The organism is Streptomyces sp. GbtcB6, from assembly GCF_019091475.1.
GTDB classification, from domain to species: Bacteria; Actinomycetota; Actinomycetes; order Streptomycetales; family Streptomycetaceae; genus Streptomyces; species Streptomyces hyaluromycini.
In genome coordinates this window covers 55395-113065 of sequence record NZ_JAGXJL010000031.1, presented here as the reverse complement: position 1 = coordinate 113065, position 57671 = coordinate 55395, and the positions used below count along the sequence as shown (strand labels likewise).

46 protein-coding genes and 1 pseudogene (1 of these 47 only partly in view) are annotated in these 57671 nt (G+C 70.9%); 23 read left to right on the top strand and 24 right to left on the bottom strand.

Going from position 1 to position 57671, the window contains the following annotated elements:
- The 7 genes from KVT45_RS38115 to KVT45_RS38085 all read right to left on the bottom strand — a co-directional run.
- Positions 1-2144, bottom strand: partial view of a hypothetical protein gene (locus tag KVT45_RS38115; protein WP_308310990.1) — the 5' portion only. The gene continues 727 nt to the left of window position 1, outside the view; only the first 2144 of its 2871 coding nucleotides appear in the window; the start codon lies at positions 2142-2144; its stop codon lies beyond the left edge, outside the window.
- A gap of 32 nt (positions 2145-2176) precedes the next feature.
- Positions 2177-3142, bottom strand: coding sequence for an ROK family protein (locus KVT45_RS38110; protein ID WP_217553761.1), 966 nt, complete (start codon positions 3140-3142; stop codon positions 2177-2179).
- Positions 3139-4842 carry a class I mannose-6-phosphate isomerase gene (locus tag KVT45_RS38105; RefSeq protein ID WP_217553760.1) on the bottom strand — a complete coding sequence of 568 codons (1704 nt, stop codon included), beginning with the start codon at positions 4840-4842 and terminating at the stop codon, positions 3139-3141. Before KVT45_RS38105 ends, KVT45_RS38110 begins: the two co-directional genes overlap by 4 nt.
- A gap of 48 nt (positions 4843-4890) precedes the next feature.
- The gene (locus KVT45_RS38100; RefSeq protein ID WP_254647960.1) at positions 4891-7539 is read right to left on the bottom strand and encodes a hypothetical protein; all 2649 of its coding nucleotides are present in this window, start codon (positions 7537-7539) and stop codon (positions 4891-4893) included.
- Between the two features lie 2 nt (positions 7540-7541).
- Positions 7542-8453 carry a carbohydrate ABC transporter permease gene (locus tag KVT45_RS38095; RefSeq protein WP_308310989.1) on the bottom strand — a complete coding sequence of 304 codons (912 nt, stop codon included), beginning with the start codon at positions 8451-8453 and terminating at the stop codon, positions 7542-7544.
- Positions 8450-9355, bottom strand: a complete 906-nt coding sequence (locus KVT45_RS38090; RefSeq protein ID WP_217553758.1) for a carbohydrate ABC transporter permease — start codon at positions 9353-9355, stop codon at positions 8450-8452. Before KVT45_RS38090 ends, KVT45_RS38095 begins: the two co-directional genes overlap by 4 nt.
- Positions 9356-9422: 67 nt before the next feature.
- The gene (locus KVT45_RS38085; protein WP_217553757.1) at positions 9423-10694 is read right to left on the bottom strand and encodes an ABC transporter substrate-binding protein; all 1272 of its coding nucleotides are present in this window, start codon (positions 10692-10694) and stop codon (positions 9423-9425) included.
- 167 nt (positions 10695-10861) lie between these two features.
- On the opposite strand from KVT45_RS38085, the gene KVT45_RS38080 reads away from it, so the two are divergent.
- The gene (locus KVT45_RS38080) at positions 10862-11884 is read left to right on the top strand and encodes a LacI family DNA-binding transcriptional regulator (RefSeq protein ID WP_217553756.1); all 1023 of its coding nucleotides are present in this window, start codon (positions 10862-10864) and stop codon (positions 11882-11884) included.
- Positions 11885-12467: 583 nt separating this feature from the next.
- Entirely contained in the window at positions 12468-14375 is a 1908-nt protein-coding gene (locus tag KVT45_RS38075) for an FHA domain-containing protein (protein ID WP_308310988.1), read from the top strand.
- 87 nt (positions 14376-14462) lie between these two features.
- Here KVT45_RS38075 and KVT45_RS38070 read toward each other — a convergent pair whose 3' ends face one another.
- From KVT45_RS38070 to KVT45_RS38060, 3 genes are all read right to left on the bottom strand, one after another.
- The gene (locus tag KVT45_RS38070) at positions 14463-15890 is read right to left on the bottom strand and encodes an alkaline phosphatase family protein (protein WP_217553755.1); all 1428 of its coding nucleotides are present in this window, start codon (positions 15888-15890) and stop codon (positions 14463-14465) included.
- Positions 15891-16299: 409 nt separating this feature from the next.
- A complete protein-coding gene (locus tag KVT45_RS38065; protein ID WP_217553754.1) occupies positions 16300-17187 on the bottom strand; it encodes a TetR/AcrR family transcriptional regulator in 888 nt (295 codons plus the stop codon).
- 29 nt (positions 17188-17216) lie between these two features.
- Entirely contained in the window at positions 17217-18611 is a 1395-nt protein-coding gene (locus KVT45_RS38060) for an FAD-dependent oxidoreductase (protein ID WP_308310987.1), read from the bottom strand.
- Between the two features lie 158 nt (positions 18612-18769).
- Here KVT45_RS38060 and KVT45_RS38055 point away from each other — a divergent pair, with 158 nt between their 5' ends.
- The 5 genes and pseudogenes from KVT45_RS38055 to KVT45_RS38035 all read left to right on the top strand — a co-directional run bounded on the left by KVT45_RS38055 (position 18770) and on the right by KVT45_RS38035 (position 26416).
- Positions 18770-20371 carry an APC family permease gene (locus KVT45_RS38055; RefSeq protein WP_254647947.1) on the top strand — a complete coding sequence of 534 codons (1602 nt, stop codon included), beginning with the start codon at positions 18770-18772 and terminating at the stop codon, positions 20369-20371.
- A 219-nt stretch (positions 20372-20590) separates the two neighbouring features.
- Positions 20591-22759 (top strand): acetate--CoA ligase family protein, encoded by a 2169-nt coding sequence (locus KVT45_RS38050; RefSeq protein ID WP_217553752.1) that lies wholly within the window; start codon positions 20591-20593, stop codon positions 22757-22759.
- Complete coding sequence (locus tag KVT45_RS38045) at positions 22749-23897, top strand: acyl-CoA dehydrogenase family protein (RefSeq protein WP_254647955.1); 1149 nt, start codon at positions 22749-22751, stop codon at positions 23895-23897. Before KVT45_RS38050 ends, KVT45_RS38045 begins: the two co-directional genes overlap by 11 nt.
- 41 nt (positions 23898-23938) lie before the next feature.
- Positions 23939-24953 (top strand): annotated as a pseudogene (locus tag KVT45_RS38040) (NAD(P)H-dependent flavin oxidoreductase).
- Between the two features lie 524 nt (positions 24954-25477).
- Positions 25478-26416: an Ig-like domain-containing protein gene (locus tag KVT45_RS38035; RefSeq protein WP_217553771.1), complete on the top strand. Its 939-nt coding sequence runs from the start codon at positions 25478-25480 to the stop codon at positions 26414-26416.
- Here KVT45_RS38035 and KVT45_RS38030 read toward each other — a convergent pair.
- The gene (locus tag KVT45_RS38030; RefSeq protein ID WP_217553750.1) at positions 26387-27307 is read right to left on the bottom strand and encodes an EamA family transporter; all 921 of its coding nucleotides are present in this window, start codon (positions 27305-27307) and stop codon (positions 26387-26389) included. The two genes, KVT45_RS38035 and KVT45_RS38030, sit on opposite strands and share 30 nt — an antisense overlap.
- A gap of 48 nt (positions 27308-27355) precedes the next feature.
- Here KVT45_RS38030 and KVT45_RS38025 point away from each other — a divergent pair, with 48 nt between their 5' ends.
- From KVT45_RS38025 to KVT45_RS38015, 3 genes are all read left to right on the top strand, one after another.
- A complete protein-coding gene (locus KVT45_RS38025; protein WP_089106984.1) occupies positions 27356-27880 on the top strand; it encodes a MarR family winged helix-turn-helix transcriptional regulator in 525 nt (174 codons plus the stop codon).
- Between the two features lie 72 nt (positions 27881-27952).
- On the top strand, positions 27953-28117 hold the full coding sequence (locus KVT45_RS38020; RefSeq protein WP_217553749.1) for a hypothetical protein: 165 nt from the start codon (positions 27953-27955) through the stop codon (positions 28115-28117).
- An 86-nt stretch (positions 28118-28203) separates the two neighbouring features.
- Positions 28204-28737 carry a kinase gene (locus tag KVT45_RS38015; protein ID WP_217553770.1) on the top strand — a complete coding sequence of 178 codons (534 nt, stop codon included), beginning with the start codon at positions 28204-28206 and terminating at the stop codon, positions 28735-28737.
- Positions 28738-28761: 24 nt separating this feature from the next.
- Here the strand turns inward: KVT45_RS38015 and KVT45_RS38010 are convergent, their stop codons facing one another.
- A complete protein-coding gene (locus KVT45_RS38010) occupies positions 28762-29211 on the bottom strand; it encodes an Lrp/AsnC family transcriptional regulator (RefSeq protein WP_217553748.1) in 450 nt (149 codons plus the stop codon).
- Between the two features lie 120 nt (positions 29212-29331).
- On the opposite strand from KVT45_RS38010, the gene KVT45_RS38005 reads away from it, so the two are divergent.
- Positions 29332-30003, top strand: a complete 672-nt coding sequence (locus KVT45_RS38005) for a hypothetical protein (RefSeq protein ID WP_217553747.1) — start codon at positions 29332-29334, stop codon at positions 30001-30003.
- Positions 30004-30100: 97 nt separating this feature from the next.
- Here KVT45_RS38005 and KVT45_RS38000 read toward each other — a convergent pair whose 3' ends face one another.
- A complete protein-coding gene (locus KVT45_RS38000; protein WP_217553746.1) occupies positions 30101-30379 on the bottom strand; it encodes a hypothetical protein in 279 nt (92 codons plus the stop codon).
- A 229-nt stretch (positions 30380-30608) separates the two neighbouring features.
- Between KVT45_RS38000 and KVT45_RS37995 the strand changes: the two genes are divergently transcribed.
- On the top strand, positions 30609-30815 hold the full coding sequence (locus tag KVT45_RS37995) for a hypothetical protein (RefSeq protein ID WP_217553745.1): 207 nt from the start codon (positions 30609-30611) through the stop codon (positions 30813-30815).
- Positions 30816-30946: 131 nt separating this feature from the next.
- On the opposite strand, the gene KVT45_RS37990 is transcribed toward KVT45_RS37995, so the two are convergent.
- Both KVT45_RS37990 and KVT45_RS37985 read right to left on the bottom strand, forming a co-directional pair.
- Positions 30947-32563, bottom strand: coding sequence for a cation acetate symporter (locus KVT45_RS37990; RefSeq protein WP_217553744.1), 1617 nt, complete (start codon positions 32561-32563; stop codon positions 30947-30949).
- Positions 32560-32979 (bottom strand): DUF485 domain-containing protein, encoded by a 420-nt coding sequence (locus KVT45_RS37985; RefSeq protein ID WP_217553743.1) that lies wholly within the window; start codon positions 32977-32979, stop codon positions 32560-32562. The genes KVT45_RS37990 and KVT45_RS37985 overlap by 4 nt, the downstream gene beginning before the upstream one ends.
- Before the next feature lie 671 nt (positions 32980-33650).
- On the opposite strand from KVT45_RS37985, the gene KVT45_RS37980 reads away from it, so the two are divergent.
- On the top strand, positions 33651-34835 hold the full coding sequence (locus KVT45_RS37980; RefSeq protein ID WP_217553742.1) for a type III polyketide synthase: 1185 nt from the start codon (positions 33651-33653) through the stop codon (positions 34833-34835).
- 33 nt (positions 34836-34868) lie between these two features.
- Here the strand turns inward: KVT45_RS37980 and KVT45_RS37975 are convergent, their stop codons facing one another.
- Positions 34869-37019: a SpoIIE family protein phosphatase gene (locus KVT45_RS37975; protein WP_217553741.1), complete on the bottom strand. Its 2151-nt coding sequence runs from the start codon at positions 37017-37019 to the stop codon at positions 34869-34871.
- Between the two features lie 207 nt (positions 37020-37226).
- On the opposite strand from KVT45_RS37975, the gene KVT45_RS37970 reads away from it, so the two are divergent.
- The 5 genes from KVT45_RS37970 to KVT45_RS37950 all read left to right on the top strand — a co-directional run bounded on the left by KVT45_RS37970 (position 37227) and on the right by KVT45_RS37950 (position 44631).
- A complete protein-coding gene (locus KVT45_RS37970; protein ID WP_217553740.1) occupies positions 37227-37469 on the top strand; it encodes a hypothetical protein in 243 nt (80 codons plus the stop codon).
- A gap of 429 nt (positions 37470-37898) precedes the next feature.
- Positions 37899-38804 (top strand): aminoglycoside phosphotransferase family protein, encoded by a 906-nt coding sequence (locus KVT45_RS37965; RefSeq protein ID WP_217553739.1) that lies wholly within the window; start codon positions 37899-37901, stop codon positions 38802-38804.
- 171 nt (positions 38805-38975) lie between these two features.
- Positions 38976-39479, top strand: a complete 504-nt coding sequence (locus tag KVT45_RS37960) for a DUF1203 domain-containing protein (protein ID WP_217553738.1) — start codon at positions 38976-38978, stop codon at positions 39477-39479.
- A gap of 107 nt (positions 39480-39586) precedes the next feature.
- A complete protein-coding gene (locus KVT45_RS37955; protein WP_217553737.1) occupies positions 39587-39802 on the top strand; it encodes a DUF4177 domain-containing protein in 216 nt (71 codons plus the stop codon).
- Between the two features lie 554 nt (positions 39803-40356).
- Positions 40357-44631 carry a discoidin domain-containing protein gene (locus KVT45_RS37950; RefSeq protein WP_217553736.1) on the top strand — a complete coding sequence of 1425 codons (4275 nt, stop codon included), beginning with the start codon at positions 40357-40359 and terminating at the stop codon, positions 44629-44631.
- A 259-nt stretch (positions 44632-44890) separates the two neighbouring features.
- On the opposite strand, the gene KVT45_RS37945 is transcribed toward KVT45_RS37950, so the two are convergent.
- Genes KVT45_RS37945 through KVT45_RS37935 form a run of 3 tightly spaced genes read right to left on the bottom strand, consistent with a single transcriptional unit; the run spans position 44891 to position 47441 of the window.
- Positions 44891-45574: a 3-oxoacid CoA-transferase subunit B gene (locus KVT45_RS37945; RefSeq protein ID WP_217553735.1), complete on the bottom strand. Its 684-nt coding sequence runs from the start codon at positions 45572-45574 to the stop codon at positions 44891-44893.
- On the bottom strand, positions 45571-46242 hold the full coding sequence (locus tag KVT45_RS37940; RefSeq protein WP_217553734.1) for a 3-oxoacid CoA-transferase subunit A: 672 nt from the start codon (positions 46240-46242) through the stop codon (positions 45571-45573). The genes KVT45_RS37945 and KVT45_RS37940 overlap by 4 nt, the downstream gene beginning before the upstream one ends.
- Positions 46239-47441 carry a thiolase family protein gene (locus KVT45_RS37935; RefSeq protein ID WP_217553733.1) on the bottom strand — a complete coding sequence of 401 codons (1203 nt, stop codon included), beginning with the start codon at positions 47439-47441 and terminating at the stop codon, positions 46239-46241. The genes KVT45_RS37940 and KVT45_RS37935 overlap by 4 nt, the downstream gene beginning before the upstream one ends.
- 83 nt (positions 47442-47524) lie before the next feature.
- On the opposite strand from KVT45_RS37935, the gene KVT45_RS37930 reads away from it, so the two are divergent.
- A complete protein-coding gene (locus KVT45_RS37930; RefSeq protein WP_217553732.1) occupies positions 47525-48442 on the top strand; it encodes a LysR substrate-binding domain-containing protein in 918 nt (305 codons plus the stop codon).
- A complete protein-coding gene (locus tag KVT45_RS37925) occupies positions 48439-49383 on the top strand; it encodes an AraC family transcriptional regulator (RefSeq protein ID WP_217553731.1) in 945 nt (314 codons plus the stop codon). Before KVT45_RS37930 ends, KVT45_RS37925 begins: the two co-directional genes overlap by 4 nt.
- A 12-nt stretch (positions 49384-49395) precedes the next feature.
- On the opposite strand, the gene KVT45_RS37920 is transcribed toward KVT45_RS37925, so the two are convergent.
- Genes KVT45_RS37920 through KVT45_RS37910 form a run of 3 tightly spaced genes read right to left on the bottom strand, consistent with a single transcriptional unit; the run spans position 49396 to position 53144 of the window.
- Positions 49396-50304: an intradiol ring-cleavage dioxygenase gene (locus KVT45_RS37920; protein WP_217553730.1), complete on the bottom strand. Its 909-nt coding sequence runs from the start codon at positions 50302-50304 to the stop codon at positions 49396-49398.
- Positions 50301-51347: a maleylacetate reductase gene (locus tag KVT45_RS37915; protein ID WP_217553729.1), complete on the bottom strand. Its 1047-nt coding sequence runs from the start codon at positions 51345-51347 to the stop codon at positions 50301-50303. Before KVT45_RS37915 ends, KVT45_RS37920 begins: the two co-directional genes overlap by 4 nt.
- 3 nt (positions 51348-51350) lie before the next feature.
- Positions 51351-53144, bottom strand: a complete 1794-nt coding sequence (locus tag KVT45_RS37910) for an FAD-dependent monooxygenase (protein WP_217553728.1) — start codon at positions 53142-53144, stop codon at positions 51351-51353.
- 174 nt (positions 53145-53318) lie between these two features.
- Between KVT45_RS37910 and KVT45_RS37905 the strand changes: the two genes are divergently transcribed.
- Positions 53319-54656 (top strand): ISL3 family transposase, encoded by a 1338-nt coding sequence (locus KVT45_RS37905; protein WP_308310986.1) that lies wholly within the window; start codon positions 53319-53321, stop codon positions 54654-54656.
- Positions 54542-54832 carry a transposase gene (locus KVT45_RS37900; protein WP_308310993.1) on the top strand — a complete coding sequence of 97 codons (291 nt, stop codon included), beginning with the start codon at positions 54542-54544 and terminating at the stop codon, positions 54830-54832. Before KVT45_RS37905 ends, KVT45_RS37900 begins: the two co-directional genes overlap by 115 nt.
- Before the next feature lie 225 nt (positions 54833-55057).
- Here KVT45_RS37900 and KVT45_RS37895 read toward each other — a convergent pair whose 3' ends face one another.
- Both KVT45_RS37895 and KVT45_RS37890 read right to left on the bottom strand, forming a co-directional pair.
- Positions 55058-55984 carry an NADP-dependent oxidoreductase gene (locus tag KVT45_RS37895; RefSeq protein ID WP_217553726.1) on the bottom strand — a complete coding sequence of 309 codons (927 nt, stop codon included), beginning with the start codon at positions 55982-55984 and terminating at the stop codon, positions 55058-55060.
- A 1-nt stretch (position 55985) separates the two neighbouring features.
- The gene (locus tag KVT45_RS37890) at positions 55986-56468 is read right to left on the bottom strand and encodes a nuclear transport factor 2 family protein (RefSeq protein WP_217553725.1); all 483 of its coding nucleotides are present in this window, start codon (positions 56466-56468) and stop codon (positions 55986-55988) included.
- 105 nt (positions 56469-56573) lie between these two features.
- Between KVT45_RS37890 and KVT45_RS37885 the strand changes: the two genes are divergently transcribed.
- Positions 56574-57422: a LysR family transcriptional regulator gene (locus KVT45_RS37885; RefSeq protein WP_217553724.1), complete on the top strand. Its 849-nt coding sequence runs from the start codon at positions 56574-56576 to the stop codon at positions 57420-57422.
- The last annotated feature ends 249 nt before the right edge of the window (positions 57423-57671 follow it).

The window sequence follows — 57671 nt, the reverse complement described above, 5'->3', positions numbered from 1 at the left end:
GTGCCCTTGTGGACGCCGTCCGCGTAGTACTCCACGGTCTTGCCGGGCCACGGGTTGGTGACCGTGACGTTCCCGCCGGACCGGCTGGTGAGCCGGACGTATTCGACGGCGTCGTTCCGGATGCTGCTGGAGACCAGGACGTTGCCGTAGGCGAGCAGGCCGCCGAACTTGGCGTTGGAGTCGGTGGGCCAGTTCGGGAAGACCTTGATGTCGTGTTGCACGGACTGGAGGAGCATCTCGTCGAGCCCCGAGGTGGTGACGTTGAGGTTCTCGATGCCGCCGCCGTAGTGGTGCACCGCCATGTTCGGGTACGAGTAGGCGGTGGCCTCGGCGTGCAGCTCGTCCATCAGTGTGCTGGGGTTGTAGCCGACCATCGCCGCGGCCGCGTACAGGGTGGCCGGGGAGTTGTCGCTGTGCCAGTTGTTCAGCTGCGCGACGGTGTTCCGGGCGGTCTGGAGCAGGTCGGCCGAACTGTTCAGCCCGACCTGCAGACCGGGGTAGACGGCCTGGACGGCGACGTCGTTGCCGTCACTGACCCAGCCCGAGCCCTCGGAGGTCTGCCGGAAGACGGTCTGGCCGTTCCGCGACATCGTGGGCAGCGGCGCCAGGTTGCTGTCGATGTGCTGCCAGGTCGGGACGAGCGAGTCGTTGATGTGCAGGTCGCGGCTCATGTCGATCAGGCCCTGGAACAGCAGGTGCACCAGCCCGAGCGAGAGGATGCTGTTGGTCTGCGGGTACACGCCGCCTTCCTGCGGCGCGTCGTTCTCGATGATGTACGTGCCCGTGGCCGCGTCCCAGGTCAGGTAGTGCTGCCAGAACAGCCCGACCTGTTCGAGGTAGGGAAGGACCTTGCGCGCGTAGGAGGCGCTGCGGGTGTACTCGTACTTCATGACCATGTCGCTGGCGAAGTTCACGGCGTCGGACTTCTGGTTGTACAGGTCGTCGGCGGCGCTGGTGCCGTTGGGCGAGATGCCCACGGGGTAGAGCACGCCCTGGTAGCCGGCCGCCGCGGCCTTCGCCTTGCCTCTGGGCATCCAGTCCAGGATCGGGTCGTCGTAGGAACCCATCTGGGCCACGTGGTTGGTCGACAGCGCCGGGTAGAACGCCGCCTCGTAGTTGTAGTTGGCGTGGTAGTCGCCGTACCAGTTCATGTCCCCGGTGATCCAGTTACCCCACAGGCCCGGGGCGTACTTCCCGGCGCGCGAGACCGAGCCCAGCAGATAGAGCGAGCCGTACCAGCTCTTCTCCACGGCCTGGTCGGGGATCTGCACGAACGACCGGGACCAGTACTCCCGCCACCAGGACTCGTGGGCCGCGTACAGCTTGGCCGGCGAGCCGTCGGTCAGCGCGGCGGCCGCCGCGTGGGCGACGGACTGGTAGCGGGACGTGTCGTGGCTGCTCTGTATCGCCGCGGCGACGGTGTAGGTCACGCCGGGCCTGAGGGTCAGGCTGATCCGGTTGCCCGACACGCTCGCGGCGCTGCCGCGCACGCTCGTCGCGATACGGGCCTGGGGGTTGCCCGGTGCGTCGGTGGTGCCGGCCTGCACGTCGGCGTCGAGTACGCCGTTCCTGCTCGACGTCGCCGGGGTCTTCCCGTGCCCGTCCTGCACGGTGACGGTCGCCTGCTGCGAGCGTGAGCCGGACAGCCGCAGGGTGGTGACGAACAGGTTCCGGGTCGCCGAGACCCAGCTCGTGGACGAGAGCTTCTCGTCGTCGAGCGTGTAGGTGCCCTCGACCTGCGCCTGCGCGATGTTCTGCACGACGTGATAGCCGGAGCCGGCCAGGCCCGGGACGGAGAGCACGATCCGGCCCAGCGGCTCGATGCCGTTGGTGGCGGTGGAGAAGAAGTCGTTCTTGCCGAGGTAGAAGGTCTGGTCGTCGATGGACCCGCCGACCGCGACGCCGACGTCGCCGTTGCCCAGCAGCGGGGCGTCGACGGTCTCGCCGTTCGCCAGCGTGGTGGGCGGGGAGTCCCACACGCCCCGGAACTGCGCCACGGTACGCAGCGCCTGGGCCGGCGTGGGATCACCGGCGGTCTGTGCGGCGGCGGACGAACCGCCCTGGACGGCGGTCAGGCCGATGGCCACGAGCGCCGCGGCCAGCAGCGTGCTGACGCGTCTCCGGTAACGAAGTGAGGATGTCACTGCGGTGTGACCTTTCTTCTCATCCGGTCTTCTCATCCGGTGTCCCGCCCATGGCGAGCGGGTGATTCCGAGCGGCCGGGTGCGGCCGCTCGTCCGTACGTCGTGGCCAGGTAGGCCGCGCCCAGCAGCGGGGCTCTGGCCGGTTGTCGCGCCGCGGCGACGACGAGCTGCCCGTCGCGGACCCCGCCCGCCTCGGCGAGCCCGGCCCGCAGCGGTTCGGCGACGAGGTCCCAGGCCCCCGCGATGGCACCCCCGACCACGAGAACCGTCGGTTCGAAGGCCGCGACGCACGGCCCGAGCACGCTTCCCAGCGCACGGAACGCCCCGGCGAACACACCGGCCGCGGCACGGTCCCCCTGCCGCGCCCGGCGGGCGATCTCCCGTACGTCCGGCGCCTGTTGGCCGGTGGACCGGGCGTAGGCCCGGCGCATGGCGCGTCTGGACACCGTCTCCTCGAGCGGGGCGTCCGCGTACCGCAGGGCGTGGACCCGCCCGTCCGGCGGGACCCCCGGCCCGTGCCGGACGATGCGGCCGTCGCGCAGGAAGCAGGAGCCCACCCCGGTTCCGAGGGTGATCCCGACGGCGCGCCGGTGCCCGCGCGCCGCCCCGGCCCACCACTCGCCGAGGACGAACGCGTCCGCGTCGTTCCAGAAGCTCACACCACGGGCGCCGGGCAGCGCCGACGTCAGCGCGGCCCGGAGATCGAACCCGCGCAGGGAGTCGAACTTGCCGACCCCCTCGTACCGGCCGATGCCCCGCTCGTAGTCGAAGGGACCGGGCAGCGCCACCGCCCACCGGGCCGGGCCCCGCACGGACAGCCGGGCGGCGCAGCGGACCAGGGCCGACACGATGTCCTCGGCGCTGCCGTCACCGTCCATCGCCTCCCGGAACGACCGGTCTTCCCGCAGGGCGCGGCTTCCGACGTCCACGCTCGCCGCGGTCACATGGGTGCCGCCGACCTCCAGCACCGGTACGACGGTCCCGTCGCCGGGGCTCATCGCACCAGCGCCTTGACGTACCGCACCGGGCCCGCACCGAGGGCCCGCACCCGGTAGGCGCCGACCGCGGCGGGCACGGTCAGGGTCTCGGCGTACGCCAGCTCCCGACGGTGCCCGTCGCTCGTCTCCAGCAGGATCCCGTCGCCCGCCACGACGTTGACGACATGGAAGCGGTGCTCCGTGTCGTCGTCGATGACGGCCTCCGGTGCCAGTTCGAGGCGCCGCACCTCGAAGAACATCTCAGGAAGACGCCCGATGACGTCCTCGCGCCAGCCCTCGCCCGAGCGCAGCGTGCGGGGTTCCTGGACCAGGTCCCTGGCCACGGCCTCCCCGGAGCGGGCCGGATCCAGGTTCTCGAACGCGTGGCCCACGTGGACCGGCCGCTGCCTGCCGTCCCGGTCCTTGCGCAGCCAGTCGTAGAAGCGAAGGCTGTACAGGTACGGCGTCGCGCTGATCTCCAGGACGACGTTGCCCGCGCCGCTGCCGTGCGGGGTGCCGCCCGGGATGAGGAAGAGCTGGTGCCGGTCGGCGGGGAAGGTCTGCACATAGCGCTCGATGTCGAACGCCACGCCCTCATGCACCGCCCGGTCCGCCTCCCGCCGGAAGGCCGCGAGGTCGGCGCCCTCGCGCAGCCCCAGGAACACCTGGCTGCCAGGCCCGCCGAGCATCATGTAGTAGGTCTCGTGCTGGGTGTACGGCCAGCCGAACACCCGCCGCATGTAGTCCGACTGCGGATGGCAGTGCACGGACAGGTTCCCGCCGCCGACGGTGTCGAGATAGTCGAAGCGGATCGGGAACGAGGTGCCGAACATCGCGTGCACCGGTTCCCCGAGGACCTCCTCGGGGTGCAGCGCGACCAGCGCCTGCAGCGGGACCTCGACCCGCGGGCCGTCCGGCCTGCCGACGAGGATTCCGCTCTCCGGCGCGATGAGCTCGTAGCCCAGCGCGGTGTTGGGCGCCTCGCGGTTGAAGCCGAGCCGTTCCTGGGCCCAGTGCCCGCCCCAGGAGGTGGTGTTGAAGGTGGGGCGGGTGCGGAAGGGCCGCCGGGCCAGGCCGGCGAGGGCGTCGCGCAGGGCGCTGCCGTCCAGCCAGGCCGGAGCCTGCGGGTCCTGGACGTCCAGCCACAGGTCGACGTCGGCGAGGAGGGTGTCGCGATGCCGGTCCAGGACGGGCCAGTCGATGTAGAACAGCCGGCGTGTCGTGCCCGCACCGCTACCGGCCGGCTGCCCCAGGTTGCGGCCGCTGCCGCCGGTGATCCCGGCCTCGGCGTACCGCTTGGGCAGGTCGGCGTACCAGAGCCGGTCGTGCGGCACCAGGGCCGCCCCCGGCCCCACGACGACGGTGACCGCGTCGGCGGCGGCCCCGGGCTCCGGCAGCCCGGTGAAGAAGTCGGCGAGGCCCGCCCGGGACAACGGGGCGAAGTCCGGGTCGTCGTCCAGTACGGCGGACCCGGTGCGGGCGAGGATGTCCGGCCAGGGCGCGAAGTGCTCCCGCATGTCGATCTGCTTCGCCGCGACACCGCGGGCGGCCAGCGCCTCGCTGATTCCGGCGGCGACCGTGTCCCAGTCGACAGCCACCGGGCCGTCCACGGCGAGGACCGGCCCGGGAGCGAATCCGGCGACCGCGTCGCGGTATCCGGTGCCGACCTCCCCGTTGATGCTGTGGCAGGGTTCGGCTTCGTAGCCACGGACTGCAGACATGGCGATGTCGGCCTTTCTGTGGGGCCTTGAGGGTGTGGCTCGGGTCGTTCAGGCGACCGGGCCGAGATGTGTGAGCGTCCCGATGCCCTCGACGGACCGGGCGGCGGGCAGTCCTGCGGTGCGGTCGGTCCCGAACGTCGGGTTGATGTCGAACAGGGCCGAGAGCACCGCCTCGGCTCCGGCCGCGCCCGCGATGTTGTCACGGACGGAGGTACCGCGTTCGGCCACGCGGGCCCGGAGCCGGCCGTCCGGCCCGGTGACGATCTCCATGGCCTGACCCCACAGCCCGCCCGAGGCGGCCGAGGAGAGGTCGCGCAGGAGAGCGACCGCCCGGTCCCGACGGCCGAGGCGCGCCAGGCCGTGGGCGGTGACGCCGGGCCAGGCGGCGAAGGCACCGGCCGCGCCGTGGTCGGGACGGTCGGAGGCGGCGGCGATCGGATCGTCGGGACTGAGCGCCCGCATCCAACCGCCCACCAGCAGACGGCCGGTGACGAAGTCGGCCATCTCCCGCCGTGTCCGGTCCGGGAGTTCGCGGTGGAGGGCGGAGGCGACCAGACCGAAGTCCAGGCAGTGCCCGATCGTGTCGGTCCCGTCCGGGCGGAGGATCCGCCAGCGGCCCGCCCCGGCGTACAGGTCCAGCAGCGCCTCGGCCAGCCGGCCGGCCTCGGCCTCGGCCCGCTCGGCGTCCGCGGGCCGGCCGAGCCGCCGGTACAGCCCGGCCAGCGAGCGCGTCGAGGCGACGTAGGCGCCGTTGAAGGAGGCGACGACACCGGTGTAGGTGGGCACGCACTCCAGCAGCTGCCACGGATCGGCACCGAAGTCGGCGAGCACGCCCCCGGTGGCCGCGGCACGCCTGTCCCGCCAGCCGAGCCCGAGCCGCTCCAGGTGCCCGAGGACGGTCGTCCCGCCGGGCGTCTCGTCGAGGAAGGCGAGGTCGCCGGTGATGCAGACGTAGTGCTCGATGAGCCTGAACAGGGCGTAGTCGGTGGAGCTGTAGGCGTTGCCCAGCGGCCCGCCGCCGAGGTTCTCCACACCGAAGGAGTCACGGTAGGGACCGGCCAGCACCCGCAGCAGCCAGGAGCGCAGTCCGGCCGGTTCCAGCAGGGCGTACAGGCGGCTCCACTCGCAGTGGTCCCAGAAGTAGGTGGTGGTCGGCCCGAGCCGGGGGCCGCCGGTGAGGAACACCGGCTCACCGGGCCGGATCCGGGTGGTGCGCAGGTACAGCGCCTGCAGGGCCCCCATGTAGTAGGTGCGCGCGAGGCCGGCGTCCTCGGTGGTGAAGGTGGGCAGGTGCCCGGAGAAGTCGGGATTGCCCGGGGTGAACATGGCGGCCCACAGCCGTTGCCAGCCGTCCCGGCCGGCCCGCATCGTCGCCTCGAAGTCCTCCGCCGCGGTACGGGCCTGTGCCGCGACGGTGCCGGCGTCCGTGCCGTATGCGCAGGCGATCCCGATGACCACGCTCCGCCCGGGCTCGACCTGGCAGGTCCAGGTCGCCCGGTGGCCGGCGCCCTCGGCCCGCAGCTCGCCGGACGGCCCGGCGAAGGCGTAGGCGGCGCGGGCCGGCGACCGGGAGTCCGCGAAGGTGACCGTGCCGTCCTCGGTGCCGGACGCCCAGCGGCGCGACTCGGTCCAGTGCCGGGTACGGGCGATCTCGGCACCGGCGAGGCGCATCACGACCTCGTCCGCCGCCACCTGTATACGGACGTGGTGCCAGCTCCCGACGGCGAGTTCGGTGTCGGTGGGCTCCCGCTCCCCGGTGATACCGAGCCACAACCGGCCGTCCTCGACACCGATCTGGAGCGAGTCGGGGTGGTTGCCGTGGGTGAGGACGGTCCCGGACTGCCCCGCCGCGTCGAGCCGCAACTCGAACTCGATCGTCAGGCCGGGGGAGAGCACGAAGGATTCCAGGTTCGTCTCGCCGTCGGGCGTCAACGCGATCGTCCCGTCGGCCCGCAGGACCACACCGCCGTCGGCGCCCGTCACCCCGAGCCCGCGCACGGCTCCGGCCACGCCGGTCCGCGGCTCCGGCTCCTTGTCGTGGCTGACGTGTGCCGGGAGAGCGTCGTCCAGGAGCATCGGACCGTGGTCCTCGTCCCGCTGGATTCCCGGCACCCGCGGCCTGCCCAGCCGGAGCCGCCGCGCCGCCGGCGAGAGCAGGTAGTGCCGCCCGCCGCCGCCCGTGGTGGCCCGGATGCGCTCCAGCGCCATGAAGTCGTGGTGCATGCCGTGGTTCCACGGACCGTCGTACAGCCAGCCGTAACCCACCTCCGAGTGGGCGGCCATCGCGAACAGGTCCTGGGCCAGTTCGACCGTCCTGGGCTCGTCGCCCTCGTTGGTGACCTCGATCCGCCACAGGAGCAGGTCCCGGGACAGTGCCATGCGGGTGTCGGTGGTCAGCAGCAGCCCGTCCGGGCGGCGGTGTTCGCGCAGCACGCCCCACGGCTTCCACAGGAAGCGCTGGGCGGCGGGGACCACGCCGTCCACATGCAGTTCACCGGTGTGGTAGCCGAAGGTGAACGGCGGTGCGGCCAGCCAGGACAGCGAGGTCAGGTCGCGGTTCACGTGCGCTTGCCCCTGCTGGTTGCGCAGGGAGGGCAGGTGCGCGATCTCGTCCGCGCCGACCCAGTGCCCGGCGACGTCCTCCAGGTCCGGCACACCGGAGCGGCCGAGGTCCACGGCTCCGGCGGCGGTTTCCATGGTCACTTGGTGGCTCCCGAGGTCAGTCCGGCGATGAACTGCTTCTGCAACGCGAGGTATCCGGCGACGGGAACGACCGCGGCCAGGAGCATGACGCCGAACAACTGGGCGTAGTTGGTGGAGAACTGACCGACCGACTGATAGATCCCGGTGGTGATCGTCTGGCCGTGCAGCGGGCCGAGGATGAACTGCGGGTTCATGAAGTCGTTCCAGATCCACAGCGACAGGAAGATCGTGACGGTCGCGGTGGCCGGGCGCAGCAGGGGCATGACGATCGTCCACCAGACCCGTAGGCTCCTGGCGCCGTCCACGGTCGCGGCCTCGACGATCTCGGCCGGGATCGACCGCAGGAAGCCGGAGTAGACGAACACCGCGAACGACAGATAGCCGCCGCCGACGTTGGCGAGGACCAGCCCCGCATAGGTGTGGTCCAGGTGCAGGAAGGCCAGGATGCGGATGGTCGGCAGCAGCACCACCGCGGGCGGGATCATCAGCCCGGCGCCGAAGCACGCCAGGACGATCCGGCGCAGCAGGGCCGGACGCCGGGAGAGCCAGAAGCTGAGGGCCGCGCCCAGCGGGATGATCAGCAGCACCGAGGCGACGACCGTGACCGCCGAGTTGGTGAGCCCGATCTGGACGATCCGGTCCGGCCGGGCCAGGGCGTCCGTGAGGTTGCCCGTCGTCGGCGGGGCGGGCGGAGCCGCCGGGTTCCGGATGATCTGGTCCTGTGACTTGAAGGCGTTGACGATCGTCAGGTAGACGGGGCTGACGAAGGCCAGCGTGAGCAGCCCGGCCGCCACGAGGTGTCCCCGCGAGGTCCAGGCACGGCGGCGGTCCCGGCCCGGTACGGGAACGGCCCCCAGCGCTGCTGCCCGCGGCTGGACGGCGGGCCGTTGCGAGGTCGACGTGCTCACAGGTCCACCTCCCGGCGGCGCAGCAGGGCGGTCACCGACAGCGCGATGACGACCGAGACGACGAGCAGCAGCATCGCGACGGCCGAGGCGTAGCCGTACCGGTCGTCCGTGAAAGCGAGCTGGATGATGTAAAGAGCGGTCGATTGAGTCGAGTCGGCCGGGCCGCCCGAGGTGAGCACCGCGATGATGTCGTACAGCTTCAGCATCGTGATCAGCGAGATGGTGACGCTGATGGTGGTGCCCGGGGCGAGCATCGGGAACGTGATCCGCCGGAACCGCTGCCAGCGGCCGGCTCCGTCGACCATCGCGGCCTGGTACAGCTCGACGGGGATCGACTGGAGCGCGGCCAGGTGGACGACGGTGGTGAACCCCGTCAGCACCCAGGCCGCCACGATCCCGACGGACAGCACGGCCAGGTGCGGGCTGCCCAGCCAGGTGACCGGCTTGTCGATGACGCCGAGCGAGGCCAGGACGTGGTTGAGGATGCCGTCCCGGGCCAGGATGTAGCGCCAGACATAGCCGACGATGACACCGGACAGCACCTGCGGCAGGAACGCGACGGTACGCATCAACCGGAAGCTCAGCGACGTCCTGTTGAGCAGCATCGCGAACCCGATGCCGGCGGCGTTGGCCACCAGCGTCACCGCGCCGGCCAGCAGGAGGGTGAAGCCGAGACTTCCGGCCAGGGCGCTGTCGTGCGCCATCTCCTTGTAGTTGGACAGGCCGACGAAGTCGGCCCGCGCCAGCAGCGGGTTCTCGTTCGTGAGGCTCTTCCAGGCGCTCATGAGCACGGGAACCACGATGAACAGGACGTACAGGCCCAGCGCGACGAGCGCGATCGACCCCAGGGCGGGGTCGCCACGGCGCGGGCGGACTCGAATGGACACGGCTCGGGTGGTCATGGCTCTTCCCTCGGAGGAGATCGGCGGCCCCGGATCCGGCAGACAGGCCCGGGGCCGACGAGGTGGCTTACTTGGTCGCCGAGTCCCAGGCGGCGTCCAGCTTGGCCAGCTGGCCGTCGACGTCGTCAGAGGAGAACAGCGCCTGACTGGCCGAGTAGAAGGCGTTGTTGAGCCCGGAGGGCATGGAGTCGTCGTTGGTGGCCCAGCCGAACGCGGAGACCTTCGTGTTCGGCTGGGTGACGTACGAGTAAGAGTCCTTGAAGACCTTGGTGACGTGCACGCCGTAGTCGTCCAGGGTCTTGCCCTTGAGCATCGGGAACGCGCCGTCACCCTCGATCAGGGCCTTGTAGTTGGCCGGGTCCAGCGACCAGGCCTCGGCGAACGCGGTCGCCTTGGCGGGGGCGGAGGTCTTGGCGCTGATCGCCATGGAGCCGCCCACCGAGAACGGCACCACGAGCGAGCCGTCCTCGGTGGGGGTGAGGAAGGCGCCGTAGTCGTCGGCGCGGTCCTTGGGCACCGAACCGAGGAACCAGCTGCCCATCATGTACATCGCGGCCTTGCCGGACGTGAAGTTCGTGATCGAGTCGGCGTACTTGACCCCGAGGGCGCCGTCCTCGAAGTAGCCCTTCTTCACCATCGTCCGGTACTTGGACACTGCCGCCCTGACGTTGGCGTCGGTGAAGTGGACCTTGCCGGCGTAGCGTTCCTGCAGCCAGTTCGGGTCCTTCCCCAGCACATCGGCGGAGAGGATGCCGACCAGCGGCATCGACGCCGCGAACGGATCGCCGCCCCCCAGCTCGACCGGGGTGATACCGGCGGCCTTGAGCTTGGCGCACACGGCCATGAACTGCGACCACGTCTTCGGCGGCGCGGTGATGTGGGCCTTGGCGAACAGCTTCTTGTCGTAGAAGACCTCGGGGATGATCTGCGAGTTGGTCGGCGGGATGTACACCTTGCCCTTGTAGGCGTTGCCCATGGGCAGCAGGAAGTTGGCGTTCACCCACTTCTGGTCGTACGGCTTGAGCAGCCCGGCCGTCGCGAACGTCGACGGGGTGATCGACTGGAGCAGATCCGGGAACTGCCCCGACGCCTGCAACTGCTTGGCGTACGCGTCCCGGTCCGTGCTCGGCGCGACGATCTTCTTCACCGTGACGTCCGGGACCTTCTTCTCGGCGTTGGCGATCGAGGTGTCCCAGAACTTCGCGGTGAGGCTGGGCGTCTCGAAGGTGAGATAGGTCAGGGAGCTGCCGCCCTTCCCGCTCCCGGTCGACGCGGCAGAGCATCCGGTGAGGGCGAGCGCTGCGGCGAGGCAGACAACGGTCGGACGTTTGCGCCTCATGGAAGTCTCCTGGGGGACGATGCGGCCCGATGGACGGGGGCGGACCGGAGAGGATCGACGCCACGGCATCCTTCGGGATAACGTTATCGCGAGAATAGAAGCGCGTTGCGGGAATGTGTCAAGGGCCGGTCTGATATCGGTCCGATGTTTCGAGGAGGAGCTGCCGGATGACGCGAGCACGGCGTGACAGCGGGGGACGGCCCAGGCGCCCGACGATGGTCGACGTCGCCCGCGAGGCCGGGGTTGCCCTGCGCACCGTCTCCCGGGTGGTCAACAACGACCCCACGGTGGGGCCGGAGTACGTCGCCAAGGTCGAGGCCGCGATCGCCGCGCTGAACTACCGACCGGACGACCGCGCCCGGCAGCTGCGCACCGGCGTCACCGGCACCATCGGCGCCGCGGTCCGCAGGATCGCCGAGGTCAACCCCGAACTGGCGGCCATCGAACGCACCGCCCGCGACTCGGGGCTCACCCTCCTCGCCGCCTCCACGGACTTCGACGAGACCAGGGAACGCGACATCCTGGTCTCCATGTGCCGGCAACGCCTCGACGGCATCATCGTCGAGCCGTTCGGCGAGAACCACGCCTACCTCCAGCCCGAACTGGACGCGGGCATGCCCGTGGTGGCCATGGACCGCCCGATGAGCGGGATCTCCGTGGACTGCGTGATGTCGGACAACGCCTCCGGCATCGGCATCGCCTTCCACCACCTGCATCAGCACGGGCACCGCCGGATCGCCTACATCGGCGACAGTGAACGCGTCTTCTCCGGCCGGGAGCGCGCCGTCGCCTTCCGCGCGGCCCTGCGGGCCCACGGCGAGGGCGTGGAAGGCCTGGTGCACCCGGGCGAGATCACCGCAGAGCGGGTGGCCGCCGCCCTGGACACCGCACTGCGCGGCCCGGAGCCGGCGACCGCCCTGGTCACCGGCAACATGGACACCACGCTCACGGTCCTGCGGCAGCTCGGCCCGCAGGCTGCCGCCCGCCTGGCCCTGGTCGGCTTCGACGAGGTGCCCCTGGCCGACCTCCTGCAGCCCGCGCTCACCGTCGTCGCCCAGCAGACCGCCGAGATCGGCCAGACGGCCGTGGAACTGCTCCGCGCCCGCATCGCCGACCCCGGCCGCCCGGTGCAGACGGTGATCGTCCCGGTCACCTTGAAGGTCCGCGGCTCCGGGGAGATCCCGGCCTGAGCCCGGGCAGCGGTGCCTCGCCGGGGCTCCGTGCGGGGCCCCACCTCTGCGATAACGTTATTCGAAACGAGCTGGAGCACGATATGGAGACAGCCATTGCGAGGGCCGCCGGGACCTGGACCGGGGCGGGTTCGCGCACGTCGTCCCGCCCCCGTGATCCAGCACACATCCACCCCGCATTCCAGCCCATGCGGACGGTCCCGGATCCCCCGAAATCCGATGCCCCTCGCGACCACCGCGACGGCGCGGCCGCCGCCCGTGCGAGGCGCCCCGCGCACGCCGGCGTGGGCCGCTGGCCGAAAGTGGCGAACTCCCGCTGCGCCGAGACGACATCGCAGCGTGGCGCCCACTGGAAATACTTGGCTGAGCAAGTATAGGCTCCCGGATGGGGGCGATTGGTGAGGAAAGCCGGACGCCGTCAGGGGAACCGTGGCGCCGTCACACCTGATCGATTTCACGGTTCGGCCATATGTCAAGCGTGTTGCTGTTCCGCCGGTTGACTGCCGCCCGGCGTGGACGTGCGTGGCAGTGTCCGGTGGTGCCGCAACGATGTTGATGTCATCCACTCCTGGAAGGAAGTGCCGTGGCACCGGTGCTCGTCGGGCTCGAAGGTCTGCTGGCGGGAGAGCGCATCCCGATCCTGGACACCCGCGTCACCTTCGGACGTAACTCGGAGAACACTGTCGTCATCTCCAGCCTCAGTGTCTCCCGCTTCCATGCGGAGATCGTCTTCGACCAGGACGAGGGCTACGTCCTGAATGACCTTGCCAGCAGCAACGGCACCCTGGTCAACGGGGACGAGGTGGAGTCCCGGCTGCTGCAGCCGGGCGACGAAATCACCCTCGGTGACCAGGAGTTCCGCTTCGAGGTGGCGGACGCGATGGAGACGCTGATGGCGCTCTCCCTGCCCCGGTCCGTCACACACGCCGGGCAGGAGAGCGATCGGGGGCCCGTTCTGCAGGTCACCGTCGCCGGCGGCGGCCCCGTCGGTCTGTCCCTGGCCCTGCTCCTCGAGCACTTCCTCGGCCCCCAGGTGAAGATCACCGTCTACGACGGCAGGTGGCGCAAGCAGGGCCGTACCGTCGTCTGGAAGGGCCAGGACGAGGGCAACGTACGGCGCCAGCAGGTGGTGACCGTCCAGAGCCGCCAGTACCTCGCGTGGCCGGAGGAGGTCCAGGCGCGCCTCTTCGACCCGGAGCACTACACGGAGATGTGGCCCTCCGGCCCGGACTCGGTCGGCGACCACAGCCCGCGCAACATGCGCATCGCCTACATCGAGGACCGGCTGCTGGAGCTGGCCAACGAGAAGCGGGACCGGATACGTCTCATACCCGCCAAGTTCGACGCGGCGAAACAGCAGGAGGCGCTCGCCGGCCAGCAGGTGCTCGCGATCTGCGACGGCGGCCGGTCGCGCACCCGGGACCACTTCGCCGCCCGGTTCGGCAAGGCCGACGAGTCGATCTACTCCCTCGACGGCCGCCACCTCCAGGACGTCGTCCTCGGCCTGCGCGTGAAGTCCGGCCTGACCGACCCCATGGCGGTCCTGATGACGGTCGCCCAGAACCGGTTCCTGCTCAACTCGCTGCGCGGTGAGGGCTTCCTCAACATGCGGCTGACCGACGCCGAGGCCGCCGAGGTGATCGGCCTGGACCCGGTCCGCCGCGTCTTCGAGGAGTGCATCGCCTCCCGGCCGTGCCTGATGGACCGCGACGAGTACGGCGACTTCCAGTGCTCGACGCACGGCACGCTGTTCCTGCCCGCCCTGGTCAAGGGCTCGGCCCTGTGGCGGCGGGTGCAGGAGGGGCTGCTGCTGTTCGGCGTGGAGGCCGACGACCTGTCGGCGGTCACCAGCTTCCGCCTGGACATGGTGCAACGCCCCCGCTTCTCCGCCGAGTTGCTGCCGCCCACGACCAACTCGCCGGGCACGTACGGCTTCCTGCTCGGCGACGCCGCCAACGCGATCCACTTCTGGCCGGGCCGCGGCCTCAACAGCGGCCTCGCCTCCGCCATCTCGCTGGCCCGCTCCCTCAACGGGGCGTGGAACGGAAGGTCGTTCCGCGACGCGGACTTCCTCCGGCACGAGGCGGCGATGTCGATGCTGCAGTACCGGCACAAGAGCCGGGCGTGGAAGGCGATGGTCACCACCGACGACCAGGGTGTCACCTGGGCGATCAAGGACATCATCGGCCACGGCATCGACGGGATCCCCGAAGAGCCCGACCGCGAGGCGGACACCAAGACGCTGCTGGAGCGCATGCAGGCCATCCGCGCCCGCCTGGCTCCCCGTATGCCCGGAATGCCGGACGACGAGGCGATCCTGGAGCGCCTGCGCACCCTGCAGCCCGCCACCCTGCGCATGCTCGTCCTCAGCGGCGCCTGGGACACGCTGACGATGGGCGGCGAGGAGGTCGACATCGACATCTTCTACGGCCAGGACTCGTCCGCGGCCGCCGCGGCCGTGGAGGCACTGGAACCGGCCGCCCAGGCCTAGTACGCCGGGTACCCGACATCCCGCCCGCCGGACTGCTCCTACCGGCGGGCGGAGTCGGCCCTCGGCCTTGTCGTTGTGCCCGAGCGGTCAGGTGTGCGGGCGGCGGCCCTTCTCCTGGTGCGGGAAGGACTGGGCGGCTCCGGGCAGGGGCGGCTTGGGCAGCGTGGCCACTTCCTCCTGCGCTTTCTCCAGCTGCTCGGCCGTGTCGTCGGGGAGACGGGGCGGACGCGGGCGGGTGTTGCGGAAGCGGAACGCGGTGGTGAGGTCGCCGAAGGTCGCACGCCGCCAGTCGCTGACGTTCGGCTCCTCGACACCGGTGAACCGCTCCAGGAACTGCAGCGCGGACGTGTGGTCGAAGGCCTCCGAGGCGACCCAGCCGCCCACCGTCCAGGGCGAGACGATGATGGCCGGGACACGGAACCCGCCGCCGATCGGCAGTCCCTGGACGAACTCGTCCTTCGTGCCTGCCGGCGGGGTCGGCGGCGCCACGTGGTCGAACAGGCCGTCGTTCTCGTCGTAGTTGAGGATGAAGGCGGTCTTGCGCCACACCTTGGGGTTCGACGCGATGGCCTCGATCTTCGACGCCACGTAGTCGGCACCCGCGGCCGGCAGATAGTCCGGGTGCTCCGACTGGTAGCTGGTGGGGCAGATCCATGACACCGTCGGGAGCCGGTCGTTGCGGGCGTCGTCCTCGAAGGTGCCGTGGGGCTGCGGGCGTACGCCCCGCTCGTACAGGCCGGAGCCGGGCTGTGCGTTCCTGAACGTCGCGAACTGCTCCAGCATGTTGGTGCCGTAGTCGTCCTCCTCCTGGTACACCTTCCAGCTGACTCCGGCGGCCTGGAGGCGCTCGGCGTACGTGGTCCAGCGGTACGGCGTGGGCGCGACGTTGCTGATGATCGGGCCGCCCCGGGTGCCGCCGGGATCGATGGTCCCGGTCATCCACATCAGGCGGTTGGGCCAGGTGGGGCCGAAGACCGAACAGAAGTAGTTGTCGCAGATGGTGAACGTCTCCGCGAGGGCGAACTGGAAGGGGATGTCCTTGCGGGTGTAGTAGCCCATCACATACGGGCCGTTGACGCCGTCGGCCTTGCGGTGGGCGGGCAGCCACTGGTCCATCCTGCCGTTGTTCCAGGCCTGGTGCTGTACTGACCAGGCGTGGCTGGTGGAGGGGATGGCCTGGGCGCTCGACTTGTGCGTGTCGAGGTGGAAGGGCAGCAGATAGCCCTTGGGGTTGACGGCGTCGGGCTGGTAGAAGACGGACCGCCCGGTGGCCAGCTTCAGCGCGTGCGGGTCGGCGAAACCGCGGACACCGGACAGGGTGCCGAAGTAGTGGTCGAAGGACCGGTTCTCCTGCATCAGCATGACGACATGCTCGATGTCGCGAAGGGAGCCGTACTTCGGCGGTCCGGTGGCGACGGCCTTCTGGACGCTGGGCGGCAGGAGGGAAAGGGCCGCGGCACCGCCGATCGCGCCGGCGGCGGAGCCCAGGAGTCTGCGGCGGGTCAGTTCAGCCATGGGTGCTCCATCCTCGGGCTCTCCGACAGGAGAACCTTTGCGGGAGTGACGGCCGGCCCGGACACACGGACGGGCCGCCGTTCACTCTGGGCCCCGGGCGGCGTGGTGCGTCAGGTGAGGCCGGTGAACTCCGGGCCAACGCACGGAAGGAGTTGGCCGAGCCGATACGCCCAACACCCGTTCGTTGCACGGGTGTTGCCGAGCGTTGAGGAACGGTGGCCGCTGCATGGATCTCAGGCGACCGGCATGCCGCTCCTGGCGTCGGATCACTCTCCCGAACCCCATGCGAATGTGAAGCCGCGTCACGCGTCCAGCTGACGTTTCCTCCTGCTCCCGCTGCTACCGGCCCATCGTGTCTGGTCGGCCTCGGTGAGACCGCCGGCACTTCGGCGGCTCGGCATCGGGAGCGTCAAGGGGACGGCGAAGGCCGGTCGGTCAGGTCGAGGTGTGGCTCGAAGGCCCGCAGCAGGAGCGAGCGCATACGGTCCGGCTGCATCTCGGTCGAGCTGGCGAGGATCTGGATCGCCAGGCCGTCGACCATCGCGGTGAACCGGTCGGCGAGCGCCTCGACGTCCGCCTCCGGTGCCAGGCCCTCGGACCGGCACTCGTGCAGCAGTTCCACCACGACCCGGTACCAGCCCGAGTAGATCCGCCGCTGCGCGGGCCGCAGCCGGGGTTCGAGCATCGCCTGGTTCCAGAACTGGATCCACACCGACCATTCGTCGATGTCGTCGGAGGCGACCGGCAGTTGCACCTCGATCAGGCGGCGCAGCTTGTCACGTGCGGAACTCGCCCGGCCGAACTCCTCGTCGAGCCGGGTGCGGAACCGCTGGGCGTAGTACTCGAGCGCGGCGTGCAACGCGGCTTCCTTGCTCGGGAAGTGGTAGTGCACCGTCGCGGTACTGGTCCCGCAGTACCGGGCGATGTCCGAGACGCGCACGTTGTGATAGCCACGGCGTGCGATGAGCACGGTCGCGGCCTCCAGGATCTGGTCCCGCCGCTCCTGCGCCGTCACCGGCTGCGCCCGGTCCCGCCCGCTCTCGGGCGGGAGTACGGGCTCCGGACCGGTTCCCTCGACCAGATAGGCCGTGGAGACTCCACAGGCCTTCGCGATGGCGGCGACCCCCTCGTCGCGCAGCCGCCGGGTCCCGCGCAGCGCCTTGGACAGGGCGGTGGGGTCCATTCCGATCCGGTCGGCGAGTTCGCGCTGGGAGACGGCGGCCGCCCGGATCGCCGTCCGTACGCGTCCCGGCAGATCGGCGGCCGCCGCAGCCGGCCGGTCCTCGATGCTGGTCATAACCGGGCCAGTATGTCAGGCAAGGCGGTTCACCCCGGTTGCCGGACGGCCGCCAGCGCGCCGATGACCTCGGCCGCGGCGCGCTCACCCGAGGAGATGGCCCCGTCGATGTAGCCGTTCCACACCGAGGCGGTCTCGGACCCCGCCCAGTGGACGAGTCCGGACGGCTCCCGCCACCCGTCCCTCCCGTACCGGGTCCAGCCCCCCGGGGTCACGAAACACTCGTAGCCCCCGATGGTCCAGCCCGCCCGCGGCCAGATCTTCTCGACGTAGTCGACCGGCCGGTCCGCCCGGGTGCCGGCCACCGCGGACAGTGCGGCCAGCACCTCGCGGCGCCGCTCGCCGTCGGTCGCGGCGGCCCAGCGGTCGAGCCGGTCGCCGTAGACGAACGCGACGAGCACACCGCGCGAGGCGTCCTCGGGAGAGTTGTCGAAGACCACGCCGACCGGGCTGTCGCCGTAGAGCGTCGCGATCCCGGAGCGGCCCGCCGCGCGCCAGAAGGGCTCCTCGTAGACGGCGTGCACCTTCGCGACCCGTCCCATCGGCGAGTGGCGCACCCAGCCGCGCCGCCCGGCGGGCAGCACCGAGTCGAACGCGATCCGCTCGACCGCCGCCGGGGGCACCGCGACCACGGCCCGCCGCGCGCGGACGACGGTGTGGCCGGTGGTCACCGCCACGCCGTGCGCGGTCTGCCGGATCGACAGCACCGGATCGCCCAGCCGGATCCTTCCGTCCAGCGACTTCGCGAGCGCGCGGGCCACCGCGTCCGCTCCGTCGGAGAACCGGGCGTCCTGGGCGCAGCCGCGGGTCTCCATCAGCTGTTCGTACCCGCCGCCCGAGGCCAGGTAGAACAGCACGTGGAAGAAGGAGATCTCGCGCGGTTCGGCGCACCAGACACCCTGCACCGCGAGCGCCAGCCGCAGCAGGGCGTCCTCGTCGTCGGTCTCCGCGCGGAAGAAGTCCTCGGCCGACAGGGCGTCGAACTCCGCGAACCGAGGGGTGGACCACGGCCGTTCGAGGTCGACGGTACGGGCGAGTTCGTCGAGCAGGGCGGTGACGCGTGCGTACTCCTCGATGCCCGGTCCGGCGTCGGGTGCGGCGCCCGCGTAGTCCACGCGGGTGCCGTCGGCGCGTATCTCGACGTGCCGCCCGGTCTCCCAGGTCGGGAACGTCCGGCAGCCGAACCGGGCCGCCAGCGCATGGAACCGTCGCTGGCTCGGCCCGATCCACTGACCTCCGAGGTCGATGCGCACCCCTGACGGGCTCACCTGGCTGAACACGCGGCCGCCCACCCGGTCGGCGGCCTCCAGGACGACCACGTCGACCCCGGCGTCGGCGGGCCGCCACGCGGTGGTCAGCCCCGCGTATCCGGCGCCCACGACCACGACCTCGGTGTCGACGGCAGAAGTTTCTCGTGTTGTCACGCCGGTCACCGTGTCGCAATGTTGACTCGCCAGTCAAGATGCCTCGCGGAATTGCGATCTAGGTCTTGACAGCAACTCTGGCCACAGCCAGTCTGACTCGCCAATCAGTCATTGCGTTTTCTTGTCAGTACCCGTAAACCACTAGATCGGGAGTGGCAATGACCTCGGACTCGCAACACCAACAGGACTCTCAACCGGGCCGGGCGTCTGCATCCGCGCAGGAGCTCCACCGTGCCGCCGAGACGCTCGACGTCGAGTCCTCGGACAAGGGTCTGCGCTCCGGCGCGCTCGGCATGGCAACCAGCCTGATCCTCGCCGTGGCCTCCGCGGCGCCTGCCTACAGCCTCACCGCGACGCTGGCCTTCGTCGTGGGATACGTCGGCTTCCAGGCCCCGGCCGTGGTGGTGCTGGCCTTCGTCCCGATCCTGTTCGTCTCCTTCGGCTATGCCGCGCTCAACCGGCGTGATCCGGACTGCGGCACGATCTTCACCTGGGCCACGCGGGCGCTGAATCCCAGCCTCGGTTTCCTGGGCGGCTGGGCGATCATCGCCTCCTTCGTCCTCGTGATCGGCAGCCTCGCGCAGGTCGCCGGGCAGTACGTGTTCCTGCTGGCGGGCGCCGAAGACATCGGTTCCGCACCGGCGGACTGGCGCGTGCTGCTGGCCGGACTCGGCTGGCTCGCACTGATGACCCTCGTCTGCTACCGCGGCATCGAGATCGCCGCCGCGGTACAACGGGCCCTGCTGTTCCTGGAGTTCGGCATGCTCGTGGCGCTGTCCGTCGTCGCCCTCGTCCGGGTGTACGCCGGCCCCGCGCCGGCCGGGACCCGGCAGCCGAGCCTGTCCTGGCTCAACCCGTTCGAGGGCGCGTCCATGAGCGCGTTCGTCAGCGGGCTGGTACTGATGCTGTTCATCTACTGGGGATGGGAGACGGCGCTCACCGTCAACGAGGAGACCACCGACCGGCACCGCATCCCCGGACGTGCCGCGACCTACTCCACGATGCTGCTGGTGGCGCTGTACCTCGTCGCCACGTTCGCCGCGATCTCCTTCGCCGGCATCGGTGACACCGGGATCGGCCTGAACAACCCGGACAACTCCGGGGACGTCCTCTACGCCTTCGGCACCGCCGTGTTCGGGGCCGGCGGTTTCGGCTCGGTGCTGTGGCACCTGCTGATCCTCATGGTCCTCACCTCGGCGGCCGCCTCGACGGAGACGACCGTCCTCACCCTGAGCCGCACCATGCTCTCGATGGGGGACCAGGGCGCGCTGCCCCGCGCACTGGCCCGGGTGCACCCGCGCTACCGCATCCCGCACGTGGGCACGATCGCGGTCGGGGTCATCGGCGCGGTGGTGTACGTCGCGATGAACTTCCTCGGCCACGGTCTCGTCATCGGCGACGCGGTGTCCGCCTGCGGGGTCCTGATCGCGTTCTACTACGGCCTCACCGGACTCACTTCGGCCTGGGTGCACCGCACCGACCGACCCTCCGGAGCGGCGGATCTCTGGCTGAGCGTCGTCCTCCCCGCGATCGGCGGGGTGGTCCTGCTCGCCGCGGGAGCCTGGAGCCTGGTCCAGGCGTGGGATCCCGCCAACAGCGGTACGAGCTGGTCGCTCCCGTTCTCTTCGGGCACCCACGTCGGCGGCACGTTCGCGATCGGCACCGGGACGATCCTGCTGGGACTGCTCGCCCTGCTGATCTGCCGGCGCCGGTACCCCGGCTTCTTCGAACGCCGGCCGACCGCCGCGGCCCACACCTGAGTCCGGGACTGCTTCCGCTCGACCTTCCGCCGAACTTCCTCTCGACGCCGTGCGGTTGGCTGCTCATGCTCCTGCCAGGCGCGAGGCTGCCCGCCTGTCGGGTCGTCGATCCCGCCACCGGTGAACCGGTCCGCTCCCTGTCCGTCCGGCGGCACAGCCCACCCCTCCGGCCGGCCCGGGACCTCCGCACCCACGCCCCCCGAATCCGGGAGACCACCCGTGTCCTTTCCCCAGGCCTTCCTCGACCCCCCGTCCGTCGCCGTCGTCGGTGCCACCGAGGACCGCGCCAAATGGGGCTACTGGCTCGCCACCGGTGCCCTCGCGGGAGCCGGCCGACGGGAGGTGTGGCTGGTCAACCGCCGCGCCGCACAGGTCCTCGGCCGGCCCTGCCACGCGACGGTGGGTGACCTGCCGGAGACCCCCGACCTCGTCGTCCTGTGCGTGCCGTCCGCACACGTCCTCCCGGTCGTCCGGGACGCCCTCGCCAAGGGATGCCGCGCCTTCCTCGGGATCACCGCTGGACTCGGCGCCGACGAGGCCGAACTCGCCGCGATGCTGCGCCGGGCCGGCGCACGGATGATCGGGCCGAACAGCCTCGGGTTGTTCAACGCCGCCACGAACCTCCGGCTCGCCTGGGGGAACTTCGCCCCCGGGAGCCTGGCGATCGTCTCGCAGAGCGGTCAGCTCGGCTCCGAGATCGCCGGCCTCGGCGCACGGGCCGATCTGGGCGTGTCGCGGTTCTACTCGGTCGGCAACCAGCTCGACGTCGGAGCCGCCGACGTACTCGAATCCCTGGTCGCCGATGAGCACACCACCACGGTCGCGCTCTATCTGGAGAGCTTCGCCGGCGGCACCCGGATCGTCACGGCCCTCGAAGCCCTCCGCCGGGCCGGCAAGCACGTGCTGGTGCTAGCCACCGGTGCCAGCGAGGGCAGCCGTCGGCTCGCGCGGTCCCACACCGGGTCGATGACCTCGGCGCTCGACGTCGCCGACGCGGCGTGCCGCGCCGCCGGAGCCCTCCGGGTGGCGACGCCGCGCGAACTCGTCGACGTGGCCCGGGTGCTGGACCTGACCGCTCCGCCGGACGGCCGCCGGGTCGCGATCATCAGCGACAGCGGCGGCCAGGGAGGGATCGCCGCCGACCTCGCCGCCGCCCGCGGACTCCGCGCGCAGGTCTTCACCGACGGGCTGCAAGCCGCCCTGCGGGCCGTGCTCCCCGCCGCCGCGGCGGTGTCCAATCCGGTGGACCTCGCGGGCGCGGGAGAGGCGGATCTCCAGGTCTACGCGAAGGTCGCCGAGCTGGTGGCCGCCTCCGGCGAGGTCGACTCGATCGTCCTGTCGGGATATCTCGGCTGCTACGGCGAGGACTCACCGAGCCTCGTGGGCGCCGAGTCCGCCGTGATCGACCGCCTCGGCCGCCTCCACCGGACGGACGCGGCGCGCGTGCCCCTGATCGTGCACAGCATGAGCGCCGCTTCGCCCGCGGTCACTCGGCTACGGGAGCACCGCGTCCCGGTCTTCGACACCATCGACGCGGCCTTGGGCGCGCTGGACCGCGCGACCCGTCTGGGCGGGCGGCCCCGCTCCGCCCCCGCGACCGAGCGGAGCGGACCGGCCGCCCCGGCGGTCGAGCCGATCGGAGCGGCCGTCCCGGAGCCCGGCTACTGGGCGGCTCGCGCGTTCCTGACGGCACTCGGCATCGCGATGCCCGAGGCGAGACGGGTCACCGACGCGGCCGGGTTCGCGGCGGCCTGCGCGTCCCTGCGGCCGCCCCTGGTGCTCAAGGCCGGCTGGATCGAGCACAAGAGCGAACACCAGGCCGTCAGAACCGGACTGGGCCCCGACACCGCCGCGGCGGCGTTCCGCGAGATGCACGAGCGGCTCGGCCCGGGCGAGTACGTCGTGGAGGAGCAGGACACCCGGCCGGGCGTCGTCGAGATGCTGATCGGCGCCCGCCGGGACCGTGACTTCGGTCCGACCGTGGCCGTGGGCCATGGCGGGGTCCACGCCGAACTCTGGCGGGACGTGTCCGTCGAGCTGGCACCGGTCGACCGGCACACGGCGGCCGCGATGCTCGACCGCCTGCGCTCGCGCCGGCTGCTCGACGGCTGGCGGGCACAGCCGGCGGCCGACGTCGAGGCGCTGATCGACGCGATCGTCGCCGTGTCCGAGGCGATCGCGGCCACTACCGGCGTGGCGGACATCGAGGTGAACCCGATCCGGGTCGGGCCCGAGGGCGCCCTGGCCGTGGACGCACTCGTCGTCTCCCGTTCCGCACCAGAAGTCGTGGCAGAAGCCGCACCGGAAGCCGCACCGGAAGTCTCCGGGGTGAACGGCCACCGGGAAACCACCGAGAAGCAGGAGAAGACGCGTGAGCATGTCCACTGAACCCTGGCCGCTGACCGATGAGCAGCGAGCGATCGTCGAGCTGTGCCGGGAGTTCGCCGCGAACGAGATCCGGCCCCGTGGACGCGAGGTCGACGAGCGTGACGTCGAGTCGCCGCTGGACATCTTCCGGGCCGCCGCCAAGGTCGGCATCACCGACTTCATGCTGCCCGAGGAGTACGGCGGGGGCGGATTCACCGATGTCGTGACCCAGTGCCTGGTCCAGGAGCAGATGTGCTGGGGCGACCCGGGCATCGGCAACTTCGTCTGCTCCAACGGGTTCTTCGCCGACCCGCTGCTCGCACTGGGCACCGACCGGCAGAAGTCGGAGTGGCTGCGTCCGCTCGCCGGCCCGAACCCGCTCTACACCGCGCTGGCGACGACCGAACCGGGCGCGGGTTCCGACGCCGCGTCCATCACCACCACCGCCGTCCGGGTCGACGGCGGCTACTCGATCAGCGGGCAGAAGGCGTGGATCTCCAACGCCGGCCTGGCCGACCAGTACGTGGTCTTCGCCAAGACCGACCCCACCCGGGGGTCCTCGGGGGTCACCGCCTTCCTGCTGCGCAAGGGTGCCGAGGGGATGACGTTCGGCGAGCCCATGCGCAAGATGGGCCAGCGCGCAATCGTCTGCCGCGAGATCTTCCTCGACTCGGTCTTCGTGCCCGAATCCGACCGTCTCGGCGACGAGGGGCAGGGCTTCCGCGGCCTGATGAGGACGTTCGACATCTCGCGCATCGTGCTGGCCGCCGCGGCGACCGGAGCGGCGCGCGCGGCCTACGAGTACGCGCTCCAGTACGCCCGCGAGCGCAACCAGTTCGGCAAGCCCATCCTCCACCCCCAGGCCGTCGCGTCCCGGCTGGCCGACATGGCGACCCGCACCGAGTCCGCCTGGCTGCTCACCCTGCACGCGGCACGCCGGATGGACGCCGGAGAAGACGCCACCAAGCTCGCCGCCATGGCCAAGCTGCAGGCCTCGGAGACCGCGATGGCCGTGACCTGGGGCGCCGTCCAGACCCTCGCCGGATGGGGCTACTCGCGCGAGTTCCCGGTCGAGCAGTGGATGCGCGACGCCAAGCTCGTGGAGATCGAGGAGGGCACCTCGGACATCATGCGGCTGATCATCTCGCGCCGCCTCTGACCGCGCGGCCCCTCTGATCCTGCTCTGGCAACAGGAGTGACATGAGTTTCCACAACGAGTTCACGGAGATGTTCGGGGTCGAACATCCCATCGTGTGCGGCGGAATGCTCGCGGTGGGCACCGCGGAGCTGATCTCGGCCGTCGCGAACGCCGGCGCGCTGGGGTTCCTCAGCGCGCTGACCCAGCCCACCCCGGAGGCGCTCGCCCGGGAGATCGCGCGCTGCCGTGAACTGACCGACAGGCCGTTCGGCGTCAACCTCACCATCCTGCCCACCATCGAACCGGTGCCGTACGACGACTACCGGGCCGTCATCATCGACTCGGGCGTGAAGGTCGTGGAGACGGCCGGCAGCAACCCCGCACCGCACCTGCCGGCGTTCAGGCAGGCCGGGGTGAGGGTCGTGCACAAGGCCGTCGCCGTCCGGCACGCCCTGAAGGCCGAGGCGCTCGGCGTCGACGCCGTCAGCATCGACGGATTCGAGTGTGCCGGGCATCCCGGCCAGGACGACGTCCCCGGCCTCGTCCTGATCCCGGCCGCCGCCCGCAGGCTGCGCATCCCGGTCATCGCGTCGGGCGGCTTCGCCACCGGCGCCGGCCTCGTCGCGGCCCTCGCGCTCGGGGCGTGCGCGATCAACATGGGAACCCGGTTCGAGGCGACCGACGAGGCGCCGATCCACCCGAACGTGAAGGCGCGGATCGTCGCGAACGACGAGCGCGGGACCCAGATCGTGTTCCGGGAGTTCGGCAACACCGCCCGGGTGGCGCGGAACTCGGTCTCGCAGGACATCGCCCGCCTGGGCGCGCGCCCCGGGGCCGTCTTCTCCGACGTCGCCGAGCTCGCCTCCGGGAAACGCGGCAGGCAGCGGGTGCTGCGCGAGGGTGATGTCGAGGGCGGAATGTGGTGGGCCGGTCAGGCACAAGGCCTCATCGACAGCGTGGAGAGCTGCGAGACGGTGGTCCGCACCATCGTGGCGGACGCCGAGGACATCATCCGCGGCCCGCCTCCACCGCCAGCTCGCGCCGGCACCCGACATGACCCCGGCCGCGGCCGGCTGACCGGTGCACACCGCGCGAGCAGGCCGAAGATCTACCCGACAACGGCCGTGTCGCGGTGCGGAAGACCGCGGCGTCGTGGGCGCGGTGCGGCTGGGCGCTGCCGAACGGGACCGGCCCGGGATAGATCCGGCATCGGCTCTTCGGGACCGCAGTCCGGGCAGTCGGACTCGTCGGCCGGGTGCCGGGTGGCAACCGGAACCGCGGCGGCCATCGCGAGCGTGGCGTCGGACGAGCTGAGACCGTGCGCGGCGTCGGCCGCCCGCAGGAGGGGATCGTGAGCACGGGACTCGCGCGACGCGAGACGGGCAGCGAGAGCGACCGGCCCGCGTGGCGCTCCTCGCGGGTTCCCGTCCGGTGCCGCGTACCGCGTCTTGATCCAAGTTTTACGTCCCGTGCGGAACTGCATGCCCTGCTGCGGGTGTCTGACGGACAGTGGGGCCTGTCGAGGCCGCGGAGCGAGATGAGTGGGGCAGGGCGTGGGACGGCGCAAGGGCGGCATAGGCATCGCAGTCGGTACGGTCGCAATGCTGGTGGGCGTGACCGCCTGCGGCGGGGGCGGCAGCGACAAGGCGAGCGGGAACGACGCGAAGACGTCGGGGAAGCCGAGCGCGAGCGCCTCGCCGTCACCGACGAAGCCCGCGGGTCCTCCGATGCTGCTGGACACGATCACTCCGCAGACGGGCACCACGGTCGGCGTGGCCATGCCGATCTCGGTGATCTTCACGAACCCGGTGGCGGCCAAGGCCCGGGCCACGGTCGAGAAGCACATGAAGGTCAGCACCTCGCAGCCGGTGGTCGGCGCCTGGCACTGGATGGGCGACCGGCGCGCCGACTGGCGGCCGAAGACGTACTGGCCCTCCGGTACCAAGGTGAAGATCGACGCCGACATGACGGGCGTCAGCAACGGCAACGGACGCTACGGCGTGCACGGTTACACGCACACCTTCACGATCGGCGACGACGTGCGGGCGGACGTCTCGGTGACCGGCCACACCATGAAGGTGACCCGCAACGGCCAGGCGGTGCGCACCCTGTCGATCAACGCGGGCAGCGCCCAGTACCCGACGTGGGACGGCACGATGGCCGTCATCGACAAGCAGGAGAAGGTCCACATGACCTCCTGCAGCGTCGGCATCAGCTGCGACAAGGGCAGCCCCAACTTCTACGACCTGACGCTGCCCTGGGACGTCCACCTGACCCAGTCCGGTACCTACGTGCACTACTCGACCGGCGACCCGTATCCGGGCAGCGGCAGCGCGCGCGGCTCGCACGGCTGCGTCCACCTGTCCCTGTCGGACGCCAAGTGGTTCTACGGCCAGGTCAAGCAGGGCGACCCCGTCACCATCACCGGCTCGCCCCGAGGCAAGGCCCCGGCCGACAACGGCTACGCCGACTTCAACCTGGGCTGGGACCAGTGGCTCACGGGCAGCGCGTCAGGACAGCAGACGACCGCTGCGCTGTGACCCGCGGCGGGACGGGCGCCGGCTCTCCACCGCGGAGGGGGCGCCCGCCCGCCTGGGCCGGCCCAGCACGACTCCGGCCAGGACCAGGACCAGTCCGCACAGTTGTTGAACGGTCAGCACCTCTCCGGCGACCGCCGTGCCGAGCAGGACGCCCGTGACGGGGTTGAGCAGTCCTATCAACCCGACCGTTCCCGCGGACAGGTGCCGCAGACCGGTGAACCAGGCGACGAAGGCCAGCGCGGTGGCGACCAGGGAGACGTAGCCGAACGCGAGGAGGGCCGGTGCGGAGAGCGCGGGCGGAGCGCCCTCGACCACCGCGGCGACCGGGAGCAGGAAGAGACCTCCGGCCGTGAGCTGCCAGGCGGTCGAGGCGAGCACGTCGGTGCCGGCGCTCCACCGCTTCGTCAGGACGTGCCCGAACGCCGACACCAGCATGGCGGCGGCCGAGGCCAGGACTCCCGGCACGCTCGTGCCCTTCACCCCCGTGAGCAGCATGAGGCAGACGCCGCCGAGCCCGACCACGGCACAGGCCAGTTGGGCGGCCCGGGGCCGCTCGGAGACCAGGGGCCAGGCCATGAGCATCATCGTGAGCGGGGACACGGCCATGACGGTCGAGGCGACGCTCGTCGGAAGCAGCTGGGAGGCCGCGTAGACGAGGACGAAGAACACGCTCATGTTGAGCAGCCCCAGCACCGCGGACCGCCACCACCACGAGCCGCGCGGCCGCTGCCTGCGCAGGGCCAGCAGGACGAGGCCGGCCGGCAGCGCCCGCAGGGCGGCCCCGTAGAGCGGCCGGTCGGCCGGCAGGAACTCGTGGGTCACGTAGTAGTTGGCCCCCCAGGCCACCGGCGCCACCGCGGTGAGCGCCGCCCAGCGTGCATTAGCTTCCATGGAAGCCAATATAGCTTCCTGGGAAGCTATATTGGCTATCATGGGTGCATGAAGCACGGTGAACCGACCGACCGCGTGGCCCGCATCCAGGCCGACTGGCGCCGCGAGCGGCCCGACGTCGACATCACGCCGCAGGGGGTGATCGGCCGACTGCACCGCCTGGCCGGCCGGCTCACCGAGGAACTCTGCCTCGTCTACGGCCGCTACGGCCTCAGCGAGGGGGAGTTCGACGTCCTGTGCGCCCTGCGCCGTGCGGGGGAGCCCTACGAGCGGGCGCCCGGCGAGCTCGCCGCGCACACCATGGTCACCACCGGCGCGATGACGAAGCGGATCGACCGCCTGGAACGGGCCGGGCTCGTCACCCGCCGCCGTTCCGACGACGACCAGCGCGGCCGCATCGTCGCCCTCACCGCACCGGGGCGCGAGCTCATCGACCGGGCCTTCACCGACCACATGCGCAACGAACGCCGCCTGGTGGACCTGCTGACGCCCGCCGAGGCCGAGTCCCTCGAAGCAGTGCTCACCGCCTGGCTCTCCCGCATGGAGGATCCGCGGACTCCCGGCGGCGAGTGACCGACTCCTTCCCGGCACCGCGGCCACGGCCGGGTCCCGGCCGACCGCGGTCACCGATTCACACTCGGGTGGGTGATCCTCGCGCACGCACGGCAGCGCTCGATGCCGAGCAACGCGCACCTCCTGGCGGCCACCGTCGCGGACGCGCTGGGGGTGTCCGACCACACCCCACGGCCGCCGGCCGACGCGATCCGCGCGTGGATCGGCGGCCGCGTCAGTATTTGTTCCCTTCTCTGATTCGGACCGGGCTCCGGACGTGGACTGCTGTCGAGGCCGGTGGGATTTCAGACGAACCGCTCGCGGCAGGTAGCGTGCTCGCCGTGATGGTGGGCACCGAGGAGACCCGGCTGGTCGTGTTGCGCGGCAACAGCGCGTCGGGCAAGTCGTCGGTCGCGGCCGGTCTGCGGGAGCGGTTCGGCCGGGGGCTGGCCCTGGTCGGCCAGGACAACCTGCGCCGGGTCGTCCTGCGCGAGCGGGACCGGCCGGGGGCCGCCAACATCGGGCTGATCGACCTGACCGCCCGCTACGCCCTCGACGCCGGGTACCACGTCGTCGTGGAGGGCATCCTGTACGCCGACCACTACGGCGCCATGCTCACCCGGCTGCGCGCCGACCACCGCGGCCCGACGCACGCCTACTACCTGGACGTGCCGTTCGAGGAGACCCTCGCCCGGCACGCGTCCAAGCCGCAGGCGGACGAGTACGGCGAGGCGGAGATGCGCAGCTGGTACCGGGAACGCGATCTGCTGCCCGGCGGCTTCGAGACCGTCATCGGCGCCGACAGCACGCTGCCCGGGACGGTCGGCTGCATCATGCGCGACACCGGCCTCGCGGACCTCCCGGCCCTGGACCGCTGAAGTCCCGCGCGTCGGTCGCGGGTGTCAGGGGCTCAGGAGGCGGTCCGGGCCGAGTGGGACTTCGTGGAGCAGCAGGCGGCTGCGTGCCTCCCGGACCCCCAGGTCGGCCTTGAGGCGGTCGACGACCGTCTCGAACTCGCGGGCGTCGGCGCAGGCGACGCGCAGCTGGTAGTCGTAGTCCCCCGTCAGCCGCATCGCGGCCACGACCTGCGGGACGTCGTGCAGCTGGGTCTCGAAGGCCGTGCGGTCGGTGCCCTCGCGCAGGCGGATGTCACTGAGCAGTTCCATGCCGCGTCCCAGCGCCGCGAGGTCCACCTCGGCCCGGTAGCCGCGGACGATCCCGTCCGCCCGCAGCCGGCGCACGCGATCGGCGACCGTGTTGGGCGACAGTCGCACCCGGCGGCCCAGGTCCTGATAGGTCGCCCGGCCGTCCGTGAGCAGGATGGTCAGGATCTGCCGGTCGATACGGTCCACGGCCCCGCCCCAGTGAAAATCGGTGTTCTCTCGATGTCGCCGATTTTTCCACAGCGACAGGCCGTCGAGTGCCGAGAAGTCCGAACCAATGTCGGCGCATTCGGTGCCAGGCTCCAAGACATGGAGATCCTTCTTCGGACCGCTCTCGCCCCTTGTCTCGTCCTGCTCGTCTCCGCCGTCGCACGCCGTTCGGGCCCACGCCCGGGCGGGCTGCTGCTGGGTCTGCCGATGACCTCGGTGCCGTTCGTCATGCTGCTGTGGCTGAACACCGGGATCGAGACCGCCGCCCGAGCCGCGCGCGGCCTCGTCGCGGCCCAACTCGCCGTCGCCTGCTTCTGTCTGGCCTACGGGCGCCTCGCCCCCGCCCTGCGGCCCGCCCGGGCCCTCCTCGTCGCCCTCGCCGGTACGGCCGCGGCGGCCGTGGCGGCGGCCACGTGCCCCAACGTCTGGCTGACCGCAGCCGCTGCCCTTGCCGTGACCTGCGCAGGACTTGGGACCTGGCCGGCCCCACCACCCGCCGGCCGGCCCTCCACCCGCGTACGCCGGGGCCGTGAGGTCGGGACGAGGATGGCGGTGTCGGCCGCCACGGTCCCGCTCGCCCTGACCGCCGCCCGCGCCCTGGGCCCCTTCGCCGCCGGCGTCCTGGCCGCGTTCCCCGTCCTGCTGGCCGTCATGGCCCCGGCCGTCCACCGCACGACCGGAGCACAGGCCGCCGCCGTGATGATGCGCGCCGCGCTGACCGTCGTACCCGGCACCCTCGCCTTCCTGCTGCTGCTCTGCACGGCCCTGTGAACGCCCCGCGACGGTGGGCCCGCCCGCGGCGAGCGCTCCACCGACGCAGCCCGGCCGTTCCGCTGCCGGAACCCCCGCTCACAGGACCGCACTTGAATCACGTCGCGGTGTTCGCCCGGCGGCCCTGCAGGCCTGCGGCGGCCGGGTGCACGTCACCGACCGGACCGTCGGCGGGCGGGTGTTCGCGGCCGTCGCGGAGAGCTCCGTGGAGATCGACCTGCCCCTGGTCCGCGCCTGCCACCTGGTCCGCTCCACGGCACCGCACGGCCCGACCTCGGCGCTCGAACTCGACGACGAAGCCGTGCGCTGCGTCGCGGTCATCACCCAGTTCGGGATCGTCGGGCAGGACGAGAAGCACCCTGGGCCTCGCGTCCACCGTGTCCGGAGCCCTCCGGCTGCGACACAGCGGGTGACCCCGCGGGTGCGAGGCAGACACCGTGCGCGCGCCGCCCGGGTCTCGTGCCGACGGCAGCCCGGCCCGGCTCTGCGGCATCCAGCCTGGTCCCACCGGGCCGCAGCCGCCACTCGGGGGCCAGGGGCGTATCTCCGAGGTGATGAGCCGCCGGCGGTCGTGTCCCTGGCCGGAGACGGTCGTTCCTCAGGGCATGAAGAGGATCATCACTGCCACCGCGCTCGCTCTGACGGGCCTGGCCCTCGCCGCCCCCGCCCACGCATCCGGATCTGCCCCCGGCCCGTCCCGTGACCTCGCCACCAAGGTCGCCGGGGCGCTGCCCAAGGCCGCGGTGGCGGGTCTCAACGCGGCTGCCACGTCCATGACCACCGGCCTGCAGGACCCGCCTCCGGCCAGGTAGGCCCCCGGCCGTCCACGCCGTCCCCGACCTCGTCCCGACCGCGCCCCCGACCCGGAGCCAGGGCTTTTCCGGCCGCCCGCCCCAGGTCGGGGGCGACCTCTCTCGTACGTACGTGCGCGCCTGGCGGAGCCCTACTGGGGCGAGTGCCGCGGCGGCGGCCCGGTGAGCAGATGGCGCTCGTGGGACGCGTAGCGACTGCGTTCGCGGTCGGTGGCCCGCCGGCCGGCCAGGACGGTGGTGAGCCAGCCGGCGAGAAAGCCCGCGGGCACGGAGACGAGCGCGGGCGTGTTGTAGGGGAACCAGGCGAAGTCGGCGTCCGGGAAGGCGGACAGTGGCGTCCCGGAGACCAGGGTGGTGCCGGGGGCCAGGGCGAGCACGCTCAGGGAGCCCACGACGAGGGTGGCCAGGAGCGCGGTGCGTGTGTAACGGCGCCAGAAGAGGGTGTAGAGGAGCGCGGGGGCGATGGCGGAGGCGCCGAGGGTGAAGGAGACCGTCGCCAGGGGCTGAAGGCTGTGCCGTTGGGCGAGGACGGCCAGGAGCACGGTGGGGACGCCGACGGCCAGGGCACTGCACCGGGCGAGGGCGAGTTCCCGGGCCGGGGCCCAGGGAGCGGCACGGGACGCGGTCAGGTCGTGGGCGAGGGTGTTGGCGCAGGCCAGCGTCATGCTCGCGACGGAGGCGAGGAGGGTGAGGAAGACGGCGGTGGTGACGGTGGCGAAGAGCAGGCTCTCCGGCCTGGACAGACCGGTTCCGAACGCGGCGCGGGCGCCGAGCAGGTAGGCCGTCGTGCCGTGCGCGTCGGCGGCTGCGATGCGGTCGTACCCGACCAGCGCGGTCGCGCCGGTGCAGACCAGCGTGAGCATCAGGATGAACAGGGTCACCGAGGAGACCGCCCAGGACATCGCACGGCGGACCTGGCGCGGCGTGCCCGCCGTGTACATCCGCATGGTGACGTGCGGCAGGCAGGCGCCGCCCAGCACGATGGCGCACTGGGTGCTGGCCATGTCCAGGGCCGGATGCGGGCTGCTGGAGTACTGCAGTCCCCAGGTCAGATAGGCGTTCCCCGCCCCGCTCCGCCGGGCAGCCGCGTGGAACAGTGCCTGGGGCTGCCAGTCGAACGCGCGCAGGATCAGCACGCTCACGACCAGCCCGGAGCCGAGCAGCGCCACGGTCTTGATGATCTGGACCAGCGCGGTGCCGGGCATCCCGCCCAGCGCCGCATAACTGATCATGAGGACGCCGGCCCCGGCGATGCACCCGTTCTTCATGCCGGGGTCGGTGAACCCGAGGACGTAGGCCAGGAGTTCACCGACCCCGGCGAGCTGGACGACCATCATCGGGACGAGGGCGGCGAGGGTGACCAGGCAGGCCGTGACGCGTACCGACCGGGCCGGATGGCGGCGGGCCAGCGCGTCGCCCATGGTGTAGCGGCCGGTGTTGTGGAGGGGCTCGGCCAGCAGGAACATCAGCAACAGCAGGGACAGCAGGGCGCTGAGAGCCAGGACGATGCCGTCGAAGCCGCACAGGGCGATGATCCCCCCGATGGTGAGGACGGTGGCGGCGGAGATGTAGTCACCGGCGACGGCCAGCCCGTTGCGCAACGGGGAGAGGGACCGGTAACCGGTGTAGAACTCGGCGAGGTCGTCCGCCTCCGGGCCGGTGAGCACGCACAGCAGCAGGGTGAGGGCGACGACCGAGCAGAACGCGACGAGGGACCAGGACTGGGCGGAGCCGCCGAACCCGGTCACGGCGTCTGCTCCCGGTCCGCGACGGACACGTGCGTCTGACGGCGGGCGCGGCGCGCCAGGGGATCCACGAAACGGTGCGCGGCGGCTTCGTGGACGAGGACCGCCAGCCAGGTGACGGGAATCTGGGCGAGGGCCAGAAGCAGCCCGGTGGGCAGGCCGCCCGGGCCGGGGCGGGCCATCAGGGAAGGCGCCTTGACGGTCAGGGTGAGGAAGGCGGCGAAGTAGCCGAGCGCGGTGACGGTCGCCACACGCCGGTGCCAGCGGTACGCCCGTCGCAGCAGGCGGAGGGTGCGGTGGGCGCCGGAGCGAGGGCCCGCCGGGCGGGCGCCGTACGGCTCCTGGCCGGTCGACCAGGTCGGGGACGGGCGGACGTACGGGGGCCGCTCCGAGGGTAAATCGGGAACATCATGGGACATTTCGGCAACTCCTCGGTGGGGACCGGGCCTGGCCGTGGCGGGCTACGAGCGGGGAGAGGGGTTCGGGCGACCGCACATCGTGCGGCCGGGAGGTTGTGGGAAGCCGTGTGCGCCGGTCGTTGAGGACGCCGTCTCGCGGGGGAGCGGTCGGGTGATCAGGTCGCCATGGTCTCCGGCGCGAGCGCGGTCCGCCAGAGGTGCGGCCGGAGTCGCCGGGGGCGGTCCGCGGTGTGTGGGGCTGACGTTGGGATCTCCGGCGGGAGGGGATGAAGCATGGGCGGAGCGCGAGGTGGCGCGATCGCTTCGAGAAGTGCGCCGTCGCACACCCCATGAGCCCCGGTCCGCCCGCCGGTTGGCCCACCCGTGAGGGGCGCGGCTGTGACGCACTTCATGGGTGGCGTGAGTCTCGGCCGGCGGCTCGCTCCGCGCGTCGCCCAACTTCCCGAAGGGGCAAGGAGTTTGCTCCGCAACGATCTGGGCCGGGCGGTCGCGTGCCCCTGCCGCGCCAACGCGGAATGGAATCTTCAGGGCTTCCTCGGCGCATGAGGCAGTCCGGGAGTTGACGAATGCGAAGTACATTGCAATGACAGCGTCTTGACCCCGCTCGGCAAAATCAGGCAGGTTTCGGACACTTCACATCATTTATGAGCTTTCTGCGAAAGATGCGTGTTATGGGCGCCTATCTGTGTCCTCCAGTCGTCATGCAAGGCCAACATGTCGTGAAGACCGGCGAGATCCTCGCGGAGGTGCGCGGCCGGCATCCGCAGGCGCCGTGGCTGTCCCGGATCGACGGCATCGCCGCGAGCACGGGGATCGAATCCCGCGGGTGGATGCTGCCGCTGGACGCGGCCGCGGCCCCCGGCAGCGGGACGGGTCTGCGAACTCCGGGCGCCGGTCCGGCCCGTACGGCGCTGGCCCGCACCGGATTCACCGACGACGAGGTGAACCGCGCGATCGCCGCACTCGAGGCGATACCGGCGCCGCAGACCATCCAGGAGCGCACCGCGCCGGCCTGGGCGGCCGTCCAGACGTACGGGGAGCGCGCGGCCCGCGAAGCCCTTCGAACCGCCGGACTGGACACCGCCGACGTCGACGCTCTGATCACCAGTCACTCCACCACCCCGGCCCTGCCGGGGCTGGACCTGTCGCTGCTCAACCGCCTTGAGCTGCGCGGCGACGTACTGCTGCTGCCGGCCACCCAGTGGGCCTGCATCGCCGGCACCCGGTCGCTGGCACTGGCGGCCGACCTGGTCGCCGCGGACCCCGACCGGGTCGTGCTGGTCGTGATATCGGAGGCGCTGAGCACCACCTACCAGCCCGCCGACGACACCCTGGAATCGCTGATCGTCCGGCTGCTGTTCGCGGACACCGCCGTCGCCGTGGTGGTCACGGGCCGCCCCAGGACAGAATCGATCCTGCGCCTGGACGCGGTCTGGCACCACACCCTGCCCGGCACCACGGACCTGCACCGGCTGGAGACCCGGGACGACGGCACGCACTTCGTGATGGACCGCCGGGGGCCGCGCGCCGTACAGGAGACGGTGGCCGAGATGTGGAAGTGGTTGCAGAGGCGCCACCAGGCCGACGGCCACTCCTGGCATCCCGATCTGCTGCTCGCGCATCCCGGTGGCACGCGGGTGCTGGAGTACATGGAACAGACCATGCCCGACGAGTGGCCCGAGGGGCTGCTGGCCTACAGCCGGGACAGCTACACCACGGGCAACCGCGGCGGTGCCGCCGTACTCGACATCCTGCGCCGCGCGCACGACGCCGGCCAGAAGTCGGGCAGCCGAACGGTGCTGTACGCGGCCGCGCCCGGACTGACGGCCACGGCCGCTGAGGGGGAGTGGCTGTAGCCGAAGCCCGCCCCTCTCGTCGCGTCCGGGGTGCTAGGCCTCCAGTTCCGCCCAGACGGCTTTGCCGGTGTCGGTCCAGCGCACGCCCCAGCGCGTGGTCAGCTTGTGCACGACGTGCAGACCCCGCCCGGTGTCGTCGAGCAGGCCACCGCGGTGCAGGCGCGGCCGGCCGTTGCCGGTGTCGCCGACCTCGCAGGTGAGGCGGCCCCCGGCCCGCACCAGCCGCACCGTGACGGGTCCGGTGCCGAACCGCACGGCGTTGGTGACCAGTTCGCTGAGCACCAGCAGCGTGCTGTCCCGGGCCTTCTCGCCGATGTGCCAGCGGCGCAGGAGGGGAGCGGTCAGGGACCGGGCGCGAGCCGGGGTGTCGGCGCGGGCGGGCAGGTGCCAGGTGGCGGTGTCGCGGCTGCGGCGGCCGGCCATCCTGGCGAGCAGCAGCGTGACATCGTCGCGCAGGGGCTCCTTCGGCGCCAGCCTGGCGACCACGCGCCGCGCCGCCTGCTGCAGATCGTCCCAGGGGTGCACCTCGCGTACCACGTCCGTCAGCCGGCCGATGCCCTCGTCGATCGACGCCGCCGGATCCTCCACCAGGCCGTCGGTGTAGAGGACGAGCAGCGAGCCGGGCGGCACGGTGAACTCGTGCACCTCGAACGGCTCCCGCACGACGAACTCGGCGCCCAGCGCCGGGTGCGGCTGCCCCGCGACGGTCTCGGCGGAGCCGTCGGGATGGACGAGGACAGGGGGCAGGTGGCCGGCGTTGGAGATCAGCACCCGGTGGTCGACCGGATCGTAGACCGCGATGCAGCAGGTCGAGCCCAGCGCGCTGTACCCGGCCGCCAGCCCCGCGTCGGTGTCGTCCAGGAGCGTGACCGTCTCGTCCAGCCGCTCCAGCACCTCCCCGGGGCCCAGCCCCGCCGACAGCAGCGCCCGAGCCTCCATGCTCAGCTGGCCCATGGCCGCCGCGGCCCCCAGACCGTGCCCCACGACGTCACCGACCACCAACGCGGTACGGTCGCCGGGCAGCGGAAAGCTGTTCACCCAGTCACCGCCGACACCGGCACTGTCCGGGGTGGTGGGCTCGTAGACGCTGGCGACCTCGATGGTGTCGCTGCCGGCCCGCGGCAGCAGCCGGCGCTGCAATGCCAGCACCTGGGCGTGCTCACGCTGATGCTGGCGGGCCAGGTCCACGTGCCGGGCGGTCTTGGCCACGAGTTCCTGCAGGTCGAGCAGCTCACCGTCGCGGAAGAGGCACTCCGGCCGCCGCCACACCTCCGTCACGCCCAGCACGATGGGCCCTGACGTGCCTTCAGGTCCTTCGACGACCAGCGGTATGCAGGCGACACTCACCGGCCGGTTGCCGGGCACCAGGGCGCGCACCAGTTGCGGATCGTCGAGTGCCCGCTCGATCGCCTCACGGTCGGGAATGACGACGGCCTGCGGAACGTCGTCACGCATGACCGCACCGGCCAGCAGACGGCTCGCTTCACGGGGCAGGTTGTCCCCGGGAGTCAGGTACCCCTCGGGCCAGGCCCGGTCCGGCACCAGGGCCGCCCGCCGCAACCGGATGCGCTCCTGTGCCTGCTCGGTGACCGCCTCGCCCGTCCACACGGCGTAGTCCAGGTTGACGGCGGCCACGTCCCCCCAGGCCAGCAAGGACTGGGCCAGGGACTGCGCGGTCTCCCCGATGTCCAGGGACGTCCCGATCGCGGCGGCGGAGGCGTACAGGTGCAGCCGCTTGGCCATGGCGATCAGGGAGACCGTCAGGCCCTCCTGCGGTGGTGCGGCCGGCAGGATGCTCATCGAGACCACCAGCTCCGTCCCGTCGTCCCGCCGAAGCCGCTGGACCCGGGCGACGTGCGCCTCACGCGTCTCGAGGACCCGCTGCAGCCGCTGCGTGACCGTCGGTACGTCCCCGGGCGGCAGCAGCTCGGCGAAGGCGGTACCCGGTGCGGCACTCACCCCCGCGAACGGGGCGGCATCCAGATTGGAACCGTTGATCCGCAGATCCCGGCCGAGACTGACCACCCCGAGAATCTGTTCCCCGCCTTCGGCCTCCCCGCCGGCTCCTGAAGGCCTATGGAGAGGCCGTTCGCCCGCCGCCGTTGCTCCGCCCTTCGGGATGTAGTCCCCCAGGGCGCCGCTGACCATGTCGAACGGCGAAGCAGAGGAGGGTGTGGGGTCCATGCAGCTCACACAGCTCGCTGACTCCGGCGCGTACCGGCAGATCTTCCCGGGTCCCTGCGGCCGAGCCCCGAGAACCCTCGACCGCACATCTCATGAGTAACACAAATACCCTGCCCATCGAAGGGGCAAAAGTGATTAAAAGAACACAGGCAGTTAGTAATGCTGGCAATCCGTATAAAGATCTCTTTAGGAAGATATCTTTACATTATGGACCGGGCTCAGCTCGCCGACCCGTGCGCGCTGCGGGCGTACGCCCACCCCTTTCGCCGGACACGCATCGGGCTGCTGCGCAGGGAAGGCGCGGTCACGGCCACCAGGGCCGCCGGGCTGACGGGGCAGGGGCAGGGCCGGGAGAAGCCCTGGCAGGCGGCGGAAGCCTTCACCTCCTGGCCCGGCCGCACTGCGAACCCCGAGGTGCGGGAAGCCGCCACCGCGGTCGCCGATCGGTAATTCACCGAGGCGACCCGCTGCCTGGAGAACCGGCACACCGAGCTCAAGGAACTCGACGAGAAGGTACGGGAGCTGCTCCAGCCGTACATCCGCCGGGCCGGCCAACCGGAACAGCGCCCCGCCGCGGCACGCCGGGTGTCGTACGTCCACTTCGGGCACCCGACGCGACATGCCCCAGTTCGACGAGACCGACGCCCACGACGAGGTGCGAGGGCGAGTCGACGTTCCAACTGACCGGCATCGGCAGGGCTCCAGCTCCCCGGAGTCTCGGCTGCCGTACGCGCCGCTGGAGCCGACGGCCCGGCATGCGCCCGAGAAGCAGAGCATGTACACCGAGGACTGCCCAGCCCCACACCGCAACCCGCCCCCTGCCGCAGTCGCGTCGTGCGACGCTGCAACTCAATCTCGAAGAGAGGGAGTTCCAGCTTCATGACAGCCGAAGAGACCGACATCACCGAGGACCTGATCCGGCATCTGCTGCGCGAGCAGCACCCCGACCTGGCGGATCGCCCCCTGAAGCTCGGCGCGCTCGGCTGGGACAACCAAGTGTGGCGGCTCGGCGACGACCTCGCCGTCCGACTGCCCTGGGCGACACAGTCCGCGGACGCCCTGCTGCGCAAGGAACACGTCTGGCTGCCGCTCCTCGCCCCGGACCTTCCCCTGCAGGTCCCCGTCCCGCAGCGCCTTGGCGAGCCCTCCGAGCGGTTCGCGCGGCCCTGGCTCGTCACCACCTGGGTCCCGGGCGAGCCCGCCGACCGTGCCCCCGCGACGCGCCCCGCGGAGGCGGCCGGCACCCTGGCCGCCCTTCACCGCCCCGCCCCCGACGAGGCGCCCGCAGGCCGACAGCGCGGTGGCCCGCTGGCGGCCACCGCCGAATCCTTCGCCCAAGGGCTCGCCTCGGCCACCGAACTGGGGCTGATCCGCGAACCGGACGCCGTCCGCGCGGTCTGGGAGGACGCGGTCGCCGCGCCGGACTGGGCGGGCCCACGTCTCTGGCTCCACGGTGACCTGCACCCGGCCAACATCCTCACCAGGAACGGCACCTTCTGCGGCGTGATCGACTTCGGCGACCTCTTCGCCGGTGACCCGGCCTTCGACCTCGCCGCCGCCTGGATCCTGCTCCCGGACGGCGCCGCCGACCTCTTCCACGAGACCTACCGGCCGAGCCCGGACGCCGCGACCCTGCGCCGTGCCCGCGGCTGGGCGGTGCTGCGCGCCCTCTCCTGCCTCCACATCGCGGACGCCGGTGTCCACGGCCGCCCCGGCGGCAAGCCCACCTGGGGCCCGCCCGCCCACGCCGCACTGCGACGCCTGACCGCGACGGCCCACCAGTGATCACGCACCACGGAGGGAGGGCCAAGCAGCCGTCAACTGGCCGAGCGGTCGCTGGATGTGCGCAAGCGGGACGGCCGGCAAGGCGGACAACCCGGACCGGGCGATCCGGACCGGACAGCGGAGTCCGATTCCCGCCAGCGACCCGGGCCGCCCCGCGGCACGCTGAACGCCATGACCACCACCTTCCCTCCCCTCGCCATCCCCTCCGCGGTCCTGAAGGAACTCCGTGTCCGTGACGACGCCGGCAATCCGCCACGCCCGTACCCGGACGACGAGGGCGACGCGCCACTGCGCTGCTGCCTGCAGTCCAGTACCGCAGGAGAGCGGATCGCCCTGATCTCCTACGCCCCGCTGCGCCGTTGGGCGGCACAGACCGACGCCGACCCCGGGGCCTACGACGAGCAGGGGCCGGTCTTCGTCCACGCCGAGGACTGCGGTGGTCCGGCCGGCGGGAACCTCTCCTACCCATGGGCCCGCCCAGGCGCCCTGCGCGTCCTGCGCCGTTACGACAGCCGAGGGCACATCACAGGCGGCCGCATGCTGGAGCTTCCCGACGACGCCCAGGCGGCCCTCGCACATGCGCTGGCCGAGGCCTTCGCCGACCCCGAGACCGCCCAAGTACACGTGCGCGCCGTCGAATACGGCTGCTACCACTTCCGCGTCGACCGCCCCTGAACCAGAAAAACGGAGGCCCGCGGTGCGCCATGGCAGCCGGGAATGATTGTCTGGCCCTGGCCAATCCCATCCCGACCCGGCTCTGCCGGCAGGAGGACCCCGCAGTCATGAGCAGTGCCTACGCCTACGAATACAAGGTCGCCACCTTCCGGGAGTCGCTCATCGGCGACGCACTGGACAGCGACAAGCTGGAGAAGGTCCTCAACAAGCACGCCGAGGACGGCTGGGCCCTCAAGGCCATCACGTCCGCCGACGTCAAGGGCCGTATAGGCCCCGGAGCCGTCGAGGGCCTGCTCCTGACCTTCGAGCGGCCTCGCGGCTGACCGGAGCGCAACCGACAGTAGACCGAACGCCCCCCGACCCACTGAGGTCGGGGGGCGTTCGTCGTTCTCCCCGACCTGGACTCGTGCATGTCCACAGGATCGCGAGCGTAGCGCAGGATCACGCAAGAACTTGCGTAGCTTGCGTTCGCTTGCGGCTCGGGACGCAAGCGTGGCGTGCGACCTGCGTGAGGGTCCGAGCCGTGCACGCTCACATGAAGTGCCCCTTGTTGCCCGCCCCTTGAGTGCCTCTTTGCCTCGGGGTGATGTGCACGCCGTCCCAGCCGCCGAGGCGTGGGTGTTTCTGTTGAAATTTGTCAAGTCCTGGCAGTAGACGGGCTCACATCACTCTGCAATATTTCGATGAAACAATGCAAGAAGCTGCGCATGGTCCGCCTTGAGTCCCTCCGGGGATCGCCCATCACCGGCAGGTCGGCCCCCGCCGTCCGCACGCCTCGCGCCACTGCTCCGCACGCACCTTTCTGCACCACTCCGTCAGGAACGAGCCGCCCTCGCCGCCCCTCCGGCGCGCGAGCCTCCGCAGGAAGTGACCCCGCATGACTCGACACAAGCCGAGATCCTGGAGACGGCGCGCAGCGACCGCTGTGCTCGCCTCCGCCGTCATGGCTCTGGGCCTGCCGGCCGTCGGCGCACACGCGGCCGGCGGCCCCAACGCCGCCGCGGACGCCAAGACCACGGCAGGCAGCGCCCGCGCCGCACACGCGGCCGCCAACGTCACCGACGGCGACACCGACACCTACTGGCAGGCCGGAAAGAAGTCGGCCCAGTGGGTCCAGACCGACCTCGGGCGGACCAGGCGCGTCCGCGAGGTCGTACTGCGGCTGCCCGAGCACTGGCAGACCCGCAAGCAGACGCTGGCGCTCCAGGGCAGTGCCGACGGCAAGAGCTTCGCCACGCTCAAGTCGTCGGCGCAGTACGTCTTCAGCCCCGGCAACGACAACATCGTGAAGGTCTCCGTCCCCGCGACCCTCGCCCGGTACGTACGGGCCGACTTCAGCGCCAACTCGGTCGCCGGCACCGCCCAGCTCGCCGAGCTGCAGGTCCTCACGACCGCCGCCTCGACCCCCAACCTCGCGCTGGGCAAACCCTTCAGCGAGAGCGGGCACGCCGACGTCTACGGTGCGGCCAACGCCGGTGACGGCAACCGCAACACCTACTGGGAGAGCACCAACAACGCCTTCCCGCAGTGGCTCAAGGTCGACCTCGGTTCATCGGTGCAGGTGAACCAGGTGACGCTGCGGCTGCCCAGCGGCTGGCCGAGCCGCAACCAGACACTCAAGATCCAGGGGTCCACCGACAACCAGAACTTCACCGACCTGACGGCTTCCCAGGCGTACGCCTTCAACAGCTCCAACGACCAGACGGCTACGATCTCCTTCGACGCGACCACGACCCGGTACGTGCGGGCGCTGTTCACCGCCAACGACGGCTGGCCCGCCGGGCAGGCGTCCGAGCTGGAGGTCTACGGACCGGCGACCGGTGACACCCAGGCGCCCACCGCGCCGTCCAACCTGGCCTACACCGAGCCGGCCACCGGGCAGATCAAGCTGACCTGGAACGCGGCCACCGACGACACGGCCGTGACCGGCTACGACGTCTACGCCAACGGCCAGTTGCGGGCGAGCGTCGCCGGGAACGTCCTGACCTACACCGACACCCAGCCGGCCGGCACCGACATCACGTACTTCGTGCGGGCCAAGGACGCCGCGGGCAACGTCTCCGCCAACAGCAACAGCGTCACCCGCAAGGGAGCGAGCGGCGACACACAGGCCCCCACGGCGCCCGCCAACCTCGCCTACACGCAGTCCGGCAGCGACGTGAAGCTCACCTGGCAGGCGTCGAGCGACAACGTGGCGGTCACCGGGTACGACGTCTACGCCAACGACCAGCTCGTCAAGACCGTGGCTGGCGACGTGACGACGTACACCGACACCCCGTCGGCGACGGCCACGGTCACCTACTACGTGAAGGCGAAGGACGCCGCGGGGAACGTGTCGGTGGCGAGCAACAGCGTCACCCGGCCCGGATCCGGTGGCGGCTCCGACCTCGCCCAGGGCAAGCCCATCGAGGCCTCCTCGTACACCTTCACCTACGTCGCGGCGAACGCCAACGACGGCCAGATAGGCACCTACTGGGAGAGCGGGGGCGGCGCCTACCCGGCCACCCTCACCACCAAGCTGGGTGCCAACGCCGACCTCAGCCAGGTCGTCGTCAAACTCAACCCGGATCCGGCCTGGTCCACCCGCACCCAGAACATCCAGGTACTCGGCCGCGACCAGGACGCGACGTCCTTCACGAGCCTCGTCGCGGCGAAGGACTACACGTTCAACCCGGCCACCGGCAACACCGTGACCATCCCGGTCTCCGGTGCCGCCGCCGACATCCAGCTCAAGTTCGCCTCCAACACCGGCGCCCCGGGCGGACAGGTCGGCGAGCTCCAGGTGATCGGCACCCCGGCCGCCAACCCCGACCTCAAGGTCACCGGCATCACCAACACACCGGCGGCTCCCGTCGAGTCGGACGCCATCAGCCTCTCCGCGACCGTCACCAACAGCGGCAGCAAGGCGTCCAAGGCCAGCGACCTGAACTTCACCCTCGGCGGCACCAAGGCAGCCACGGCCGACGTCCCCGCCCTCGCGGCCGGCGACTCGGCGACGGTCACCGCGAGCATCGGCACCCGGGACGCGGGCAGTTACCCGCTCGGAGCCGAGGTCGACCCGTCCAACAAGGTCATCGAGCAGAACGAGGGCAACAACACCTTCACCCGCTCCGACGCCCTCGTCGTCAAGCCCGTCTCCAGCTCCGACCTGGTCGCCGCACCGGTCGCCTGGACGCCCTCCAGCGCCTCGGCAGGTGACAACGTCGCCTTCACCGTCGCCCTGAAGAACCAGGGGACGGTCGACTCCGCCTCCGGCGCCCACGGCGTCACGCTGACGGTCCAGGACGCGAACGGCGCCACCGTCAAGACGCTCACCGGCTCCTACAACGGCACCATCGGCTCCGGCCAGACGACCGCACCGATCAGCCTCGGCTCCTGGACGGCCGTCAACGGCAAGTACACCGTGAAGACGGTCATCGCCGACGACGCCAACGAACTGCCGGTCAAGCGCACCAACAACACCACCACACAGAACCTGTTCGTCGGCCGCGGAGCCGACATGCCGTACGACATGTACGAGGCCGAGGACGGCACGGTCGGCGGCGGCGCCAAGGTCGTCGGCCCCAACCGCACCATCGGCGACTTCGCGGGCGAGGCGAGCGGCCGCAAGGCGGTCACCCTCGACGCCACCGGCGAGTACGTCGAGTGGACGACCCGCGCCGCGACCAACACCCTGGTCACCCGCTTCGCGATCCCGGACGGCACCGACGCCACCCTCGACGTCTACGTGGACGGCCAGTTCCTCAAGGCGATCGACCTCACCTCCAAGTACGCCTGGCTCTACGGCAACGAGACCGCCCCCGGCAACTCACCCGGATCCGGAGCCCCACGCCACATCTACGACGAGGCGAACCTGCTGCTCGGCAGGACCGTCCCGGCCGGCTCGAAGATCCGCCTCCAGAAGGACGCGGCCAACACCGCCTCCTACTACGCCATCGACTTCATCAACACCGAACAGGCCACGGCGATCCCGAACCCGGACCCGGCCGCCTACACGGTCCCGGCCGGCTTCACGCAGCAGGACGTGCAGAACGCCCTCGACAAGGTCCGCATGGACACCACGGGCAAGCTCGTCGGCGTCTACCTGCCCGCCGGTGACTACGACACCTCCAGCAAGCTCCAGGTCTACGGCAAGGCAGTGAAGGTCGTCGGAGCCGGGCCCTGGTTCACCCGCTTCCACGCCCCCTCCTCGCAGGAGAACACCGACATCGGCTTCCGCGCCGAGGCCACGGCCAACGGCTCGACGTTCGCCGGCTTCGCCTACTTCGGCAACTACACGTCCCGGATCGACGGACCGGGCAAGGTCTTCGACTTCTCCAACGTCTCGAACATCACCATCGACAACATCTGGGCCGAGCACATGGTGTGCCTCTACTGGGGCGCCAACACCGACAACATGACCATCTCGAACTCACGCATCCGTGACACGTTCGCCGACGGCATCAACATGACGAACGGCTCCACGGACAACCACGTGGTCAACAACGACGCCCGAGCCACGGGCGACGACAGCTTCGCCCTCTTCTCGGCCATCGACGCCGGCGGCGCCGACGAGAAGAACAACCTCTACGAGAACCTGACGTCCACCCTGACGTGGCGGGCGGCCGGCATCGCCGTCTACGGCGGCTACGCCAACACCTTCCGCAACATCCGCGTCGCCGACACCCTCGTCTACTCCGGCATCACGATCTCCTCGCTGGACTTCGGCTACCCGATGAACGGCTTCGGCACCGATCCCACGACGATCGAGAACGTCTCCCTGGACCGCACGGGCGGCCACTTCTGGGGCTCCCAGGTCTTCCCCGCCATCTGGGCGTTCTCCGCCTCGAAGGTCTTCCAGGGCATCAGGGTCAACGACGTCGACATCGACGACTCCACCTACGGAGGCGTCATGTTCCAGACCAACTACGTCGGCGGCCAACCCCAGTTCCCGGTCAAGGACACCATCTTCACCGACATCTCCATCACCAACTCCAAGAAGAGCGGAGACGCCTTCGACGCCAAGTCCGGCTTCGGCATCTGGGCCAACGAACTCCCGGAACCCGGCCAGGGCCCCGCAGTGGGCGAAGCAACCTTCCGCAACCTGCGCATGAGCGGCAACGCCCAGGACATCCGCAACACGACCAGCACCTTCAAGATCAACATCGAGTAGGTTCCGAAGGGCGGTGAAGGGAAGGGGCGTCCCCGGCGGGGCGCCCCTTCCTGCCGTGTCCCCCCGTCGGCCGGCCAGGACGGTGGTGGGCGAGCCGGCGAGGAAGCCCACGGGCACGGAGGCGAGTGCGGGCGTGTTGTAAAAGGCGCTGATGGGCGCCGTCGACGGCGTGTCGTTCACGCTGCCGACGCGGATCGGCACGCTGGTGTCGGCGGCCGCCGGGTCGGCCGCGAGCAGCACGACGGGCACGGGCGCTGTCTCAAGCGGGCTGTTCAGAGGCGCCGGTCTGCAGCGGCAGGCCCAGGCGGTCGGCGAGTTCGGGTACGTCGATGCCGAAGGTCTGCCGCACACGGACCCCGTCCGGGGTGATGTCGAACACGGCCAGATCCGTGTAGACGCGGTCCACGCAGGCCAGGCCGGTGAGCGGATAGCCGCACTCGGAGACCAGCTTGGGTGCTCCGTCCCGGGTGAAGAGGGTCATCATCACGAAGACCTTCTTCGCCCCGATGGCCAGGTCCATGGCTCCGCCGACCGCGGGAATGGCGTCGGGTGCGCCGGTGTGCCAGTTGGCCAGGTCACCGCGTGCGGAGACCTGGAAGGCGCCGAGGACGCAGATGTCCAGATGACCGCCACGCATCATCGCGAAGGAGTCCGCGTGGTGGAAGTAGGCAGCGCCCGGCAGTTCGGTGACGGGAACCTTGCCCGCGTTGGTCAGGTCCGGATCGATCTGGTCCGCCGAAGCGGCCGGGCCCATGTTGAGCATGCCGTTCTCGGTGTGCAGGATCACGCCGGAACCGGGGGAGAGGTGGTCGGCCACGAGGGTCGGCTGGCCGATGCCCAGGTTGACGAAGGCTCCGTGCGGGATGTCACGGGCGATCAGGGCGGCGATGTCGTGCTTGCCCAGCGGGCCCTGACCGCCGGTCGTCGGGGAAGTCCGTGTCATGAGTGATCAGCCACCTGTACCACGCGGTCGACGAAGATGCTGGGCGTCACGACGGTCTCGGGATCGATCTCGCCGGTCTCGACGACCTCGCGGACCTGGGCGACCACGGTGGTGGCCGCGGTGGCCATGACGGGACCGAAGTTCCGCGCGGTCTTGCGGTAGACGAGATTGCCCATACGGTCCGCTCGATGCGCGCCGATCAGCGCGAGGTCTCCGCCGATGGGGTACTCCAGCACATGGAGGCGGCCGTCGATCTCACGCACCTCCTTGCCTTCCGCGAGCAGCGTGCCGGCACCGGTGGGGCAGAAGAAGGCACCGAAACCGGCTCCCGCCGCCCTCAGCCGTTCGGCCAGAGTGCCCTGGGGGACCACTTCGAGTTCGATCCGGCCCGCCCGGTAGAGGCCGTCGAACACCCAGGAGTCCGCCTGGCGGGGGAAGGAGCAGATCACCTTGCGGACCCGTCCCGCGGCCAGCAGCGCGGCAAGACCGGTGTCGCCGTTGCCGGCGTTGTTGGAGACGACCGTGAGGTCGGTGGCCCCCTGCCGGATCAGCGCGTCGATCAGCGCCACCGGCATGCCCGCCATGCCGAAGCCTCCGACGAGCACCGTGGCGCCGTCCTGGACGCCGGCGACCGCCTCGTCCGCGCCGGCACACAGCTGTGTGGTCACCTGCTGCCCCCGGCGACGTTCTCCAGGACCACGGCGAGGGCCTGGCCGACACCTATACAGATCGCCGCGACGCCCCACCGCTTGCCGGACTCCTGCAGACGGCGGCAGAGGGTGCCCAGCAGGCGGCCGCCGGACGCACCGAGGGGATGGCCGAGCGCGATGGCCCCGCCCTTGGTGTTGACGATCTGCGGGTCGACATCCCACGCGTCCACGCACGCCAGCGCCTGGACGGCGAACGCCTCGTTCAGCTCTACGGCGTCCACGTCGGCCCAGGAGATGCCCGCGCGCTTCAGCGCCCTGTTCACGGCCTCGACGGGCGCGTATCCGAACATCTGCGGATCCAGCGCGGCCACGCCGCGGCCCGCGACGCGGGCGAGGGGATCCACGCCGATGCGGTCGGCGGCCGCGGCCGAACCGAGCAGCACCGCGGAGGCGCCGTCGTTCAGCGGTGAGGCGTTTCCGGCCGTGATGAGGCCGTCGGCCCGGTAGGCGGGCTTGAGCGTGGCGAGCTTCTCCATGGTGGACCCGGGGCGGATGCCCTCGTCGCGTTCCAGAACGGTGCGCTCGCCGTCCGAGACGGGGACGACCAGCCCGTCGTAGAAGCCCGCGTTCCAGGCGTCGTCGGCGAGACGGTGGGAGCGGAGGGCGAACGCGTCCTGGCGCTCGCGGGAGATGGAGAAGCGGTCGCCGAGCTGCTCGTTCGCCTCGCCCAGGGAGACCGTCCACTCCTTGGGCATGCGCTCGTTGACCAGGCGCCAGCCGAGGGTGGTGGACACGGCGGTGACGTCCCCTGCGGGGAATCCGCGCCCGGGCTTGGGCAGGACCCACGGGGCGCGGGTCATCGACTCGACTCCGCCGGTGAGGACGATGTCCGCGTCGCCGCTCTCGATGTAGCGCGAGGCGATGAGGGCGGCGTCGAGGGACGATCCGCACAGGCGGTTGACGGTGGTCGCGGGCACCGAGGTGGGCAGCCCCGCCAGCAGGACGGCCATCCTGCCGACGTTGCGGTTGTCCTCACCGGCGCCGTTGGCGTTGCCCCAGACGACGTCGTCGATGCGTCCGGGATCCAGTGCGGGGGTCTTGGCGAGGATCCCGCCGATGACCTGTGCCGCGAGGTCGTCGGGCCGGACCTCGGAGAGGGCGCCCCTGAAGCGGCCGAAGGGCGTTCGCACCGCCGAGTAGAGATAACTGTCGGTCATACCGTCACGGTAGGAGCGCGGACTTCAACGCGTCCAAGACCTAATCCGTATCGATTGATAAGTTGATCTTATAGAATCAGAGGATGGAGCTGCGGCAGATCCGGTACTTCCTGACGCTGGCCGAGGAATGTCACTTCGGGCGGGCGGCCACTCGCCTGCACGTGGCTCAACCGGCCCTCTCCCAGCAGATCAAACAGCTGGAGAAGGAGCTCAGGACCACACTGTTCACCCGCTCCACCCGGCACGTCGCCCTGACCGAGGCCGGACACCACCTCCTGGAGCACGCCCGCACCCTGGTCGCGGAGGAGGAGCGCGCCCGCCGGCACATGACGGAGCTGGCCACCGGCCACGCCGGACGGGTCTCGACCGGCTTCATCGGCACCGCCACCTACGACCTGCTGCCGCAGGTCGCACGCACCGTACGCGCCCGCCTGCCCGGGATCACCATGGACCTGCGCGGCGAGCTCCTCACGCCCGACCTGGTCGACGGACTGCTCGCCGGCACCTACGACCTGGCGGTCCTGCGCGGCCCCGCCGACCACGAGGACATCCGCACCACACCCCTGCGCTCCGAGTCCCTGGTGGCGGTCCTCCCCTCGCACCATCCCCTCGCGGCCCGGCGACGCATCTCGCTCAAGGCCCTGGCCGACGAGCCGTTCGTCGTCCACCCCTCGCGATCCTCCATGTACGGCCGGGTCCTGGCCGCATGCCGGCGCGCCGGATTCCAGCCCACCTCACTGATGGAGGTCGGAGAGACGGCCACCCTGGTCGTCTTCGTGGCCGCCGGACACGGCGTCGCCCTCGTTCCCGCACCGGTGCAGAGCCTCCGCCTCGCCAGCGTCGCCTACGTGCCCCTCACCCAGACGGAATCCGTCGATCTGGTCCTCGCCGGCCATGCCCGGCGCACCACCCCCGCCACCGACCAGGTCGCCTCTGTGATCAAAGAGTGTGTGGAAGGCCCTGAACACAGGGAAGCCCCGCCCTCTACGCTGGAGGGATGACGAGCGGCACAACCGGTGCTCCGGTGCGCTTCAGTACGACCGGCATTCCCGAGGCGGAACGCATCGCCCTGTGGGAAGAGCACAACGCCGAGGCCCTGATCGGGCTGCGCTGCCGTTCCCTGCACGACACCGCCCTCGACGCGACGGAGATCAACCTCCAGCTTCCCCGAGCACATCTCGCCCGGGTCCTCGGCAGCCCCCACGTCGTCGAACGACCCGACGCCGAGATCCGCCGCGTGCCCTCGGACGCCGTGGCCTGCTATCTGACCCTGGCCGGTGACGCCTTCTTCTACTACGACGACGGCGTACGGCTGCTCCATCCGGGACAGCTGCTGGTCTGCGACGCCGACCAGCCCTTCATCCGGGGCTTCTCGCACGGCCTGGAGGAACTCGCGGTCAAGATCCCCCACACGGTGTGGCGCGACCTCGGCGGGCCGCCCTCCCTGCCGCAGCCGCTGGTCATCGACGCCGGCGCCGTCCACACCCGGACTCTCGCCACCCTCGTCGCCCGGGCACTGCCACCGGATTCCTCCGTCGCCGCGAACGTGGACGAGGACGCCGTGCTGGACCTGCTCGTATCCGCCGCGAGCGGCCGCGCCCCCTCCCTCTCCACCGTCCACCTGACCGTCGCGAAGACCTACATCGACGACCACCTGGCCGACCCGGGGCTCTCGGCGGCCCGCATCGCCCGCGGCATCGGGATCAGCGAGCGCCATCTGTCCCGGGTGTTCGCCTCGGGCGGCACGAGCCTGCCGCGGTACCTGCTGCACCGCCGCCTCGAACGAGCCCGCACGCTGCTGAACACCGGGGGAGCGGCGACCGTGGCCGAGGTGGCCGCGCGCTGCGGTTTCGCGTCGGCCGCCCACTTCTCCCACCGGTTCAGGGAACGCTACGGTCTGCGCGCCACCGACGTCCTGCGCGAGGCGCGCGCACGGTCGTAGCGGGGTGCGGGATCACGTGCCGTCGGGTGCCAGCACGATGTCGAAGCGGACCCGGGACCAGGACCGCTCGCCGAGGTCGCGTCCGTCGGGCGTGGGCGTACCCGGCGGCTGCGCCACGAAGTCCTTGACAAGCGACTCCTTCACCCCGAACACGGAGTCCCGGTCCAGCAGTTCGTCACCGCGGACGAAGATGTGCGTGACCAGCGTGCGCAGCGCGGGGGCGCTCACCATGAAGTGCAGGTGGGAGGCGCGCATGGGCGATCGGCCGGTCGCCGCCAGCAGCGCTCCCACCGGCCCGTCGTGCGGAATCGGATACGGCGTCGGCGTGAGCCCCCAGAACCGGTAGCGGCCGTCGGCGTCGCTGAGCAGGTGAGCCCGCGCCGCCATCCGGTCGTCCCCGTACTGCGTGTCGTAGAAACCGTCCTCGTCGGCCTCCCACACCTCGATCCGCGCCCCGGCCACGGGTTTTCCGGCGGTGTCGGTGACGGTGCCCTCCACCCAGCAGGGTTCTCCGGCGGCCCCGAAGGCGAGATCGCCGCCCTGGGCGATCTCGGGGCTGTTGTCGACGAAGAACGGGCCGAAGACGGTGGCCTCGGTGGCGTCGCCGTACGCCTCGTTGTTGACGGCGACCGTCTGCATGGAGGCTCCGAGCACGTCCGACAGCAGGATGAACTCCTGGCGGCGCTCGTCGGTGATGTTGCCGGTGCGGGTGAGGAACTCGATCCCCTTGCTCCACTCGCCCTCGGTGAGACGGACCTCTCGGACGAACGCGTGCAGGTGGTGGACCAGCGACCGCATGATCTCGTGCAGCCGTGGGTCGGCGCAGTCGTCGAAGGACGCCAGCACCTGGCGGGTGATCTGCTCCTCACGCTCGAGCTGCTCGGCCGGGACGGGGGTACGGGGAGCGGGGGTGTCGTTCATCGGGCTTCCCAGGCGTTCCGGACCAGATCGGTGATCGCGTCGAGTGTGACGGGCCGCGGGTTGCCCGCGGGTGCGGCGGCCACGACGGCCTCGGCCACGGCCGCCACACCGTCCCGGGGCATGCCGAGGTCGCGCAGCGAGCGCGGCGCACCGAGCCGGTCACGGAGCGTGTCGAGTCCCTCGACCGCGGACGGGGAGTCGAAGGCCGCGGCCAGGCGCCCTTCGGCGTCCGGGGCGAAGGGCGCGTTGAAGGCGAGGACATGGGGGAGGACCACCGCGTGGGTCTGGGCGTGCGGAAGGTTGAACATGCCGCCCAGCACATGGCAGATCTTGTGGTGCAGTCCGGACCCGGCGGAGGCGAACGCCACGGCGGCCAAGTAGGCGCCGTACAAGGTCCGTTCCCGGCCGTCCAGCGCTTCCGAATCCTTCACGACCAGCGGCAGCCCCGTCCGCAGAGCCCGCACGCCTTCGGCGGCGAGGGCCTGGTTGATCGGATCGGTCCGCGGTGCCCACATGGAGTCCACGCAGTGGGCGAGCGCGTTGAGACCCGAAGCGACACTCATCTCGACCGGAAGTGAGAGCGTCAGCGAGGCGTCGTAGACGACGGCACGCGGCAGGACCTTCGTGTCCGTACCGGTGGTCTTCACGGAGTCCTCGGTCAGCCCCCATACGGCGGTGGCCTCCGAGCCGGCGTACGTGGTCGGGACGGCGACGATCGGCAGCCCGGTGGTCAGCGCGACCGCCTTGGCCAGGCCCGTGGTGGAGCCACCGCCGACACTGACCAGGGCGTCGACGTCCCGCTCGGCGGCTGCCGTACGAGCCCGCAGGGCGACCTCGACGGGCACGTGCATGACGACGTCGTCGTGCCGGTGGACCACGGGCAGGCCGACGGTGATGCGGTCGGCGAGTTCCCGCTCGGCCGCTCCCGCGATGACCATCACCCGCCGGGCGCCGAGCGCGGCGACCTCAGCGGCCAGGCCCTCCTCGGCCGCGCCGGAGGCGAACCGCACCCGCTGCGGCAGCGTGTCGTGGACGAACCGCATGGACTAGTCCCTTCCCAGGACGGAGAGCAGAGCAGCACGCAGCTGATCTTCGGGGTTCTCGGGCAGCTCCATGGCCCGCCACGCGATGTGCTTGTCGGGCCGCACCAGCAGCACACCGCTCTCGTCGATCTCGCGCAGCTTGGCCCAGTCGTAGTAGAGGTCGGTCACTTCACGTCCCGGACCGATCACGACGGTCTTGAGCGGGACGCCCAACTCGTCGCCGACCTTCTCGGCCGCCTGCTCCCACGCCTCACCCGCGATGCCGGTCAGCAGCGTCCAACGGTCGTACGGCGCCAGGTCCATTAGCGCGTGACGGTGTGCGCTGTCCCCGACCCAGGCGTGCGGAAGATGCGCGCCGGGGACGGTCGACATCTCGTAGTACAGATCGACATCGCGTGCGGGCGGGGGCAGTTCGCTGCCGTCGGCGACGACGGCCGTCGAGGAGTAGTGCTGGCCCAGCTCCACACCGTGCGCGTTGAACTCGTAGTTCTTCAGCTCCATCGCGCGCACCAGCGCGGCCCGCTTGGCGGCCCCGGCAGGGGTGTTGGCCTTGCGTTCCTCGATGGCGGCCGTCATCGCGGCCTCGTCCGGCGCCCCGAGAACACCCAGTGCCTCGAAGATGTCGATGAACTCGCGGCTGGACTTGTTGGCGCGCTTGACGATGCGCTCGGCGACGGGAGCCCGCTCTGCCGTGTAGGTCTCCAACAGCCCCGGCTCAGCATGCCCCTTGAGCACGGCCGCGATCTTCCACGCGAGGTTGTACGCGTCCTGGACGGAGGTGTTGGAGCCCAGGCCGTTGCTCGGCGGATGCCGGTGCACGGCGTCGCCCGCACAGAACACGCGGCCCTGCTGGAGCCGGGTCGCGTACATCTCGTTGTTGCCCCACAGGCTGGTGCCGGTGATCTCCACTTCCAGGTCGGGCGCCCCGAGGAGGTTGCGGACGATCTGCACGGCAGCGGGCTCGTCGACGACCGGGGGTTCCCCGGCGATGTCGTAGCCCCACACGATCAGCCACTCGTTCCACGGGCGCACCATGCGCACGAGCCCGGCGCCGATGCCGCCGACGTTCGAGCCGGGCTGGACGACCCAGTACAGGACGGACGGCCGGTGGGCGACGTAGCGGCTGATGTCGGCCTTGAACGTGATGTTCATCGAGCCCGCGATGTCCATCGCGCCCTCGAAGGGCAGACCGATGTCCGCGGCGACCTTGGAGCGGGCACCGTCCGCGCCGATCAGGTACTTCGCGCGGATGCTGTACTCGTGCCCGGTGAGCCGGTCCAGCACCTGGACGGTGACTCCGTCGGCGTCCTGGGTGTGGGACAGGTACTCGCTGGAGAACCGGGTCTGCGCGCCGCGCTGCGTCGCGTTGCGGACCAGGATCGGTTCGAGATACGTCTGCGGGATGTCGACGGTGAGGCAGGGCGACGCCAGCCGGTAGTCCGCCTCGCGGTCCGGCCGGGTCCCCCAGGTGTGGATACGGCCGATCTCCTCACCGGTGATGCTGGTGCAGAACACCGTGTCGCCGACCAGTGAGTGGTCGGTGGCGTCGGCCAGCACCTGCTCTTCGATGCCCAGATCGCGGAAGACCTCCATCGCGCGCTGGTTGGTGATGTGCGCGCGGGGGGTGTTCGCCGTCCACCGGTACTTCGTGATCATGATGGTGTCGACGCCCAGCGTCGCCAGCAGCAGCGCCGCGGAGGCGCCCGCAGGGCCGGAACCGACGACCACGACGTCCGTCGTGACGGCCGAGTCGCCCGGCAGCTCGGTCTCGGACATCCCGTCGTTGAACATGGGCATCGTGCTGACCTTTCATCGATCCGGCGGCGTTGCCGGCAGCGCCAGTGTGAGACGGACCCGGCCGGGACGGAACAGCGCGGCGGCGAGGTCGGCGGATACACCAAGAGATGGCGGATCCACGAAGGACCGGCCACACCGAGAGGGGCTCTGGCCGCGGTTCCGTGCGACGTACTTGTGGCGGAGGCGGTGTCCACCGCTCACCCGGGCCGGTGCCCGGGCTGCCGGAAACGGGCCAGGCGCATACACAGCACGTACCAACGCACCCTGGATGAAAGGCCGTTGGGCTCACGCCAGGTCATCGTTCGGCTTCGGGTGCGCCGGTACTTCTGCGACCGGAAGAGTTGTTCCCGCAAGACGTTCGTCGAGCAGGTGCCGGGCCTGTCCGAGCGGCACCTCCGCTCCAGCACCGGGCTGACAGGCTGGCTGCGGTCGATCGCGATCGAGCTCGGCGGCCGTCCGGCCGCGCGGCTGTGCCGTCGCCTGCGGTTGGCTGCCGGTAGGACCCGGCTGCTCAGACTGCTGAAGGCGCCAGCGGTGCCGGACCGGGCCCCGCGAGTGCTGGGAGTGGACGAGTTCGCCTTCCGCAAGGGCTGTACCTACGGCACCGTGCTGGTCGACGTCGAGGCCGGCCGGGTCGTGGACGTGCTGCCCGACCGCACCTCCGAAACGTTCGCGGCCTGGCTCGCTGAGCATCCCGGAGCCGAGATCATCTGCCGGGACCGGGCCACCGCCTACACCAAGGCGGTCAGGGAAGCCGTCCCTCACGCCCTGGAAGTGGCTGATCGCCGGCACCTGTTGCAGAACCTGTCCGCCGCGGTGGAGAAGACCTGTCACCAGCACGGCGACTGCCTGCGCAAACATGCCGAGGAGGAGGCGGTGACCGAGGTGCCGGAGCCGCCCCCGACGGTGTTACCGCCCGCGGAACTGCCCCGCACCCAGATCATCGAACGCACCCGTCACCGCTACGAGGACATCCACTGCTTGCTGGAGAAACGCTGGACGATCAGCGCCATCGCCCGCCGTCTGAACCTCGACCGCAAGACCGTGCGTCGCTTCCGTGACACCGATCTCGACGAGTTGTTGGTCTCCTCCCGCGAGCGCCGCCCCAACGGCGTGCTGGAGCCGTTCAAGGCATACCTCAACGCCCGCTTCACCGAAGTCCAAGGCCAGGTCAGCGGCACCCAGCTCTTCTTGGAGATCCAGGCACGCGGCTACCGGGGCAGCCGCCAGGTCGTCCGCAAACACCTAGCCGCACTCCGGGCGGGAACCGCCGAACCGGTCCGGGCCGACATCCCCAGCCCCCGCAAGATCACCTCGTGGATCATGCGGGGGCTGGGAGACCCTCACCGAGAGCCAGGACGAGCGACTCCTTCAAGTCCAAGCTCGCCTGCCCGGACATCACCCGGGCCTGCGACCTCGCTCGGGCGTTCGCCGACCTGGTCCGCCACCAGCGCGGATACCTGTTGCTGGAGTGGATCCAGCAGGCCGAGCAGGACGCGCCGAAGCCCATGAAGGGCTTCGCCGGCTTCCTCCGACAGGACCTCGACGTGGTCACTGCCGGACTCACCCTCCGGTGGAGCTCCGGAGTGGTCGAAGGACACGTGAACCGCGTGAAAACCCTCAAACGAGCCATGTACGGCAGGGCCTCGTTCGAACTCCTCCGGACCCGCATCCTCACCCAGCCGTGATCGGGGATGGCAAAGATTCAGGTGCCCGAACGCCGATCTTGCGGATCGAAGCAGACCAGGCCGGAGGACCGTGCCGGATCGGCGGCGAACACGGCGGCCTCCTGGTACTTGCTGATGCGTGCGGGCAGTGACCGTCCGCGGTCGACCCCGCTTCCGTCCCCGACGTCGCACTGCTGCCGACAGCTGGGGACGTTGTCGCCGAGCCTCGACGAACACTGTGCTCCGTCACGCACCGATCCGCAGGACGATGCGTCCCGTGTCGTGCCGTGTCGCGGCAAGGCGGTGCGCGTCGGCAGCCGCCTCCAGGGGAAGCACCACTGCGACGTGTGGGAGAAGACGGCCGGTGGCGGCGAGTTCGGTCACCGCGTGCAGGTCTGCGGACACCAGACGCGCGAACACCGGGCGGGTATCGGGACCCGCGATGTCGACCGTCGACGCGTAACGCGTGGCGTCGTGCCCGGCCGCGGCTGCACGTTCGAGTGTGCCGCGGCCGACGGTGTCGAAGACCGCGTCGACGCCGTCCGGGACCAGTGCCCGGACCCGCTCGGTGACCTGGTCATCGTCGCCGACCGGCGTCGCGCCGAGGCCGCGCAGGTAATCGTCGCGCCGGGCTGCGTCGGCGCCCAGCACGGTTGCGCCACGGGCCACCGCGATCTGGACTGCCATCGAGCCCACACCGCCGGCGGCGCCGTAGACCAGGAGGGATTCCCCTGACTGCACGTCCAGGACCCGGGTGACGGCCTGGTACGCCGTGAGTCCGGCCAGCGGAAGCGCGGCGGCCTGCTCCCAGCTCAGGCCGTCCGGCTTCGGTGCGAGAGCGGGCACGTCGGTGGAGACCAGTCCGGCGTACCCGCCGTGCAGGTGGCTGACGCTCGTGCGGACATAGCCGACCACCTCGTCGCCGGGGCGGAACTCGGGGGCACCGGGGCCGGCCTCCTCGACGACGCCGGCGATGTCCCACCCCGGGATGACGGGGAAGTAGGTGGGGACGTTCGCGTGGGCCAGTCCCTCGCGCATCTGGAGGTCGGCCGGGTTCACGGCGGCGGCTCTTACCCGGACGAGCACGGAGTCGACGTGAACCTTGGGCGGCTCCACCTCGGCCAGCTCCAGTACCTCCGGGCCGCCGTACCGCTGGTAGATGATCGCCTTCAAGTCAGGCTCCCGGAAAGGCCATCGGCTGGTCCAGGAGGATCGTGTGGTGGAAGATGCGCCAGGCGCCGTCGATCCGGCGCAGTCGCGGTTGGTAGTAGCCGGACTCGATCGGGGTGATGGTGCCCTGTGCGCCGAACGTCCCCTCGGGCCAGCCGTCGGCCGGACGCTCGTGGCCCCGGGTGTTGAACACGACGAACTGGGCGTCGAGCGTCGCCTCGTCGCCGTCGACCTCGATGATGTGGTCGTGGGTGGTGTGGTGGCTCCACCCGCGCGGCGGGTGCGGGGCCATCAGCCCGGCGACGGCCTTGCCGATGGTCTCGGCCCCGGTGAGCTCGGCGAGCTTCTCCCGGGTTCCGCCGTTGCTGTAGAAGATCTCGGCAACAGCGTCCTCCGCGAACAGCGCGGCCATGGCCGCGCCGTCGCGGTGGTCGGCCGCTCGCACGTACCGGGCCATCACCAGGGCCTCCGCGCGCTCGTCGTCCATCTTCTCTCCTCTTTACTTCTGGTCGGTCTGAGAACGCGTCCAGCGTGCCGCCTGGCCGAGGGGGAGAGCGATGCAGACTTTGGCGCGGATCATTACCCTGGAGGTATGGATCGCCTTGAGGTTCGGCAGCTCGAATACTTCGTCGCAGTAGCCGAGGAACTGCACTTCAGCCGAGCCGCCGAACGGCTGGGCATCGCACCTCCGCCGCTGTCCCGGGCCATCGCGCAGTTGGAGCGGCGCCTGGGCGTCACGCTGTTCGAACGGACAAGCCGACGCGTCGACCTCACCCCCGCGGGCAAGGTCCTCCTGGTCGAGTCCCGCAACGCATTGCAGGCAATCGATCGCGCGACCCAGCGAACCATCCATGCGGCAAGCGGGGCCTTGCGGATCGCCGTCGCCCCGGGCATGGGCTCCGGGCTGCTGCGTAACCTCCATCGCCGCTACGAGACCCGCCACGGTCATGACACGATGCACCTGCTCTTCACTCATGATCAGGCCGCGGCTGTCCGAGGCGGGCAGGCCGACGTCGCCCTGCTGTGTGCGACCGAGGACCCCCTCGATCTTGAAAGCAGCGGCATCGGCGAGGAGTACCCGGTCGCGCTGCTGCCCGCGAACCATCCCCTCGCCGGGCTCCGGGACGTCTCCCTGGCTCGTCTGCGCAGCGATCCCGCCTACGTCTCCGAGCCCCCCGCGACCGGCCTGGACGAACTCACCGACCGCGTCGCACTCGGACGGCTCGTAGTCGTCGTGGGCCACAGCGTGACGGATCGCCTCGGCTCCGGCGTGGTCGGGATTCCCGTCACCGACCTGCCCCCCACCGACCTCCGGCTCGCTTGGCCGGCAGAGTCGCGGGACCGCCGGATCGCGAACCTCCTCGACCTGGCGGACAGCACCATGCCATCGGTGCCGCCGCCAACCACCGCCGAGACCACCATCACTCCCGCCGCCAACTGAAGGCCGTCACGCACGACACCCCTTTTCCTCCTTGCCGGGCGCCGAGCTGTCCTTTCACACAAATGCGGCCAGAGCCGTTTTCAAGGCTCTGGCCGCGATTGCGTGAATGATCTTGATTTAGTGCGCAGTGCTCAGTTCTCCTGCACTCGCCGGCAAGCGGTTGCGGGAGGTGGGGAACGGTGTCAACAGCCGGTGACCGGGTGGGCAGCCGGAGGAGTGGTGGCCTGGAGGTCCCAGTCGGAGGGACTG

Coding starts and splice junctions, on each gene's coding strand:
- KVT45_RS37890 (WP_217553725.1), bottom strand. CDS start 56,468: ATGGACGACGAGCGCGCGGAGGCCCTGGTGATGGCCCGGTACGTGCGA.
- KVT45_RS37960 (WP_217553738.1), top strand. CDS start 38,976: ATGACCACCACCTTCCCTCCCCTCGCCATCCCCTCCGCGGTCCTGAAG.
- KVT45_RS37965 (WP_217553739.1), top strand. CDS start 37,899: ATGACAGCCGAAGAGACCGACATCACCGAGGACCTGATCCGGCATCTG.
- KVT45_RS37955 (WP_217553737.1), top strand. CDS start 39,587: ATGAGCAGTGCCTACGCCTACGAATACAAGGTCGCCACCTTCCGGGAG.
- KVT45_RS38005 (WP_217553747.1), top strand. CDS start 29,332: ATGGAGATCCTTCTTCGGACCGCTCTCGCCCCTTGTCTCGTCCTGCTC.
- KVT45_RS37970 (WP_217553740.1), top strand. CDS start 37,227: ATGGACCGGGCTCAGCTCGCCGACCCGTGCGCGCTGCGGGCGTACGCC.
- KVT45_RS38045 (WP_254647955.1), top strand. CDS start 22,749: ATGTCCACTGAACCCTGGCCGCTGACCGATGAGCAGCGAGCGATCGTC.
- KVT45_RS38110 (WP_217553761.1), bottom strand. CDS start 3,142: ATGAGCCCCGGCGACGGGACCGTCGTACCGGTGCTGGAGGTCGGCGGC.
- KVT45_RS37985 (WP_217553743.1), bottom strand. CDS start 32,979: ATGTCCCATGATGTTCCCGATTTACCCTCGGAGCGGCCCCCGTACGTC.
- KVT45_RS37915 (WP_217553729.1), bottom strand. CDS start 51,347: ATGCGGTTCGTCCACGACACGCTGCCGCAGCGGGTGCGGTTCGCCTCC.
- KVT45_RS38035 (WP_217553771.1), top strand. CDS start 25,478: ATGCTGGTGGGCGTGACCGCCTGCGGCGGGGGCGGCAGCGACAAGGCG.
- KVT45_RS37995 (WP_217553745.1), top strand. CDS start 30,609: ATGAAGAGGATCATCACTGCCACCGCGCTCGCTCTGACGGGCCTGGCC.
- KVT45_RS37910 (WP_217553728.1), bottom strand. CDS start 53,144: ATGCCCATGTTCAACGACGGGATGTCCGAGACCGAGCTGCCGGGCGAC.
- KVT45_RS37925 (WP_217553731.1), top strand. CDS start 48,439: ATGACGAGCGGCACAACCGGTGCTCCGGTGCGCTTCAGTACGACCGGC.
- KVT45_RS38065 (WP_217553754.1), bottom strand. CDS start 17,187: ATGACCAGCATCGAGGACCGGCCGGCTGCGGCGGCCGCCGATCTGCCG.
- KVT45_RS37980 (WP_217553742.1), top strand. CDS start 33,651: ATGGGCGCCTATCTGTGTCCTCCAGTCGTCATGCAAGGCCAACATGTC.
- KVT45_RS38100 (WP_254647960.1), bottom strand. CDS start 7,539: ATGGAAACCGCCGCCGGAGCCGTGGACCTCGGCCGCTCCGGTGTGCCG.
- KVT45_RS37935 (WP_217553733.1), bottom strand. CDS start 47,441: ATGACCGACAGTTATCTCTACTCGGCGGTGCGAACGCCCTTCGGCCGC.
- KVT45_RS38015 (WP_217553770.1), top strand. CDS start 28,204: ATGGTGGGCACCGAGGAGACCCGGCTGGTCGTGTTGCGCGGCAACAGC.
- KVT45_RS37920 (WP_217553730.1), bottom strand. CDS start 50,304: ATGAACGACACCCCCGCTCCCCGTACCCCCGTCCCGGCCGAGCAGCTC.
- KVT45_RS38080 (WP_217553756.1), top strand. CDS start 10,862: ATGACGCGAGCACGGCGTGACAGCGGGGGACGGCCCAGGCGCCCGACG.
- KVT45_RS38090 (WP_217553758.1), bottom strand. CDS start 9,355: ATGACCACCCGAGCCGTGTCCATTCGAGTCCGCCCGCGCCGTGGCGAC.
- KVT45_RS38085 (WP_217553757.1), bottom strand. CDS start 10,694: ATGAGGCGCAAACGTCCGACCGTTGTCTGCCTCGCCGCAGCGCTCGCC.
- KVT45_RS37975 (WP_217553741.1), bottom strand. CDS start 37,019: ATGGACCCCACACCCTCCTCTGCTTCGCCGTTCGACATGGTCAGCGGC.
- KVT45_RS38070 (WP_217553755.1), bottom strand. CDS start 15,890: ATGGCTGAACTGACCCGCCGCAGACTCCTGGGCTCCGCCGCCGGCGCG.
- KVT45_RS37930 (WP_217553732.1), top strand. CDS start 47,525: ATGGAGCTGCGGCAGATCCGGTACTTCCTGACGCTGGCCGAGGAATGT.
- KVT45_RS37945 (WP_217553735.1), bottom strand. CDS start 45,574: ATGACACGGACTTCCCCGACGACCGGCGGTCAGGGCCCGCTGGGCAAG.
- KVT45_RS37950 (WP_217553736.1), top strand. CDS start 40,357: ATGACTCGACACAAGCCGAGATCCTGGAGACGGCGCGCAGCGACCGCT.
- KVT45_RS38030 (WP_217553750.1), bottom strand. CDS start 27,307: ATGGAAGCTAATGCACGCTGGGCGGCGCTCACCGCGGTGGCGCCGGTG.
- KVT45_RS38055 (WP_254647947.1), top strand. CDS start 18,770: ATGACCTCGGACTCGCAACACCAACAGGACTCTCAACCGGGCCGGGCG.
- KVT45_RS38025 (WP_089106984.1), top strand. CDS start 27,356: ATGAAGCACGGTGAACCGACCGACCGCGTGGCCCGCATCCAGGCCGAC.
- KVT45_RS38105 (WP_217553760.1), bottom strand. CDS start 4,842: ATGTCTGCAGTCCGTGGCTACGAAGCCGAACCCTGCCACAGCATCAAC.
- KVT45_RS37885 (WP_217553724.1), top strand. CDS start 56,574: ATGGATCGCCTTGAGGTTCGGCAGCTCGAATACTTCGTCGCAGTAGCC.